Annotated in this window: 40 protein-coding genes and 1 pseudogene (1 of these 41 running past the window's edge); 10 read left to right on the top strand and 31 right to left on the bottom strand. The window is 62.2% G+C overall.

Annotation, left to right across the window (positions count from 1 at the left end; genetic code table 11):
* The 10 genes from H5T74_13410 to H5T74_13365 all read right to left on the bottom strand — a co-directional run.
* Positions 1-233: the start of a hypothetical protein gene (locus tag H5T74_13410; protein MBC7231374.1), read on the bottom strand. The gene continues 439 nt to the left of window position 1, outside the view; 233 of the gene's 672 nt are visible here — the first part of the coding sequence; the start codon lies at positions 231-233; its stop codon lies off the left edge, out of view.
* A gap of 15 nt (positions 234-248) precedes the next feature.
* The gene (locus tag H5T74_13405; GenBank protein ID MBC7231373.1) at positions 249-1,013 is read right to left on the bottom strand and encodes an ABC transporter permease subunit; all 765 of its coding nucleotides are present in this window, start codon (positions 1,011-1,013) and stop codon (positions 249-251) included.
* Positions 1,006-1,956 carry an ABC transporter ATP-binding protein gene (locus H5T74_13400; GenBank protein ID MBC7231372.1) on the bottom strand — a complete coding sequence of 317 codons (951 nt, stop codon included), beginning with the start codon at positions 1,954-1,956 and terminating at the stop codon, positions 1,006-1,008. Before H5T74_13400 ends, H5T74_13405 begins: the two co-directional genes overlap by 8 nt.
* A 130-nt stretch (positions 1,957-2,086) precedes the next feature.
* Positions 2,087-2,341, bottom strand: coding sequence for a PLDc_N domain-containing protein (locus H5T74_13395; GenBank protein MBC7231371.1), 255 nt, complete (start codon positions 2,339-2,341; stop codon positions 2,087-2,089).
* Between the two features lie 131 nt (positions 2,342-2,472).
* Positions 2,473-3,657 carry a hypothetical protein gene (locus H5T74_13390; protein MBC7231370.1) on the bottom strand — a complete coding sequence of 395 codons (1,185 nt, stop codon included), beginning with the start codon at positions 3,655-3,657 and terminating at the stop codon, positions 2,473-2,475.
* An 18-nt stretch (positions 3,658-3,675) separates the two neighbouring features.
* Entirely contained in the window at positions 3,676-4,308 is a 633-nt protein-coding gene (locus tag H5T74_13385) for a cobalamin B12-binding domain-containing protein (GenBank protein ID MBC7231369.1), read from the bottom strand.
* Positions 4,309-4,484: 176 nt separating this feature from the next.
* Positions 4,485-5,204, bottom strand: coding sequence for a TetR family transcriptional regulator (locus tag H5T74_13380; GenBank protein ID MBC7231368.1), 720 nt, complete (start codon positions 5,202-5,204; stop codon positions 4,485-4,487).
* Between the two features lie 361 nt (positions 5,205-5,565).
* Positions 5,566-6,615 carry an ABC transporter permease gene (locus tag H5T74_13375; GenBank protein ID MBC7231367.1) on the bottom strand — a complete coding sequence of 350 codons (1,050 nt, stop codon included), beginning with the start codon at positions 6,613-6,615 and terminating at the stop codon, positions 5,566-5,568.
* Positions 6,616-6,706: 91 nt separating this feature from the next.
* A complete protein-coding gene (locus H5T74_13370) occupies positions 6,707-7,798 on the bottom strand; it encodes an ABC transporter permease (GenBank protein ID MBC7231366.1) in 1,092 nt (363 codons plus the stop codon).
* Between the two features lie 142 nt (positions 7,799-7,940).
* Entirely contained in the window at positions 7,941-8,984 is a 1,044-nt protein-coding gene (locus H5T74_13365) for an ABC transporter ATP-binding protein (protein ID MBC7231365.1), read from the bottom strand.
* A 189-nt stretch (positions 8,985-9,173) separates the two neighbouring features.
* On the opposite strand from H5T74_13365, the gene H5T74_13360 reads away from it, so the two are divergent.
* Positions 9,174-10,097, top strand: coding sequence for a LysR family transcriptional regulator (locus H5T74_13360; GenBank protein MBC7231364.1), 924 nt, complete (start codon positions 9,174-9,176; stop codon positions 10,095-10,097).
* Between the two features lie 54 nt (positions 10,098-10,151).
* Here the strand turns inward: H5T74_13360 and H5T74_13355 are convergent, their stop codons facing one another.
* From H5T74_13355 to H5T74_13335, 5 genes are all read right to left on the bottom strand, one after another.
* Positions 10,152-10,811, bottom strand: a complete 660-nt coding sequence (locus tag H5T74_13355) for an ATP-binding cassette domain-containing protein (GenBank protein ID MBC7231363.1) — start codon at positions 10,809-10,811, stop codon at positions 10,152-10,154.
* Positions 10,801-11,832, bottom strand: coding sequence for an ABC transporter ATP-binding protein (locus H5T74_13350; protein MBC7231362.1), 1,032 nt, complete (start codon positions 11,830-11,832; stop codon positions 10,801-10,803). Before H5T74_13350 ends, H5T74_13355 begins: the two co-directional genes overlap by 11 nt.
* 183 nt (positions 11,833-12,015) lie before the next feature.
* Positions 12,016-12,813, bottom strand: coding sequence for an ABC transporter permease (locus H5T74_13345; protein MBC7231361.1), 798 nt, complete (start codon positions 12,811-12,813; stop codon positions 12,016-12,018).
* Positions 12,814-13,027: 214 nt separating this feature from the next.
* Positions 13,028-14,029: an ABC transporter permease gene (locus H5T74_13340; protein MBC7231360.1), complete on the bottom strand. Its 1,002-nt coding sequence runs from the start codon at positions 14,027-14,029 to the stop codon at positions 13,028-13,030.
* Between the two features lie 111 nt (positions 14,030-14,140).
* Entirely contained in the window at positions 14,141-15,769 is a 1,629-nt protein-coding gene (locus tag H5T74_13335; protein MBC7231359.1) for an ABC transporter substrate-binding protein, read from the bottom strand.
* Positions 15,770-16,842: 1,073 nt separating this feature from the next.
* Here H5T74_13335 and H5T74_13330 point away from each other — a divergent pair.
* Positions 16,843-17,610 carry a hypothetical protein gene (locus H5T74_13330; GenBank protein MBC7231358.1) on the top strand — a complete coding sequence of 256 codons (768 nt, stop codon included), beginning with the start codon at positions 16,843-16,845 and terminating at the stop codon, positions 17,608-17,610.
* Positions 17,611-17,780: 170 nt separating this feature from the next.
* On the opposite strand, the gene H5T74_13325 is transcribed toward H5T74_13330, so the two are convergent.
* Positions 17,781-18,104: a hypothetical protein gene (locus H5T74_13325; protein MBC7231357.1), complete on the bottom strand. Its 324-nt coding sequence runs from the start codon at positions 18,102-18,104 to the stop codon at positions 17,781-17,783.
* 650 nt (positions 18,105-18,754) lie between these two features.
* Here H5T74_13325 and H5T74_13320 point away from each other — a divergent pair.
* On the top strand, positions 18,755-19,522 hold the full coding sequence (locus H5T74_13320) for an alpha/beta fold hydrolase (GenBank protein MBC7231356.1): 768 nt from the start codon (positions 18,755-18,757) through the stop codon (positions 19,520-19,522).
* A 223-nt stretch (positions 19,523-19,745) separates the two neighbouring features.
* On the opposite strand, the gene H5T74_13315 is transcribed toward H5T74_13320, so the two are convergent.
* From H5T74_13315 to H5T74_13305, 3 genes are all read right to left on the bottom strand, one after another.
* On the bottom strand, positions 19,746-20,609 hold the full coding sequence (locus tag H5T74_13315) for an alpha/beta hydrolase (GenBank protein ID MBC7231355.1): 864 nt from the start codon (positions 20,607-20,609) through the stop codon (positions 19,746-19,748).
* Positions 20,610-20,707: 98 nt separating this feature from the next.
* Entirely contained in the window at positions 20,708-21,235 is a 528-nt protein-coding gene (locus H5T74_13310) for a macro domain-containing protein (GenBank protein ID MBC7231354.1), read from the bottom strand.
* Between the two features lie 223 nt (positions 21,236-21,458).
* The gene (locus H5T74_13305; protein MBC7231353.1) at positions 21,459-22,046 is read right to left on the bottom strand and encodes a TetR/AcrR family transcriptional regulator; all 588 of its coding nucleotides are present in this window, start codon (positions 22,044-22,046) and stop codon (positions 21,459-21,461) included.
* Positions 22,047-22,324: 278 nt separating this feature from the next.
* Between H5T74_13305 and H5T74_13300 the strand changes: the two genes are divergently transcribed.
* From H5T74_13300 to H5T74_13290, 3 genes are all read left to right on the top strand, one after another.
* Positions 22,325-23,416, top strand: a complete 1,092-nt coding sequence (locus H5T74_13300) for a hypothetical protein (protein ID MBC7231352.1) — start codon at positions 22,325-22,327, stop codon at positions 23,414-23,416.
* Positions 23,417-23,578: 162 nt separating this feature from the next.
* Positions 23,579-24,427 carry an SDR family oxidoreductase gene (locus tag H5T74_13295; protein MBC7231351.1) on the top strand — a complete coding sequence of 283 codons (849 nt, stop codon included), beginning with the start codon at positions 23,579-23,581 and terminating at the stop codon, positions 24,425-24,427.
* A gap of 666 nt (positions 24,428-25,093) precedes the next feature.
* Entirely contained in the window at positions 25,094-25,897 is an 804-nt protein-coding gene (locus H5T74_13290) for a ribonuclease H-like domain-containing protein (GenBank protein ID MBC7231350.1), read from the top strand.
* Between the two features lie 186 nt (positions 25,898-26,083).
* Here the strand turns inward: H5T74_13290 and H5T74_13285 are convergent, their stop codons facing one another.
* The 4 genes from H5T74_13285 to H5T74_13270 form a co-directional block, all read right to left on the bottom strand.
* Positions 26,084-26,605 carry a hypothetical protein gene (locus tag H5T74_13285; protein MBC7231349.1) on the bottom strand — a complete coding sequence of 174 codons (522 nt, stop codon included), beginning with the start codon at positions 26,603-26,605 and terminating at the stop codon, positions 26,084-26,086.
* 6 nt (positions 26,606-26,611) lie between these two features.
* Positions 26,612-28,762: an AAA family ATPase gene (locus H5T74_13280; GenBank protein MBC7231348.1), complete on the bottom strand. Its 2,151-nt coding sequence runs from the start codon at positions 28,760-28,762 to the stop codon at positions 26,612-26,614.
* A 13-nt stretch (positions 28,763-28,775) separates the two neighbouring features.
* Complete coding sequence (locus tag H5T74_13275; GenBank protein ID MBC7231347.1) at positions 28,776-28,988, bottom strand: hypothetical protein; 213 nt, start codon at positions 28,986-28,988, stop codon at positions 28,776-28,778.
* Positions 28,989-29,104: 116 nt separating this feature from the next.
* Positions 29,105-30,802, bottom strand: a complete 1,698-nt coding sequence (locus tag H5T74_13270) for an NERD domain-containing protein (GenBank protein ID MBC7231346.1) — start codon at positions 30,800-30,802, stop codon at positions 29,105-29,107.
* Between the two features lie 482 nt (positions 30,803-31,284).
* On the opposite strand from H5T74_13270, the gene H5T74_13265 reads away from it, so the two are divergent.
* From H5T74_13265 to H5T74_13255, 3 genes are all read left to right on the top strand, one after another.
* Positions 31,285-31,620 (top strand): hypothetical protein, encoded by a 336-nt coding sequence (locus H5T74_13265; GenBank protein MBC7231345.1) that lies wholly within the window; start codon positions 31,285-31,287, stop codon positions 31,618-31,620.
* Between the two features lie 153 nt (positions 31,621-31,773).
* Positions 31,774-32,148 carry a tetratricopeptide repeat protein gene (locus H5T74_13260; protein MBC7231344.1) on the top strand — a complete coding sequence of 125 codons (375 nt, stop codon included), beginning with the start codon at positions 31,774-31,776 and terminating at the stop codon, positions 32,146-32,148.
* Between the two features lie 171 nt (positions 32,149-32,319).
* A complete protein-coding gene (locus tag H5T74_13255) occupies positions 32,320-33,117 on the top strand; it encodes a hypothetical protein (protein ID MBC7231343.1) in 798 nt (265 codons plus the stop codon).
* A gap of 139 nt (positions 33,118-33,256) precedes the next feature.
* Here H5T74_13255 and H5T74_13250 read toward each other — a convergent pair whose 3' ends face one another.
* The 8 genes from H5T74_13250 to H5T74_13215 form a co-directional block, all read right to left on the bottom strand.
* Complete coding sequence (locus H5T74_13250) at positions 33,257-35,782, bottom strand: DUF2357 domain-containing protein (GenBank protein ID MBC7231342.1); 2,526 nt, start codon at positions 35,780-35,782, stop codon at positions 33,257-33,259.
* 6 nt (positions 35,783-35,788) lie between these two features.
* Entirely contained in the window at positions 35,789-37,600 is a 1,812-nt protein-coding gene (locus H5T74_13245; GenBank protein ID MBC7231341.1) for a DUF3578 domain-containing protein, read from the bottom strand.
* A 22-nt stretch (positions 37,601-37,622) separates the two neighbouring features.
* Positions 37,623-39,239: a DUF2357 domain-containing protein gene (locus H5T74_13240; GenBank protein ID MBC7231340.1), complete on the bottom strand. Its 1,617-nt coding sequence runs from the start codon at positions 39,237-39,239 to the stop codon at positions 37,623-37,625.
* A gap of 3 nt (positions 39,240-39,242) precedes the next feature.
* On the bottom strand, positions 39,243-41,315 hold the full coding sequence (locus tag H5T74_13235) for an AAA family ATPase (protein MBC7231339.1): 2,073 nt from the start codon (positions 41,313-41,315) through the stop codon (positions 39,243-39,245).
* Positions 41,316-41,646: 331 nt separating this feature from the next.
* A complete protein-coding gene (locus tag H5T74_13230; protein ID MBC7231338.1) occupies positions 41,647-43,323 on the bottom strand; it encodes an EVE domain-containing protein in 1,677 nt (558 codons plus the stop codon).
* 634 nt (positions 43,324-43,957) lie between these two features.
* Positions 43,958-48,046, bottom strand: coding sequence for an N-6 DNA methylase (locus H5T74_13225; protein ID MBC7231337.1), 4,089 nt, complete (start codon positions 48,044-48,046; stop codon positions 43,958-43,960).
* Complete coding sequence (locus H5T74_13220; protein ID MBC7231336.1) at positions 48,043-50,892, bottom strand: DEAD/DEAH box helicase; 2,850 nt, start codon at positions 50,890-50,892, stop codon at positions 48,043-48,045. The genes H5T74_13225 and H5T74_13220 overlap by 4 nt, the downstream gene beginning before the upstream one ends.
* Before the next feature lie 134 nt (positions 50,893-51,026).
* The gene (locus tag H5T74_13215) at positions 51,027-56,108 is read right to left on the bottom strand and encodes a DEAD/DEAH box helicase (protein ID MBC7231335.1); all 5,082 of its coding nucleotides are present in this window, start codon (positions 56,106-56,108) and stop codon (positions 51,027-51,029) included.
* Between the two features lie 351 nt (positions 56,109-56,459).
* Between H5T74_13215 and H5T74_13210 the strand changes: the two are divergent.
* Positions 56,460-57,506, top strand: a pseudogene (locus H5T74_13210) (IS1380 family transposase).
* The last annotated feature ends 165 nt before the right edge of the window (positions 57,507-57,671 follow it).

Here is a 57,671-nt window from a genome sequence, read left to right as displayed (position 1 = left end):
GCCACCTCCCCGGGCGCGGCCCCGGAGTCCCGCATGACCTGGCGGGACGCATCTCCCATCTTCTTCCATATGTCCTCGAGATCCAGGTCGTATCCCAGCCCCGCGGTGTTGGGGGCCACGGGGTGCGTCCAGCTCCTGGAGGCCACCTGCACCACCCCCGCCTCGGGATCCACCAGCATGCAGCGGCCGGAGCCGCCGCCGAGATCGAAGGCCATGAGCAGCGATCCGCCCATCACCCCTCCTTCCCCTCAAAGGTCGGCCCTTTCGAATATCCTCACCGCAGCGTAGAGCAGGGCGGCCGCGGCCAGAAACGCCGTCGCCATTCCCGGCACCAACACGCTCAGCCCGGCCTTCCCCGCCGCCACCTCGGAGGAGCGGCTGAAAAGTGCCGCTGGCGCGATCTCCCAGGAGATGGGCAGCAGCCCCAACAGCAGCGAGACCACGAAGAAGCCCAGGAAGGAGAGCACTCCCGCCAGGGCGGCGCGTTTCGTCGCCACCCCGAGAAAAACCGTCAGGGCCAGGAGCAGCCACAGAGCGGCCGCGCAGGCTGCAAGGGATGCCAGCAGTCCCCAGAGGCTCAAGCCGCCGAAGAGCAGCTCGGTGTAGATGCCGAAAAGAGCATGCCCCACCAGGAGGCCGGCCAGGATGAGCAGCGCGTAGGTGATGAAGGAGCTGGCGAGGACCTCTCCGCGCCTAACCGGTTTGGTGAGCAGGATATGGTAGAAACCGGAATTCCTCCGGCCCGCCACCGCTCCCGCCGCCAGTATCACCACGATCAGCGAGACGATCTGGGTGACGTTGTCGAAGTACTGGGTGGCGGCGCTCAGGGCCGTGGTGTCCTTGAAGACGATCTGGAACTCCTCGGACTCCGGCAGGATGCGGGGCAGCAACTTCATCATCACCGGGCTCACGATGCCGAAGACCGCGAAGGCTCCCACCAGCACCCAGGCGCGGTAGGTGCGTACCGTCTCCCGCAGGTCCTTTCTGAGCTGGTTGGCCAGACGGTCACTCACGCCCTTCCTCCGTTCCTCCATCCCTGGTCAGGGAGATATATATCTCCTCCAGGCGGGGTGGGCGCCCCTCGAACCTCACCAGTTCCAGACCCAGCCCGGCCACCGCCGCGGGTATCTCCCTGCGCGCCGTTCCCATGTCCGACACCGCTACCTCGAGGGCGTCTCCCTTTTGAGAGATGCCTTTCGCCCACGGCATGCCGGCCAGGGACGCCGCCAGCCTGTCCGCGCCCGCGTCCACCTCTACCGTGAGGACGCTCCCTCCCCAGCGCGACTTCACCTCCTCGAGGGACGCGTCCAGGATCTTTTTTCCCCTGTCTATCATCAGCACGTCATCGCATATCCTCTCCACGTCCTCCAGGAGGTGGGTGGAGACCAGCACCGCCGCCCTGCCCTTCATGCGCTCGATATAGGTGATGACCTCGTAGCGCCCGAGGGGATCTAGGCCCGAGGTGGGCTCGTCCAGCACCAGGAGCTCGGGGTCCCCCATCATCGCCTGCGCCATCCCCAGCCGCTGTCTTTCTCCCCGGCTGAAACCCTCCACCTTCCTCTTCCGGAGTCCCTCCAGGCCGAAAGCCCTCAGCATCTCCTCCGCTTTCTCCCTCACCACCCCGCGGTCCCGGGAGAAGAAGCCGCCGATGTATTCCAGGAACTCCAAGGGGCGCATCCACTCCGGGAAGGAAGGCACGTCGGGGACGTATCCGATCCTGGAAAGAGATTCCATGTTGCTGCGGTCCGCCTCCCTTCCGAAGCGGAAGACCCTGCCCTCGTCGGGCGATATCAGGCCTAGGATCATCTTCAGGGTGGTGGTCTTTCCCGCGCCGTTGGGGCCCACGAACCCCACCAGCCTTCCTGGCTTCACCGCGAAGCTCAGGCCGTCCACGGCGGTGAGGTCGCCGAACCTCTTGGTTAGCCCTACCGCCTCCAGCACGTTATCAACGGCCATGTTCCGAGTCCTTGTCCTCCATGGAACCCTGCATGAACGCTGCGCCGTCACGGCCTCGTGGGCGAGCGTCCTCCCGTCAACCGCGGAAAGGTCGCCGGGCTCCCCTGTTAGTCCTACCGTCTCCAGCAACTCATGAGGGACCGGGGCCGGCGTCACTCTCTTCTGCGGATGGATGGCGGCCCCAGGCAAGATAGACGATGGGGCCGACGAGGTTGAAGAGCAGGATGACCGCCGCCCAGAGTACCTTGTTGCCGGTCCTCACCTTCTCGCGGCGCAACAGGTCCACCAGGGCATAGACCATCAACGCCAGCTGGATGATGATCACCGGAAGGAGGTAGAGTATCAGCTCTCCCGTGGAAACGGCATCCGACGCGAATGTGATCATATCCATCCCGCTTTCGCAAGCATGTTCTTCCGCAGGATATTATACCCTTCCGACCATGGATCCGCGCCCTTAGCCGACAAGATACCGGGCGGCGATGCTGTAAACTATTCCCAGTGGCACCCCCTGCGAGATCAAGGGCTCGGCTCCTCGTGCGTGCCGGGGGGATAGGTCCCGTATTCGCGGGCCGCCTCCACCATCCAGAGCAGTCGCTGCACCGATATGTCGGGATGGCTGTGGTCGGGGGCGAGGATGAACCCGCCGCCCTCGCCCGCGTCCTCGACAGCCCGCCGCACCGCCGCGAAGACCTCCTCGCGCGTGCCGTCCACGAGGATGTGCGTGATGTCCAGGTTGCCGATGAGGCAGATGCGGTCCCCCACCGCTTTCTTGGCGGCCGCAAGATCCACCCCCGCCGTGGGCTCCAGGGGATGCACGGCATCGAACCCCCAGGACACGAAGTGCTCGAGGAGGGAGGTGACGTTACCGCAGGAATGCATGACGATCTTCAGGCCCAGGGCATGCGCGGTCTCGGTAATGCGCCGGTAGTGGTCCCCGAAGAGCTCCTCGATAAGGCGCGGGCTGAGCATGGGGCCGGATTTATAGGCGAGATCGTCGGTATGGATGAAGCCGGGTACCCCGGCGTCGGCGACGGCCTCCATGAGCATGCAGTGTAGGTCGGCGTAGAAACCTATCACCCGGCGCAGGAAATCCCTTTCCCTGCGCGCCGCCACCGCGAAGCGCTCGAAGCCCATGGGCTGCCAGGTGTTCTCGAAGAGCCCGTAGTTGGCGAAGGCGAAGATGAAGAGGCGGTCACCGTATGCGCGCTGCACCTCCCAGAACACCCTGTTCACCTTCTCCGGGAGGCGGAAGACATCACGCTTGGGCCAGGCCTTCCAGTCCTCCGGGCTCTTGATGAGACCCTCGCGGTAGATGGGGTTGGCGAGGTTCCCCGCCGCGTCCACGGAGACGTCGCATAAGCGGCCGAAGATATCGGTCATAGTGCGCGAGTCGCGGAAGCGCAGCACCGGGAAACAGCTCAGCCATGCGGCGTCGTAGTCCATCTTCACCGCGGCCGCCGCCCCCAGGTGGGTAAAACGCTCCATCTCGCGGTCCGTGAGCTGGGCGGACCCCGGCAGCGCGAAGAGGCGGTCCATGACCCTGGATGCCCTCGGATCCCGCACCAGCTTCCCCAGGGGATGGGGTCTCTTCCCCAGGATGGCGTTGCTGGTGGAGAACTCGTTCATGAGGTCCATGACCGGAACGCGGTCGGGAACCCTCTGCTCCAGGGCATCGAGGACCCTGCGGTGCTTATCGGACATCACGGGCCACCCCCTTCGTCACGCCACCCAGCCGGAGAAGATGCGCACCGCTTCCACTGCGTCGCGGCCCATGGCGTCCGCCCCGTAACGCTCCACCACCTCATCGGTGACGCAGGCGCCTCCCACGGCCACCTTCACCCCTTCGCGGAGCCCGGCCCTCTCCAGGCTTACCACCACCTCTCCTATCGACCCCACCATGGTGGTGAGGAGCACGGACAGACCTACCGCCCGGGCAGAGTTGGCCTTCACCGCCTCCACCACTTTCTCCGCCGGCACGTCCACGCCCAGGTCCACCACCCGGAAGCCGGCGCTGGAGAGCATCGTCCCCACCAGGTTCTTGCCGATATCGTGGATGTCGCCCTTGACGGTACACAGGACCACCGTACCCTTCTGCCCCCTGTCGCCTGCCGTCAGGTGGGGTTCCAGGACCGCTACCCCCACCTTCATCTCCTCGCCCGCCAGCACCAGGTCGGCCAGGAAATACTCTCCGGCCTCGAAGCGTCTGCCCACCTCCACCATGGCCTCGCTCATGGCCGCCAGGAGGTCGGTAGCCCCCACGCCGGCCTGGAGCGCCTCGGTCAGCAGCGCCGCCAGGTCGTCCGCCTCCAGGTCCGCAAGTGCCTGCCTCACGCGCTCAAGATAATCCTCCATGCCACATCCTTTCGCCGACTCTTTAAGACGTTCTCCCGAAAGAACCTATCACGGAATCAGATCGCGGTCCGTGCTGCTTTCTCTCAGGCGCTATCCGGAGCATCCGCTTCAAGACCCCGGAATCGAGGCCGGGGCCTGCGCCGCCTCTCTTCGTTCCTCTTCGGCAGCGACAGCAGCTACGGCCGTTTGCTCCTTCCCTCCGCGTCCCTTCTCGAATCCGGGGCTCGACCACGGGCCCCGCCCTCCGTCCTGCCCGCCGGCCCCGGTGTCCCGTTCCTTATCCAACCGCTATGCGGGTCGAAGACGGCAAGAAAGGTCTCATAATAGAGCTTCGCCGTCTCGTACACATCTTTCCTAGCGGGATAGCCTATCTCCCGGAAGAGGTTGTTGTTGTGCAGGGACACCAGCCCGTGCAGCTCGCTCCACAACACCATGCCCATGCGCTCTATCTCGTCCGGCACCATGTAGCCCGCCTGCTCGAATTCTCCCAGTATCTTCCACATGAGCTCGGCGTTGCGCATGGACGAGACCAGTTCTTCGCGCGCCGCTTCCTCCAGCTCTGTCCCGACGTAATCCGAGTGCTTGGGCGCGGTGGAATCGAACATGATCGCGTAATAGTCGGGCATGCCCAACCCGAAATCGAGGTACGCCTTGACCATGCGCCATCCCTTTTCCTTCACGTCCCTGCCGGAGCGGTATGCCGCGGAGAGCCTGCGGTAGAGCATCTCGCCCGCCCGCTTGCGGATGGCGATGTTGAGCTCGTCCTTGTTGGCGTAATAGTAATATATGGTGGGCGCGGAGATGTTCATCCTGCTCGCGATCTTGCGCATGGATAGGTTCTGAAACCCCTCCTCCGCGATGAGCTCCACCGCGGCCTGGAGGATGCGGTTCTTCATCGCTCGCACTTCGTGGGACTTCATAGCCGGTCTCGGCACGGGTACCTCCTCCACCGTACAGATAGAGCCGAGCCCTCCCCCCGGTATTTAATCAAACACCGTTAGGTTAACATCGCCCCCCGCCCCGGTCAATGGGGTCAGATCTTCGATCTTCGACGGCGAATCGACTTATTTACACGATTAGGGTCTTCGATCTTCGGTAGCGCTTGAAAACCGGGTGGGAATGCCTCGAACCGCGACAACTCCACGTTCGCCCCGCACCCAGTGGCGGTATATGACTCCGAAAACCGGGTGGGAATGCCTCGAACCGCGACAACCGAAGATCGAAAAGATGTGGCCCCGAAGATCTGACCCCGTTCGATTATCGAAGATCGAAGATCTGACCCCGTTCGAAGGCCGTCAGGGGGAACAGAAAGAGCAGGGTCAGTCCGAGAAGCACCAGTACCTGCCACCCCACCTCTCGCCATCCCTCGCCGTAGATGGCCGCGCGGAAGATGGGATTGGCGATATAGTAGGTGGGGAAAATCTTCGCGATCCATTGCGGCCAGCTCGGGTTGACGATGAACAGGGCGGGAGCGATGAGGAAGATGCCGAAGGCCTTTATGTAGGCCACCAGCGTGGTCTGGTCACGGGAGAGGAAGCCCAGCAGCAGCCCCCATTCCGCCGCCAGCAGCGATCCCAGCACGAACACCGTCAACATGAGCGCCGGCTGGGAAAGCCCCGTGGTGAGGAGGACCAGCACCGCCCCCATGACCAGGGATACCGTCACCCCCACGGCGCCGAAAGCCAGCATTATCTCTGACAAGGTCACCGGGGTGACCAGGAGGGCCGCCAGGGTCTTGCGTTCCTTCTCGTTCACCAAGGACGAGGAGGTGAGCATGAGGCCTCCGAGGAGGATGACATAGATGACCACAAAGGGGAGGAATATCTCCATGGCGGAGAGGGCCTTCTCCTCACCCAGCCTGATCACCTCGAAGTCCACCCGCGGCACCCCCGGGGAAACGGCGCGCAGGGCGGCGGTGATGGCGGCGGTGGCGATGACCCTGTTCTTCGCCAGGCTCTCGCCGCCGATGTACAGTTCCACGGGCGTCCTCTCCCCCGCGAAGACCTTCTCCTTCGCCCCGCCGTCCAGGACCACGCCCGCGTCCGCCCGCTTGCTCTCGACCGCCCGCTTTACTTCCTCGGGCGAGTCCACGACCAGGGCGTCCACGGCCTCCACGGCCTCCAGCTCACGCGTGACCGCCGCGTCTCCCTCCTCGTACACGGCGACCCTCGGCCTGGTCTCCCAGATGCTGAAGACGAGCTGGAACACGGCGGCGTAGATCAGCGGGCCCAGCAGCGCGAAGATTATATAGGGGTTGCGCGGGTTCATGCTCTTCCTCATCATGGCGGCGATCCTGCGGGCGCTCATCTCCGCCACCTCCCGGCGTTCCCGCGGCTCCCCACGACCTCCCCGGCTCTCCCGCCGCGCCTTTCTACCCCGCCGCACGCCGCCGGCATGCTCATACCAGCCTCCTCTTCAGGATCGCGAAGCCCAGGACGAAGAACCCCGCGGTGAACAGCGCCAGCCACAGCAGGGAGGACAGGTAATCGGAGATCCCCAGCCCGTAGTTCAACATGCCGTCCAGCGGCTTCACCAGCCAGTAGGTGGGAATGGCCTTGGCCACCGGCGGGTCGAAGCCCGGGAACACGGCCAGGAACCCCGGGATCACCAGCACCACCATGGGGAGCAGGGAGATCATGGCCATGGTGATGAAATCCCTGCTCGCCGCGCCGATGATAAAGGCCATCCCCACCATCATGGCCGCGCCCATGAACAGGAAGACCAGCACCGCCGCCCAGACGTCCCCCGGCATCGCCCGCAGGAGCAGGGCCAGGAGCAGGGCCTGGCAGAAGGTGAAGGCTATGCCCGTGACCGCCTTGGCGGATATGAACTCGCCCAGGGTGACCGGGGTGACCAGGACCGCCTGCGCGGTCCTCTTCTGCACTTCCTCCATGACCAGGTTGCCCAGGCTGTAGATCTCGAGGAGGAAGACGAAGGCCAGGAGGACCACCCGCAGCCTGTCGCGCATGGGGATCTGCCTCCCCAGCATGTCCGGGCCCAGCACCACGGCCTTGAAGTCCGCGGGCAGGCGGTAGCCGACCAGGGCATAGCCCACCTCCCGCGCTATCGCCTCTCCCGCTTCCGATACCTCCCGGGGCGCGTCGGAAGCGACGTAGAGCGAGACCTCCGGCTCCCCGCCGGCGATGACCAGGGATATGCCGGCGCTCACCTTCCCCTCCTGCACCATCTCCCTGAGCTCGGCCGCGGACTCCGCCCACACCAGCTCCAGTCCCTCCTCCGCGCCCTCTCCGCCCGCTTCCTCGAGCCTCGACGTCACCGCCTCCCTGCCGACCTCGAGACCGAAGGCCTCCTCCGCCCCTTCAGCGACCTCCAGGTAGAAGCCCATCCTGAAGGTCTCGTCCACGCGGGAGGGCAGCAGATGGAACATGACGCCAAAAACCACGATGACCAGCAGGGAGATGACCGCCAGGAAGCGGTTGCGCACTATGTGCCCCAGGTCCTTCTTCGCTATCGACAGTATCCTCGCCATCGGCTCACCACCACGGTTTCCCTCGCGGCTTCCCCCTACAGGCACGGGTCCGGCGCCCGGCATCAGGCTTTCGCGGCCATGCCCTCGCGGCTTCCTGCCGGAGAGCCCGGGGTACCTCGGCCGCGCGGCCTACCCCTATCTCTCAATCCAGCTTCCTGCCCGTCAGTCGGATGAAGATGTCCTCGAGGGTCGCTTCCTCGGTATGCATGTCGATCACCTCATGCGTGGAGAGGATCTCCTGTACCCGACCCGCCGCGGCGCGGTCGTCCAGTGGGATCTCCTCCTCTGCCGCGCTTCCATCCGCGCGGTAGCGGACCTTGAGCACCCTCTTTCCGTAGGCGTGCTTGAGGTTCTCGGGGGTGTCGTAAGCCGCTATCCTGCCGTCGTGTATGAAAGCCACTCTATCAGAGAGCTTGTCCGCCTCCATCATGTCGTGGGTGGTGAGGAACACCGAGACCCCCCGCGTCCTCTCCTCCATGATCACTCCGCGGATGGCCTCCGACGAGACGGGGTCCAGCCCGTCGGTGGGCTCGTCCAGAAAGAGCACCTCAGGCTGGTTGACCAGGGCCCTGGCCACCATGAGGCGCTGCTTCATTCCCTTGGAAAAATTAGCCACGCGATCCCTGCGTTCCGCGGACAGGCCCACCCTCTCCAGCAGGCCCGCTATGTCCGGGCGCCGGATGCCGAAGAGAGAGGCGAAGAAGCGCAGGTTGGCGGCGGCGGACATGTCCTCGTAGAGGCTCTTCTCCTCGAAACACACCCCTATGCGCGCCTGGACCGCCTCCCTTTCCCTCACCATGTCCCTGCCCAGGATGCTCACCCTGCCCGCCTGCGGCACCAGCAGGCCCACCAGCATCTTGAGGGTGGTGGTCTTTCCGGCGCCGTTGGGGCCCAGGAAGCCCAGAACCTCGCCCGCCCTTACCTGGAAGGAGATATGGTCCACCGCCAGGCGGTCACCGTAAGAGTAGGCGATGCCTTCGGCCGAGATGCGTACTTCGTCCCCCAAGGTCCCACACTCCTTCCGCCCTCCGGATAAAGGGCACCCGGGTCCGCGCGTCCTGCCACAGGTCCTGCCTAAAGGATACCAGACGGGCCTGCGGTCCCGTAACGCAAGACGGCGCCGCGGGCGAACGCCCCGCCCGGAGGCGGCCGTCCTCCCGGGCGCCCGGTCAGGCTTATCGTCCATGGGGGGCCGGGGACCTGGTGTTCTGAGGCTCGCGGATCTCGAGGGAGGGATGGCCCTGCCTTCATCCGGGCGGGAACCCGGGGGGCGCCCTCCGGTATCCCATTTTCCTGTCGCGGAATGGAATAAACATCACTTATAATCAAGATGCGGCACCTGCAACACCCGGGGAGGCGGCGGGAGGAAACGCGTTTGAACACCGACAGCCTGAGACAGCTCATAGCCCTGGCGGAAACCGGCAGCTTCAGCGAGGCGGCCTCGCGGCTGGGCATCACCCAGCCCGCCATCAGCCTCACGGTGAAGAAGATGGAGGGCGACCTCGGGACGCGGCTCTTCCAGCGCCGCGGCAACAGCTATGTCCCCACGGAACCCGGGAAGGTGTTCCTGGAGCATGCGCGGGAGGTGGTGGAAGCCGAGGAGAGGATGTTCGCGGCCCTCACGCAGGCGAAGGAGGGCGAGGCGGGGAGACTGCGCATCGCCAGCAGCAACATCCCCGGGGAATATGTGCTGCCCCTGGTGTTGTCCGACCTGAGGGCAAAACACCCCGGCATCGAGCCGGTGCTGGAGATCATGGACAGCTCCAAGGTGACGGCGGCGGTGCTCTCCGGCGCCTTCGAGTTCGGCTTCATAGGGAGCAGCCCGAGCCGGGACGATCTGGAACTGGTCCCCTTCTGCCCCGACGAGCTGCGCGTCATCTGCCCTCCCGCGCACCCTCTGGCGAACAAACGCTACGTCCGCCCGGCGCGCCTGCAGGGCGAGCGCTTCATCCTCAGGGAGGAGGGCTCCGGCACCAGGGAGCTCATGCTGAAAGCCCTGCAGGACGCGGGGTTGGACACTGCGCGCCTGTCGGTGGAGATGGAGCTCGGCAGCACCAGCTCGGTGATCTCAGCCGTGGAATCCGGCGCGGGCATCTCCCTCGTCTCGGCCTGGGCGATCGCCGGACCCCTGGCGGAAGGGCGTATAGCCATCATCAACGTCACCGGCCTGCGCGCGAGGCGGTATTTCAACATGGTGTGGCACAGGGATCGTCCCCTGAGCCCGCCTGCCAGGGCCTTCACGGAGTTCATGAAAGGCAAGCGGGACTTCTTCCGCAAACATGCCCGCGAGATCACGTAGGGTGCCGCGTGCGGCGGTCCCGCGGCGGGAAGAGCGCGCCTCCCGTCCTTGGCTTTAACCAGCCGAAAGCCGTTCGCCCGCATCGCCAGGCCGAGTCTCGGTGGGCTGCACCATCATCTCCTCCACAACCACCACACGGTCCGCCACCCGCTCCAGGAGGGAAGCGTCGTGGCTCACCGCCAGCACCCCCAACCCCCTCTCCTTCACCCTCGCCAGTATGGCCCTCCAGATCTGGGCCTGGGTCACGGCGTCCAGCATGGTGGTGATCTCGTCGGCGATGAGGAAGCGCGTCTCCGGGCCCAGGGCACGCGCCAGGCATATCCTCTGCAGCTCCCCTCCTGAAAGCTCGTTGGGCCAGCGCCCGAGCCAGGAGGTCTCGACGCCCAGCTCCTCGAGGGTGACCTCGTCCACCTCCCACGCCTCATTGAGGGTATCGCGCATGCGCCAGCGGGGGTTGACCGCCCTTTCGGGATGCTGGTGCATGAGCTGCACGGGGTTGTAGCAGCCGCGAGGCAACGGCTTCCCGTCGAGCAGAACCGCTCCCTCCTGGGGATGTAGATACCCGGCGATGATGCGCGCGAAGGTGGTCTTTCCCGACCCGCTCTCGCCCCTCAGCCCCACCACCTCGCCCGGAGACACGGAGAGCGAGGCCCCGCGCAGCACCCAATCCCCGCGCCCGTAGCGGTACGAGACCTTCCTGGCTTCAAGCGGCATGGTGGCACCTCACCCATCCACCGCGCAGTTCACGCTTGGCCGGCCTCTCGATGAAACAGACTTCCGTCGCCATCTCGCAACGCGGAGAATAGAGGCATCCTGCGGGAAGCCTGTCCGGCGTGGGCTGGTTGCCGGGCACGGCATCAAAGCCGTTCGAGGGCAGAGCCATCCACAAGGCCCGGGTATAGGGGTGTCTCAGTTCCGTTCCCTTCCCATGGAATTCGCTCGCACGTGCTTCCTCCAGGGTGGTCCCGGCGTAGAACACGGCCACGCGGTCGGACATGCCCAGCGCCTGTTCCAGGTCGTGGGTGATGAGCATCACCGCCCGCCCCTCATCGGCCAGCTCACGCAGGTGCCCCAAGGCCTCCCCGGCCGCTCTCTCGTCCAGCCCCGGAGTGGGCTCGTCGGCGACGATGAGGCGGGCGCCGCCCACGGTGGCCGAGGCCACCAGCACGCGCCTCGCCATCCCCCCCGAGAGCTGAAAGGGGAACTTCCTCTGCGTCCCCGCGGGTAGCCGGTAGCGCTCGAAGGCGGCGCGCAGGCCCTCCTCACGCTCGCGCCTGTCCTTACCCCTCACGGGGACCTGCGCCCCCACGCGCATGAGGGGATTGAGGAACTGCACCGACTGGGGCACGAAGGCGATCTCTTTTCCCCGGAGCTCCCTTATCCTCTCCATGGTGAGGGGCTTGCCGTGGAAAACGATCTCCCCGCTCACGCGGGCGTTGGTGGGCAGGATGCCCAGGATGGAGTGGGCGAGGAGGCTCTTGCCGGAACCGCTCTCGCCCACCACCGCCACCACCTCTCCCCGATCCACGACGAGGTTGAGGTCCACAATGGGGGATACCGTTCTCTGGCGCAGGCCTCTGGAGTACTGCACGAAGGAGACGGCGAGCTCCCTCACCTCCAGGAGAGAAGGTCTCTCGCGTGGAGATCGGCCCTTCCCGCGCTCGCGGGATTCCGGGCCGGCTTTCCGCGACCCTGTATATGTCTCCTGACCGTCAACCGACAGCGCCCGTTCCATCGCTTACTCCTTTGTTGTCAGGGGTTCCTCGGACATGAGGGCGTATCCCTCCCTGGTGCCACGGCCATCCCGCTTCCACCATAGACGGGAGAATGATAATTCCTTCCATGCGATGTCCTGTTTCCCTTCCCCCCGCTCACCGCCGTCATCTCCTGTATTTGGGAATTATGCTATTATTTACCATCATTCATGCGCGGTGTGGGGGTCAAGCAGGGCGCGCAGGTTGTCGCCCAGCGCGAAGATGACCCCCACCAGCACCACCAGCGAGAGTCCGGGCATGAAGGCCAGCCACCACTTTCCCGCCGAGAGGTAACGCATGGACTCGGAGAGGATGATCCCTACGGCCGGGCGGTGCGGGGCAAGCCCGAACCCCAGGAAGGTTATGGAGGCCTCGTGAAGTATGGCGTGGGGCACGAGCAACACGAAGCCCACGATGAGCTGCGGCACCAGGTGGGGCAGGAAGTGCTTCCTGGCCATCCACCACCTCGATCGCCCGAAGTGCGGCGAGGCTTGGATGTACTCCGCCGCGCGCAGCTGTATCACCTCCGCGCGCACCACTCGCGCCAGGCTCGGCCAGTGGGTGAGCGCCACTCCGATCACCACCCCCGGGACACCGCCCCCCAGGACGAAGGCGATGAGGATGAGGAACACCAGGTGGGGCAGGCCGAGGAAGAAGTCCACCAGCCACGAGACCGCCGTGTCCGCCGCCCTCACCCCCGAAGCCGCGAGCAGCCCCAGCGCCAGAGCGATGGCCACGCTGAATCCGGAGGCGAAAAAGCCCACCCCCAGGCTTAAGGTCAAGCCCTTCACCGTGCGCACCAGCATGTCTCTTCCCAGCCAGTCTGTGCCGAAGGGGTGGCTCAGGGAGGGAGGGATGTCCCGCGCATCCAGGTCGGTGTCCAGGCGCGCGTCGCTGATGGCGAAACTGGAGATCACCACCAGGGCGATCACGGCGGCGAGGAGGAAGGTGCCCAGCAGCATGCGCTGCCTGCGGTTGAGCGCCGGCAGGCGCAGGGCGGGTCTCGCCACGGTGACCTGGCCGTCCTCGTTCCGCAGCCGGGACCAGGCGGCCGCAAGTGGTCCGCCACCTCCCCCGCCGCGACGCTTCGTATGCATCTTGTTCCGCGGCTTCGAACCCCGAGCCGCAGGATATCGCCCTTCTTTCATCTTGCCGCCCTGCCCATCCGTATCCGCCCTATTCCGCGTGCTCATAGGAGAGCTCCCTGGTCTCCACGCGTCTCAGCTCGCGTATCCTGGGGTCGATCAACAGGTAGACGGCGTCCGCCAGGAGGTTGCCGGCGAACACGAACAGCGCCCCGAAGATCACCGTCCCCAGCAGCAGAGGCACGTCCCCGCGCAGCGCCGACTGCACCGTCGCCTGTCCCAAGCCGGGGTAGGTGAAGACCGTCTCCACCAGCACCGAGCCGCCAAAGAGCTCCGAGAAGGAGGCGAAGAGCAGGGTTACGGCGGGAAGTGCCACATTGCGGGGCACGTGGCGCAGCACGATCGAACGTTCGCTCTCCCCTTTGGCGCGCGCGAAAAGCGCGTATTCGCTGTTCAGGGCCTCAACCACCTTCTGCCGGGTGAAGAGGGTGATATTCGCCACCCCCAGCATGCTCAGGGTGAGGGCGGGCAGGATGAGGTGGTGCAGACGGCTGAAGAGGGACACCCGCGAGGCCTCCACCCCTATGGGGACCGCCAGGCCGACGGGCGCCCAACCCAGCCATACGGCGAAGACCATGAGCACGAGGATGGCCAGCCAGAAGGCGGGGGTGGAGGCGATGACGAAGCAGTACCAGCGCACGCCGCGGTCCAGCATGCCGCCGCTCCTTGCCCCCGCCAGCAGGCCCAAGAGCATGCCGATCGCCCCCGACAAGGCCCAGGCGGTCATCATGAGCAGCAGCGAGGCCGCGAAACGCTCGCGGATAACGTCCAGCACCGGACGGCGGTAGATCATGGAGGTCCCGAAGTCCCCGTGCATGATGGCCGAGAACCAGCGCGCCATGCGTGTGGGGAGGGGGTCGTTGAGCCCCCAGTACTCCTCGATCTGCTGCCTCTGCTCCTGGCTCACCAGGTTCATGTCCGCCCCCACATAGGCCTGTACCGGGTCGATGGGGGAACGGCTCATCAGCAGCCAGGAGAACAGCACCAAGGCGACGAGCAGCGTGACGAGGCGCAGGGCGCGCCCGGCGAACATGAGCAGGGCGTTTCTCAAGACCGCTCCTTTCCGAGTACGGGAGGGGCGGCATGGCCCGCCCGCCGGAGGCGGACGGGCCTGCTGCCGGCCTGCCCTTGAAAGCCCTCCACCCTAATCCTTCCAGCGCCAGTCCACTATGTTTGCGGTGATGGGCCAGCCGTGTCCGTGAGGCTCGATGCGGTTCTTCCCCGTGTCCAACTTCTCGTTGACGAAGTAGCAGTGGTCGAGGTTCACCAGCCAGGCCCAGGGCGCGTCGCCCCGCGCCGAGAGGCCGGTCTCGCCGTCCCACTGCGCCTTCTTCCAGTGCTCCAGGGACTCCTCCTCGCTCCCCGCCGCCAGCGCCCGGTCCATGTAGGCGTCCACGCCGGGGTTATGGTAATAATTGGCGTTGTACCACCCTTCACCGCGGAACTTGCCGTGATAGACGTTGTACATCTCCATGGGGGTGTGGCTGCCCCAGCCGAAGAGGACGGCGTTGGAGTGCATGAGGCGCTCGATGTCGTCCCAGCTCTTGCCCTCCACCTTCATCTCGATGCCCACCTTCTTCGCCATGTCCGCGGCCGCCATGGCCAGGGACTGGCGCGTCTGGTCGGAGGAAGGATAGATGAGGGTGAAGCTGGCCTTGAGCGCGCCCTTTTCCACGATGCCGTCACCGTCGGCGTCCTTCCAGCCTCCCTCCTCGAGGACCTTCTTCGCGCCCTCTAGGTCGGCGTCCTTGACCACCGTCTCCGGGTTCCACCACGGGAGGTTGTCGCAGATGGTATAGGCCGGGCTGCCGAAGCCCTTGAGAACCCCTTCCACCAGGGCCTTTCTGTCCACGGCCATGTTGACGGCCTTGCGGATGGCCATGTCGCCGGTCACGTCGTTCCCCACCGGGTTGCCCTCCTCGTCGCTGGAGCCAGCGGGCACGCAGGGGAAGCAGATGCCGCGGTTATCTACGCTCGGCACCCTCAGCAGCCTCATGCCCGGGACGCTGTTGGCGGCCAGGGTATGGGGGACGACGGCCATGTCCACCTCGCCCGCCCGGGCGGCGGCGAAGGCCGCGTCCTCTTCCAGGAACAGGAAGGTGATGCGTTTGAAGTAAGGCTTCTTTCCGTAATACAGGGGGTTGGCCTCCACGATCATCTGCTGTCCCCGGTCCCACTGCACCATCTTGTAGGGGCCGGACCCTATGGGGTTGTAGGCGTAATCGTCGCCGTGGGCGTGCTTGGGTACGATTCCCATGGTGATGAGAAGGTTCACGAAGGTGGTCATGGGCTCCTTGAGGGTAAAGACCACGGTACGGTCGTCCTCGGCCACCACCTTTTCGAGCACGTTCAGGTCCACCACCGAGCCGCTCTTCGCCGCGGTCTCGTAGGTGTAGACGACGTCCTCGGCTGTAAGAGGCCGCCCGTCGGAGAACTTGACGTCATCCCGGATCCTCACCGTGTAGGTCAGGCCGTCCTCGCTGATCTCGTAGGCCCTCGCCAGGTCGTTCACGATCTCCAGGTCGTCGTCGCGTGCGAGGAGGGTGCTCTGGAAGAGGGGCGACCCGTAGCGTCCCCACCCTGTGGTGGGATCATATCCTTCCTCGCGCTCGCCACCCAGGGCCACCACCAGCTCATCGCGCTTCTCGCCGCCGCCCGTGGAGGCGCCTTTCCCGCCACAGCCGGCGAAGAGCGAAGCCAGCAGGGCGAAGAGCAGCAGCGGAGCCAGCGCCGCCGCCCACCTCCACATCCGACTTCCGTCCGTCCCGGTCATTCCGTCCATGCCAACGCTCCTCCTTCCTTGCTGTCTCCCCTCGCCGGGAGCTCCACGACTTGCGCTCCCGGCAAACCGTCTCGGCTCAAATGCCCGGTCGGCGCCTGTCCCGCCTTCCCCGTTCGCAGGCTCCTCTTGCCACGCCTCACCGGAACATCCATGCGCTCCCGGCAAACCGTCTCGGCTCAAATGCCCGGTCGGCGCCTGTCCCGCAGAGTCTGTCAGGGAACTCTTTTGCCTCGTCCTTGCTTTTCTCCCTCGATCTCCCATCCTTTTCCGCCTCTTTCGTTTCTTGCGCCTATTCCTCGCGCTTCTCCGCCCGACCGGGACCGGCGATCAAAAGGGCGCCATGAAAGCCGTTCCCTGCCGGGAACCGATCGCCTTCATGGCGCCCTTGCTTCCGCCGTGCCGTAGGGCGACTTCCCACCGGGTTCTTCCTCCCGGGTGGGACTTTTCACGCGTAACGCGATTCCCGCCCTCTTCGCACCGAAAAGTCAAAGGCCACGAAGAGCGGGCCTTCGTGGCCTGTTCGATTACTTATCCGCATCCCGGACGCAGACCCGGTTCCGGGGCGTGTCTTCTCTTTTCCGTAGACTCAACGGCTTCGCGCCGTCCATCTCGCCTCGCCCTGCGCGGGAAGGCGACCAAGCGAGAAGTATTATATGCCGCCTGCGGTCATTGGTCAACGAATCGCCCGCCATGCCCGCTCCATCTTTCCTCTCGCCGGCGATCCATTCTGACCTTCCCGACACGGCAACGATCTTCTTGAGCGTCTCTGGTTTCGCCAAGGTCTTTTCGCCGGAATTCCTCTGTGAGCTTCCCGACGCAAGGGTACTGATCGACGAACGGCCCTCATGCCGGTTGCCCCCCTTCGCGGACAAGGCCAACCGGACAGCATCATCATGCCTTACGACCCGGGAGCTCGCACCAGGGAGGCGCGGCTCCGCTATGCTGGAGATCCTGGTGGAGGCAGGTCTGCTTGACATAATTTGACATGAAAGCTTATGCTCGACCTGTCCGGGTGAGGCGCGAACTGCTCGTGATACAGTGCGAGATGTGAAAGGGGTGCGAGGATGAGCAGAAAGCGCGTTGCCGGATCCGGTTCTTCCATACGCCTCTCGAGGATATCCGCAGCCGTCGTCTTCATGCTGGCGGCGATAATCCTGTTGGCCTCTCCGGCGTCGGCTGCCCCCGGACACCGGGAGATGGCCCCGGGAAATACGGGGGAAGGAGCGGGCGGCGGTGACGGCGCGGTGGCCACGGGAGGCGGCCCATACAACTCCGAAACCGGGGCGGGGAGAGTGGCCGTAAAGGGTGCGCCGGTCGCGGCGGCGAGGGCCGCCGGTACCTACGTGACGGATTTCGAGGCGGCGGCCTATCCCTTCACGTCCATCGCTTTCGAGGGACTTTGGGGCCGTGAGGCATATACGGGCGCCCACGGCGGGCAGCTCTATGCCAGCTTCTCGGGGGGAGACGCGCTGGAGGTGATCGTCGAGGTCCCGATAAACGGCGCCAAGCTGACGCTATATTCCGCCCGCTACTGGCAGTGTGGATACTGCGCCTACACGCTGGTAAACAACGGCACCGGACGCGTGGTGACCTCCGGAACCGTCAACCTCTACTACGACAACTACGACTCCAACAGTCCTCAGTGGAACTACCGTGTCTTCAGGGTGGCGGGCCTGAAGCGGGGCACCTACACCCTGCGGGTGGAAAACCTCGGAAGGCCTGGGACGGACCGTTGGCCCCAGGAGATACTGGAGTACTTCGAGCAGCAGGGAATTGAACCGCCTCCGCTGCCGCACATGGTCAACGTGGATTACCTGGAACTCAAGGTCTAGCCGAGAAACGGTCAGGGACTTCCCCACTCCCGGGCTATGGTCTGGGCGACGAAGCGACCATTGGTTCCGCCATTCGCTCCGTAAACCACAAGCAGGCGGTCCGGTCAACAAGGCCCCTCAAATCTCGCTTCGAAGCTCCCGGCACTCCGAAGGGACCGGGACATTTAAGGTCAAGGACTTCCCCACTCCCGGGCTATGGTCTGGACGGCGATGCGGTTGCTGGGGCCGTCGCCCCTTGCCACCGTCACTCCCACGTTCTCGCCCACCGCCTCGGCGATGGCGGCCACGTCGGCGTGGGTAAACCCGGGGCAGAGAAGCACGGAGTGTATCCCCTCCTTCTCCACCAGCTCCCGGCTCACCGCAAGCGCCTGCTCCTGGTCGCTCACCGCCACCGAGATCAGGCGGTACTTCCCGGTATCTATCACGCTGCGGTGCTTCTCGGGATCGGCATCAGGAGCGTGGGCGATGAATGCGGCTACAAAGGCCATGGTCACACCTCCTTTCTGGGGTCGCATCTTCGATCTTCGATTCGTCCGCACTATGCTCGACGGGATCGATCTCCAACGCGGTCCCGACCTTCTTTCTTATCGAGGCAAGGCTTCCCCTTGACATATCGAAGAGACCGGAACTCGAGGGCTCTTCCCTGGACATATCGAAAAAGCCAGACACGGAGGACTCGATCCTCCCGTCGTTCCGATACCGATCGCTCACGCCTTGAGGGAATGCGCCCTGACGAAACCACCAACGCGCAGGTCTCGCATCACCTCATATATGGATTATAGCAACCGTCACATCGCATATTCCTTCATCCCGGCATCCTCAGCCCCCAAGGCTCGGTGTCACCTGCACCAGTCCGTTTCAATCCGACATGACGGCGGGCTCGACGGCATGCCGCCCTATCGCGTGCCCCATATCCCTTGCCCTGCTCATGCGTGCAGCCCACGTCGGGGGCGGGCGGGGCACACCGGACGCGCGTGCGGCGGGCGAGCGCCACACGTGCTGCACCCGCGCCGAAAACCCTTTCGCGCACGTCCTCCACCTAGGACCCACGACAGCTCGATCCATCCACCTTTTCCCCGTCCGAGCCGACCCGAACGCGCCCCTTCCCTCGGGACAGACGCCTCTATATGATATGCTTTGCTCCATGGTGCACGAGGCGAGGACGGGCGATATCGCCTTTATCGCGGGCCGCTGGCCGCTGGACCCGGATCTTCCCAGCGTGGTCTTCATCCACGGATCGGGCGGGTCGAGCGTCCTATGGCGCGCGCAGGTGGAAGCACTCGCCGGGGTGATGAACGCCGTCGCCCTGGACCTCCCCGGACACGGCGCCAGCGGCGGCCGGGGGATGGACCGCGTGTCCGGCTACGCCGACGCCGTGGATGACCTGGTATCTTCCCTGGACATCCCCCGCCCGGTGCCCTGCGGGCTCAGCCTGGGAGGGGCGATAGCCCTCCACCTACTCCTAGAGAAGCGCGGCCGCTACGAGGCCGGGATACTGGTGAACACAGGCGCGAGGCTGCGGGTTCTCCCGCTCATCCTCGAGACCATCGAGAGGGACTACCGCGCCTACTTGGACGGCGCGCCCAGGTTCAGCATCTCCGAGAAGACCGATCCCTCCCGCATCACGCCCCTCATGGAGGCCACGGCCGCGTGCCCTCCCGAGGTGACCCTGGGCGACTTCCGGGCCTGCGACGCCTTCGACGTCATGGAGCGTCTGGGAGAGATCGAGGTCCCCGTCCTCGTCCTCACCGCCTCGGAAGACAGGATGACTCCCCCGAAGTACGGACTCTACCTTGCCGAGCACATCAAGCGCTCCACCCTGGTGGACGTCGAGGACGCAGGGCACCTATCTCCCATGGAGCAGCCCGAGGCGGTTACGCGGGCGATAAGGGACTTCGTTCTGGGGCTGTAAGAAAGGGCGGTACGGGTCACCAGGCGCCCGTGGCTGAACGGTCAACAAGAATGGGTATACCCTTGGCTCCCTTGCGGTCAAATTACAGGCTGTCTGGCGCCCCTGGCTGAACGGCCAACAACGACCCGGATGGCCGTTCGCCTGTCCGGTCCGAGACGGCTCTACTCCTCACAGCGCGCACAAAGGCTCGGGGGCGTGTCCCGCTTTCCCTTCCGCCCGTCCTTCAGGCTCCGAAGAACCTCTTGAGGATGGAGAGCACCTCGCGCGGCTTCTCCATGGGGACGAGATGGCCGGCGCCCTCCACCATCACCAGCTCCGCAGCGGGCATCACGGCGGCGGCGCGCCGCAGATCCACCACCAGGCGGTTCTCGCTCTCCCCGCCCTCCACGAGCAACACCGGGCAGGCAACATCTTCCAGCAGCTCCCAGGGATCGACCGCCATGCCCCCCATGAAAAGCGCCGCCTCCCTCCTGGGGTGGCAGGACAGCTCCAGCCCCCCGTCACCGGTCACGGTCATGCCGTGCCGGAGGTACAGGTCCAGCATCTCGCCGTCCCAGCGCGAGAAGAGCGGCTTCCCGCTCAAGTAATCCCGCGCCTCCTCCTCGCCTTTCCAGCGGTTGCGGCGTCTGACGGACTTCGAGGCCAGAGGGTGCTGCTCCACCGTCAGCTCCATGGAATAGAACTGCGAGGGGAGGAAGATGGGCTCGATGAGGACCATGCGGGCGGCCAGGGGTCCGTGCAGGGCCTCGGCTATGGAGGCCACCGTGGCCCCCATGGAATGCCCCACCACCAGGGGCTTCTCCAAGCTGAGGCGCCGCATGAAGGCCGCCAGGTCCTCGGCGATGACCAACCAACTCAACCCGCCCTCCTCAGGGTTGGAGGTGCGGTGGTCGCAGAAATAGGGGGCGATCACCCTGTAGTTCCCCGCGAGTTCCCTGGCGATGGGATGCCAGAGCCAGGGAAGAAAGCCGGTGGCGTGGAGCATCACCACCGTGGGGCCCTCACCGGGCCAGTGCAGGTACTGCAGCTCCACCTCCCCGATATCCTGGGATAGAACCTCCGGCTGCAAGTCTCCTCTCCTCCGCATAGCGCCGCCGCTTTTACCTCGGACCCGATATCTCGCACCGTCAATGCCTTTTTCACCGCCGCGCGCGAAGCCGCCCGGCTGCATGGAGTCCGAAGGTGTCAGGTGAGCTCCTGCAGGACCCTCTGATGGACCTCCAGGTCCTTCTCACCGAAGAGCACGAAGCGCACGGTCTTCACGCTCTTAAGCGAGGGCGCCATCTCCACTACGGTGGAAAGCGCGACGCGCGCCGCGGGTTCCAGGGGATAACCGAAGGCCCCCGTGGATATGGCCGGGAAGGCCACGGATGCCAGCCCCTTTTCCTCCGCCAGGCGCAGGGCGTTGCGGTAGCAGTCCGCCAGCAGCTTGTCCGAGGGTTCGTCTCTGCCGTAAACGGGGCCGAGGCAGTGGATCACATAGGGGTTGGGGAGGTCGTGACCGCCGGTTATCACCGCCTCCCCGGGCTTGATGGGTGCCAGGGGCCTGCATTCCTCCGCCAAGCCCCGTCCCGCCGCACGGTGTATGGCGCCCGCCACCCCTCCGCCGGGCATGAGCTGCGCGTTGGCGGCGTTCACGATGGCGTCAATGTCCGGCTGGCGCGTGATATCACCCCGTACGCACTCGATCACCACGTCACCCACCTTTGCCATCCGCGATCCCTCCTTTATGCTGTCCGAGCCCGGAAAACGGGCCTTTCCCCCAACCATCAGTTCTCGTCGCTAAGTATAATGGGGTCAGCCCCGGACATGGGACAATCCACCGCAGACATTTTTAAAGAAACACTGGCTCGTTCGGAAGCGGCCAACGGTCGATCCGAAAAAACATGCGAGGGACCCGCTTTTCGAAGATCGAAGATCTGACCCCATATGAGCATCATTTCTTGCGGTCGGTGACGAAATCTGCGAAGACGTCCACCACGGAGTAGATGTCCTGATCCCCGGAAAACCAGTCCAGGCCCAGGAATCTGGCCTGGACCACGATGAGATGGAAACCCAGGATGGAGACGACGGCCGACAGGGTGCTCACGCTCTCGCCGATCTCCCCGCTCTTCTTGGCCCTCTCCACGATGGCGAAGAAGAGCTTGAACAGCGACTGCAGGATCTCGCGGCAGTCCGCGAGGAGGTCCTCGTCCCCCAGGGAATCGAGGCCCCGAAAGAGGAGCTTGACCTTGAGCGGGTGCTCCTCGAGGTAGGACAGGAAGTTCCTCTCGCTCATCTTCAAGAACACCCGGATATCGTCCATGGGAGGGGCCGCCCGGCCCAGCGCCTCCAGCAGGTCACGGTACGCCTGCCTGACGGCCTGGCGGTAGATGTCTTTCTTGTTCTCGAAGTAGAGAAAGAGGGTGCGCTCGGAAACCCCCGCCGCCCGGGCTATCTCCCTGGTGGTGGCCCAGTGATAGCACTTCTCTCCGAAGACGTCGATGGCGGCATCCAGTATCTGCTTGCGCCGGGCCTCCGCCACGGGCCTTTTCTCCCTGTCCGGCATCCCCAATCTCCAATAGTTCAGTAAGTGATTACTGTTATAAAGATAGCACTGTCGCATCCTTTTTTCAAATGACATATTTCGCGGATATTTTGCAACATCTTCTCAATACTTGATTGCTGATCTTTATTCTGATATACAATATGTTTTACAGCATTCACTTAGTGTTGCGTGATAAGGGGAGGTCTTAGCATGTCGCATCAAGGAGACCAGAAAGGCGGCAAGGAGTCCTCTATGGAGACCGGGAACGGGGCACGATGAACTGCTCTGGCAAGGCGGGTTACGTTGCGGCTGACGGCGCGAAGGCCAGGGCGCTCAACGCCGCCGGCGCCATCCCCGACCTCATGCTCCTGGCCTTCTCCGGCGTGGGCGTGGGAAAGTCCCCCCTCGACAGGGAGACGTACCTCAGGCGGCTTGCTTTCTACGACCCCGGACTCTGGGACAGCGAGAAGAACCCTTTCTTCCTTCTGCCGGAGGATCCTCCCGCGAGCGAGATCGTCGAGACGCGGCCGTTCCTCTCGGGCCGGAGCGACCTCTTCCGCTACCCGAGCCGGTACAGGCCGAGGAATCCCGAGGTGAGCGAGGACTTCTTTTCCCGCAAGCGGAACCTCTCGGGCTACCTGCACCTCTGGCGCCACGACGACTCCGCATCGCGTCCGCTGGTGCTCATCATCCACGGGTTGATGATGGGAGGACCTGGAAAGGCCCGGCGCATGTTCAAGATCGACCGCCTCTTCGACCTCGGCCTCGACGTAGCCCTCCACACCCTGCCCGGTCACTGGCGGAGGGGCGACGACCCCTATTTCCAGCAGTTGCTGGACCCCGCCGACGTGCCGCTCACCGTGGAACGCCTCGCCCAGAACCTCCACGACCTGCATTCCGCGCTGCTTCTGCTGGGGGAGATCGGCTACGGTAGAGTCGGGCTGATCGGGGCGAGCATGGGCGGTTTCACCGCGGCGCTCTACGCGACCCTGGTGGAGAGCGGGCCCGACTTCATGTTCATGGCCGTGCCCGCAGTCTCGGTGGCTAATTACCTGAGGCCTAAGCCGGGCCGCTTCGCATTCCCCGTGGACGCCGAGCTCGTCCGCGCCACCGAGCGCGCCCAGGAGATCTGCTCGCCGCTCCACCTCCTCCCGCGTTACGACGTGAACCGTATCAGGGCGGTGGCCCACGCGGGAGACCGGGTATGCGACATCCGCCTGACCAGGATATGGAAAGAGCGCTGGGGTATCACGGACTACCACGAGGTCACGGGCGGGCACTTCCTCTACCTGGACAGGCGGGCTCGGGGCGACGCCTGGTACGGACTCCTCGAGGAACGAGGCTTCGTCGAGCGGGCAAAGCGGTAAGACGAGGTGAGGGGGAACGGTACGGCGTGGAGAGCTCGCGGCCAACACTTCGAGCTGTGCGGTCTCTTGACGCAAACGGGACAATGCTTTGAGGCCGCGGTAAGGTAACGACGTTTCGTGCCTTAAGCGGCGGCAATCCTTACCGGGAAGGAAAGGGAAGGGGTGAGGGACGTGGAGATACGGGGAAAGAAGACCCTGATCACCGGCGCGGCCAGCGGCATCGGCAGGGCGACGGCGCTGGCCATGGCGGAACGGGGCGCCAGGTTGTTCATCACCGACATCAACGAAGAGGGGCTCGACGACGTGCGGCGCGAGATAGAGGCCCGGGGCGGGGAGGTATGCCTCGCCCGCGCCCTGGACGTCTCCGATTACGATGCCTTCAGGAAGCTGGCGGACGAGATCCACGCGGGGTTCGGGCCCCTGGATATCCTTGCCAGCATCGCCGGGGTGGCCCTCTTCTCGCAGGTGGAGGACATGACCCACGAGCAGTGGAAGCGCGTGGTGGACGTGAACCTCTGGGGGCCGTACCACGCCATCGAATGCTTCGTGCCCGAGATGGTGCGCGCGGGGAAGGGAGGTCACGTGCTCACCGTATCCTCCACCGCGGGGATCATCGGTCTCCCCTGGCACGTCGTCTATGCCGGCACCAAGCACGCCCTGGTGGGAAGCTCGGAGGTGCTCCGCTACGACCTGCGCAAGCACGACATCGGGGTCACCGTGGTCCTGCCCGGGGCCGTGAACACCGGGCTGGTGCAGACGGTGGTCATCAACGCGGACGAGGACGCCTGCGAGAGGGGACGCAGGATCTTCAGCCGGCATGCCATGGCGCCGGAGAAGGTCGCCCGCCTCATCGTAGAGGCCATCGAGAAAAACCGCTTCATGGTAATCACCTCACCGGACATCAAGCTGCTTTACCTGCTGAAGCGCGTGTTCCCGCCCGCCTACGATCTGGTCATGCGCTTCATGACCTGGTCCCTGGACCGGGTCCTGACCAGAAACACCTGCCGCTAGCATGGGGGTCTCATCCGCCGGCAAATCGGTACTTTGACGATCGTCGGGGGCATCCGAATTCTATCGGGGCATCCGTGTTCTATCGGGGCATCCGTTCTTTGTCGTTACTGCCCCGGAGATGGGCATCTCTATGGGGCCCCCAGAACCGAAGATAGAAAACCGCCCGGGATGAAACGTCCCCCTCCCATGATAGAATCACCTTTAGTCATGAGAGAGCGATGGCTTGAAGGCCCGGCTATCTATCTTTACCGCGGTCGTGCCGGGTATCGGGATGGAAGGGTGCGAGGAGAGATGGCTCGAAAACCCAGCTCTTACCTATACCGCCTTGCGAGGCGGAGCAGGGACCTCGAGGTCCTTCTCTCGGGCGACCCGAAGAAGACGGCCCGGCGGGCGAAGAACAAGTTTTTAGGGAGGAAGCTCTCGCGCATCTTCCGCTGGTGAGCGGGGATACGGAACCTCCCGACCGCCGTTTTCTAGGTATTGGGTAACTGTCTCGGGCCTGGATATGCGCGGCGTCCACGGAAGGAGATGCGATGATCGACGCGATCGCGGGTGACATTATCGGCTCCGCATACGAGTTCGAGGCCATCAAGACCACGGACTTCCCCTCTTCGGCCCGCGGCCCCCTCACAGGTTCTGTCCCGGCCGGCTGAAACCGTGATCGCCATGGCTGGGAAAGGCTCGAGAGGCCCTGTCTTCTGCGCGGTGGATGTTGAGACCACCGGGCTCTTCATGAGCAGCCGGCTCCTGGAGATAGGGGCCGTGAAGTTCGACCGCCACAGCGTTCTGGAGGAATACCAGACCCTGGTGGACCCCATGCAGCCCATAGATCCCGCCGCCACCGCCATCCACGGGATAACCGACGCCATGGTGCGCGGCTGCCCTTCCCCCGGAGAGGCGGTGGCGCGGCTGCTGGATTTCCTCGCGGATGCCTGCTTCATCGCCCACAACGCGCGTTTCGATGTGCGCGTCATCGGAATGGAGCTGGCCCGCGCCGGCTTGGAGCCGCCACCCAACCCGGTGATAGACACCGTCAGGCTCGCACGCAGGCTGTTCAGCGGGGTAGGGAATTATAAACTGGGCACCCTGGCTCGTTACCTGGGGATAGAGCGCCAGGCACAGCATCGCGGGCTGCCGGATGCCTACGCGGCCATGGCGATATTCCGGCATTTCCTGGATGGTTCCAACGGTGAGTTTGTCGTGCAAAACGTGCCCGGCTACATCGGTTCTTTCTCGGACCTGGCTCACCGCGTCGACATACGGCTGCAGGGCGACGAATCGGATTTCGAGGTACTGGCCCGCAAGCAGGTCATGGTGGAGATCGTCTATCGAGGGGGGACACGTCCAGGCATTCCGCGCATGATCACGCCCATTGCCGTAAGGGACATATATCTTTACGCCTACTGCCACCGCTCGGGCATGGTAAAGAGCTTTCGGGTGGACAGGGTGGAGACGTACCGCATCCCCTGAGGGGTCTTTGCGCCTGGGATGATAACGCGCAATAACTCAAGAAGGCGTGCTTGTGAAATGGGGACGCAAGTGGAGACGTACCGCATCCCCTGAGGGGTCTTTGCGCCTGGGATGATAAACTTGCGTTTTTTCCGGCCCGATCGACCCTCGCCGACCAAGAGCGGCCTCGCTCTCGAAAGGACCTGTTCAAATCCCGTACTTCCCTTTCAACATATTAAGGGCGGTTCCCCGCCTGCAGTCCATGAGATCGTCGAAGGTGCGCTCGACCAACTCCGGGAAGCGGGCGTTGACCTCCCGCGATAGGGAGCCGTCGTCCAGGCTTGCCAGCCGCATGGCGTTGTGGGTACCCTTCTTGACCCGCCCGGCCGGCACGATGATCCAGCCGTCCCCCAGGTAATGGGGGCGGAAGATGAAGGCGAAGAGGGGCCGGTAGCCGTCCGCGTTCAGCCGGGACTCCAGCCCTTGGATATCCTTGTCCTGAACCGTCACCTGCGCGCTCTGGCTCGTCTTCACCTCGAAGGACAGCTTCTCGCCGCCCGGCGCGATGACGTCGATGTCCACGCCCTGCACGGCGCGCTCCTCCGCCAGGCCGAAGCCCATCTCCACTAAGGTGAGGGCCAGGAGCTTCTGGACCACCTTGCCGAACTCCTTCTCGTGGCACCCATATAGCTCCTCCAGTTTCCGGGCGGTCTCGTAGGGCAGCCCCATCCGTGTTCATTCCCCTTTGATCGACGGCCCCTTGACCGGGTCCCATTCCCCAAAGCGGTAGACCCTCTTGACCTTAGAGACATTGCTCTGCAGGGCCTTGAGCAGCTCCTCATCCATGGTGGCCAGGACGACCTGCCTGTCCGCCGCCACCCGGTCGATGAGCGCCGCCAGCTTGCGCTTCTGCTCCGAGTCCAGGCTCTGGGAGGGGTCGTCCAGGACGAGGAACCCGGTCGCCCCCTCCCGCGCGGAGCTGCCCCCCAGGGCTAGGAAGATGCTCAGGGCGGCGCAGTTCATGTCCCCCTGGTTGAAGAATTTGATGACCTTTTCCTTGTCCTTGCCGCTCACCGCGTACACGTCGTGGTCTTCCGGGTCTATCATGATGGACTCGAAATCCGGTCTCTCCACCAGGGCCCGGTAATACGAGGAGATGGCATCCTCCGTTTCGCGCAGCTTCTCGCCGGCCAGCTCGTTGATGACCGCATCGACGGCGCCCTTCACCTTTTTCGCCGCTTCCAGCTCCTGGAAGAGCTTTGCGCGAGTCTCTCCCATCTCTTCCCATTCTCGCGATTCCGTGATCTTCCCGATGACCGCGATCTTCTCCTTTGTTTCCAGAACATCCCGGATGAGCCGCGCCTCCTTCAGGGCATCCTCTATGCCGTCGATCTCCCGGTTGTACTCCTGCAGGAGCTTCTTGGTCTTCTCCAGCTTGTCCTCTATTTCTTCCAGCCGCTTGTTGGCAATGGACTCGGGATCCTCGTCCTCGCCGATCTCGCGCTCGAGTATCTCGCCGATCTTCTCGCGGCACCTTTTCATTTCCTCGACGGCCTTGGGAAGCTCGACCTCCTGGATCTTCCTCAGCCGCTCGACGGTCTCCTCCAGGGAGGACAAGGACTCGGCCAGCTCTTTCTTCTCCCCGCTTTTCTCGCCCGCCTCCTCCCCCATGCCGGCCTTCACTTCCCGCAGCCGCGCAAGCACCTCCCGCGGGACGATGTCCTGCTCGCAGGATGGGCAGGCGGTCGTCCCCTCCTTGTCCTCCAGCCTCTCCAGGTAGGTGACGGTCGCCTCGATCACCGGCAGGCGGGTGTTGATGCGGCCCAGCTCTTCCTCCAGTTCTTTCTGCCTCTCCTCTAGCTCCTGCTTCTTTCTCTCCAGCTCCTCCTGACCGCCTTCCTTCTCCAGCTCTCTTTTCTCCTCGAGGAGTCTTTCCTTCCTCTCTTTCTTGCTCCGGTACTCGGAAAGCGCCGCGTCGAGCTCTCCCCTTTCCTCTACGAGAGCTGCCTGCGACACGGCGGCGGGATTCTCGTTCCTCAAAGCTCGCACGGCCTCCTTGGCCCGGGATTCGAACCCCATGAAGTCGGTTGTATCCTCGGGAGGCTCGAGCCCCGGGTCCTCGAGTCCGGCCTTTTTCGCGAGGCCCTTCACCAGCTCGCATGCCTTCGAGCAACGCTCGCCAAAGCCCTTATCGGTGAAATCGCCCTTCGCCATCCCCAGCGCTTCGCCTTCTTCGATGGAACCGTCGATGGTCTCCTGATAGGCGGAGGACTTCGTCTTGATGAGCTGTTGAAGTCTCTCGTAGGTATTGCTGACCGCATCCTCGTAGCTCTTCTTCTTTATATCCTTGAGCGACTTGGAGAGGTTGAAGAGGTCGGAGATGCCCAGAAGGCGGTTGAGCGCTTCCTCCCTCACGCGCGGCTCGCTCACCACGATGTCCCTGATCACCTCCTGGTGGAGGTAGGCGGAACTCATGAAATCCCTCGCGTCCATGCCCAGCCGGCTCCACAGCTCTTCCTGGTTTTTGTTCTTCTCGCCGTTCTCGTCCACGAAATAGAACGATTCCCCGGACCTCTTCTTCTCTCCCATCTCCCTGACCACGCGGATCTCGCCGGCGTCCGACTCCAGCACCAGCTCCACGCCTATGGAATCGCAGTGGCGGTTGCGCGCCTCCCAGCCTTTCCTCTCCGCGATGCCGATCTTCTTGCCGGTCACCTCACCGCCGTACAGCGCCCACTCCACGGCGTTGGTGGTGCTGCTCTTGCCTGAGCGGTTGCCGCCGTAGAGGAGGACCACGGGATCGGAGAGGTCGATTCTTACCTCCTCCCTGCCGTAGCCCCGGAAGCCTTTTATCTTTATCTCTTTCAGCCTGATGTTCTCGGCCATGGCCCATCACCCGCTACCCTATCCTGTCCCCGATCTTTTTCGCGATCTCCTCCATCTCCTTCAGGACGGCATCCAGCCTGCCCTTGACCTCGTCGAGGGCGCCCTTGGACGATCCTTCCTCGAGGCCCCGGTAGGCGCCGTCCAGCAGCTCCAGGCACAGGCGCTCTTCCTCCTCGTTCTCAGCCAGCTCCCTTATCTTATCTTCTATGCGCTTCCTCTCTTCCATGCGACCTTCCTCGCGAGACGCCAACACGGGCCCGAGATTTTTTATTGGCCCTGTCCTTACTGCCTGGAAATACTTATAGCACGCCCCAGTGACATTTTATGGCTGGGCGGATCCCCCTATCCCGCCGGCGGTTTCCAGTCCCTGTCATGCACCACATATAGAAGGTGCTTGGCCCGTGATACCGCCACATATTGGTCCAGGGGGTTGTGGATGGGGAACTTCCCGTCCATGTCGCAGAAGATGACCACGTCGGATTCCAGCCCCTTGAACCTCTTAAGGGACGAGAAGCACACCGCATCCGCGGGCATGCGTTCCGAGTAGTCGAGCACCCGGCATCCCGCAAGCTCCTCCACCCCGGCCATGCAGCTCTTCTCCCTTATATGGGGAGAGAGCACGGTTATCTGCCCCGGCGAGACGCCCTTCTTGAGGAGCCCGGCCACGATGTCGGCGATGATCCTCGGCTGGTCCTCGCGCCGGCCGTAGGCCTTGAACCTGACCTCCTCGCCCTGCGGGTTCTTGTCGTATACGTAGGATTCCGGGTCAACGCCGCCGATGTCCCCCGCCAGCTCGCATATCCTCTGGGTGTTGCGACAGTTCTCGTGGAGGACGTAGGGCTCGCCCTGGATGGGGAAATGCAGCTCATCGCGGTAGATGTTCTGCCTCTCGTCGAAGAAGATGTACAGGCACCCGTCCCTCCCCTCCCGCAGGAGCTTGAAGACGCTGCGCGTCCATTCCTCCCGGAAGTCCTGGCCTTCGTCGATGATCACCGCGTCGAAGCGGGCGTCCACCCTGTCCAAGGCCTCCTCGAGGATGGCGGCGCAGTCCCGGTCCCAGAAGCGCTTGCGCTCCTCCTTTTTCTCCTCGGGGGGCACCTCGAAGGGGATGCCCGCCTTCTCCGCCATGCGGGCGCAGAGGTTGTGGTAGTTGTCGATGGTGATGGCGCCCCCCTCGTCCCCGACCACGGATTCCAGGTAGCGGGCCAGGGGCGAGTTGAAGCACATGAGCAACACCTTCTTGCCCTCCGCGGCGAGGCGGCGCGCCTTCTCCACCGCGAGCTGCGTCTTGCCGGTCCCCGCGTAGCCCTGGATGAGCGCCTGCTTCTGGTTGCGCAAAAAGTCCAGCAGGCGGCACTGCTCCTCGGTGAGGCGGATGAGCTGCGCCTCCTCGTCCTCGATGCGCTTGGCGATGGACGCGGCGACGCGGAACTCCGGCATGAGGAACTTGTTGCAGAGGTCGTTGTATTCGCGCTCGCTTATGACCCTGGACTTCCCCTCCCTCCGCCACTGCTCCATGATCCCCGAGACCCGTTCATAGATGCGCCCGAGATCGGAGCGGTCCAGCGTCAGCTCCTTCCGTGTGTGCATCGGGAAATACCTGGTGTCCACGGTGGCGTCGGGGAAGGCCACCGCGTATCCGTGCGTAAAGGGAAATCTTTCCTCACCGCCTTCCAGCACCCCGCGTTTCACGATCTCCCGCGCGAGCCAGTGGATATTGTCGCTGGCCTGTCGGTAGGGGTCCCTGGAGATCACGTGCTCCTCGCCCCGATGCGAGACGGATATCCATTCCCTGCGCTTTTGCAGATAGCGGATCTCTCGGCCGCCCTTGACCTCGATGTCCAGAAAGCCCAGCTCGCGGTGGATGACGAGGAAATCGATCTCGTGTTCGTATATGCCCCTTCCTTCCTCCACGGAGACGAAGGGCAGGGAGTGGAAAACGGTGTATTCGTCGGGGAGGCTTTCTTTCAGGGCCAGGTAGAGCCTCTCCTCCCCCAGCGCTCCCTTCCTCACCTTTATATCCGGGATCATCTTCGCCATGTGCCGTCACCCCTTCTGTCCCTGCCGCCCTGTCGCCTCGGTTCGCGACGGACCGACGCCCCTTAGCCCCGCCCCGCTCGCGTCCCGAGGAGACCCTGCCCGGAGCCTCCCGATTGCGGGGAAGCCGGAAGCGCGGCTCCTGCCGCCGGCATCTCCATTTGCAGATAATGTACTCGCCGGTGGTGACATCTGGGCAAGGCACCGGAACTGGCCTTGGCTTTTTCCCTTCCGCTCTCTATTGAGACTTCGTAATAGATGAGGGCTTGCAGGGAGCATCAGACGTGATCCGAAGCAGAGAATACAGGGGGCGACTGCGCGACCCGGACCTTCCGGAGTTGGCCAATTCCTTCCTGTGTGCCTCCATGATCCAGGAGCAATTTTACGGTAGGGTGATTGTTCGCTTGTAAGCACTTAATTCCTTCCTGTGTGCCTCCATAATCCAGGAGCAGGGCGGAGACTACGCCTCCGCGGGGCTTTCCTCGATGTACGCCGCCTGGGAGTGCGATGACCACGGCGCGCCGGAGCAAGCCAGGTCCTGCCGCCTCAAGGCCTACGACCTTTTGGTGAAAGCCAGGTCTTGCGGACAGGAGTTCGCCCGTGATCCCGGCTCGGAGGACTGCCTTTTGGTGGACATCCTGAGGCGGTCGGGGGAATACGAAAGGGCCCTTTCCGCATGCGAAGAAGCGCTTGAAGGCCAGCCCGACCCGGACATCGCGGACATCCTCAACTTCCAGAAAGAGCTCATCAGCAGAGCAGATTCCGCGCGTCACTCCATTGGCGAAGTGAGGCGCCGGCCCAGCGGAGACACCCTTCCCTAACATGAGCCGCCCTAAGACGCGCTCATGTTAGTACACATCAACCGTATGGATAAGGCGATCGAACTGCACAAGGAAGGCCTTCTGGATGAGGTTGTGGACGAATATCTCGAGGCGATACGATTTTATCCCTAAAGCAGTATCGCGCACGAGGGATTGGCGCTCCGTTATCGGAAGCTGGGGCTGTTCGATGACGCCGAAAGAGAATATCGGGAGGCGCTGAGGCTGAACCCCGAGGACCAGAAGGTTCTTTTATCCCTGGCCAACCTCCTCAACCTCAAAGGTTCGTACTCCGAATCCATCGATATCTTTGAGGAGCTGCTGTATGCGATGCCCGATAACCACGATGTTCACCGCGGCCTTGCTGCCGCTCTGTTCGAGTTGGGGCAGATCGAAGAGGCGCAAGAGGAGCTGGAGGGGGTAGTGCGCTTGGATACGGGCGACTATGAAGCGCACGGCAACCTGGGGTTGGCGCTCGGCCTGCAAGGGTTCGTCGACGAGGCCTTCACCGAGTTCCAAAGCGCATTTTAGCTCATGTCGGACTACACCGACGCTCACCATCTCAAGACATCGCAGCAGATGTTATCTCATAAACAACCGATGCGCTTGACCGGAGAGTAAAATGTGATCTGCTGACAACCTCGCGCGGCGGACGTTTCGTGCTTAGAGTTCCTGCCCGCGAGCGCCGGATGGGAGAATCCCGTGAATGAGCGCGGCAGCGATTACGACGTGGTGATCAGCGTCGATTTAGGGTGGTCGCCCCGGAACGCGGCCCGCACCGCCCTCGCCTGCTGGAGGCCGGGGCAGGACCCGTGGTGGGAGGTCCTAGAGCCCGGGTCCATGCAGGACATGCTGGCGCGCCTCGCGCCCTTCCGAGGAGAACGCGCCCTCGTCCTCCTGGACATCCCCCTCTACGGGACGGAGGAGCTCTCCAGGGAGAGGCCTTTCAGGCCCCTGGACCGGGCCCTCATCGCCTGCGGCATCCCCCTCTACCCCTCCTGGCGCGCGGGCTCCTACGGGCGGGAGCTCGCCTCCGCCATCGGCAGGCTGGCGGACGGCTTCGAGGTGGTGGAGAGCTACCCCAACCCCGTGCACCGCTTCATGTGGCTCGCACAGGACGAGCCCGGATGCCTGGAGGGAGAGCTGCGCCCCATAAAAGCCCTCGAGGACTGGCGGAGGAGGTGGCCTCCCGCCTACAAGCGGGGCCCCCTCCCGGAGAGGAGGAAGAACCTGGCGCGGCTTGCCTCCGTCCTCGCGAGGTTCCTCCCCGGCGACTTCTCCTCCCTCGTGCCCGGGGAGGAGAGCAGGGGCAGGGAGCTGGACCGGCTGGGGGACGTCTACGACGCCCTGGTCGCCCTGCGGGCGGGCATGGAGATGGCCCGCTCCTCCCCCTGGTTGCTGGAGGCGCGCGTGGAGGGACATGCGGGGATGATCCCCCTGCTCGCCGACTCCAACCTCCGGGTCATGTGGGAAGCGGCCATTGCCTCCACGAGCAGGTGATCCCCACGGCCAGCTCCGCTCGGCGCCCCTAGCGCGGCCATGCTATCTGGTCGTGCAAGAAGTGGCGGAGACGAAACAAGCTGGCATTCCTTTTAGCACTACCGTCTTTATGGGCCATATATGTAGAACTCGGGGTAAATCAGTCTGATGCAAATAACTGTCCGCAACGCTTTTCTATATATTCAAGCACATGTTCCGCACTTGACTTATTATCTTCATAGGTGGGGTGCTTGATGCTAAATCCGGCGCTTCCCCTATATTGAATCGTGAGTTCGCCAACCAAGAAACTTGCTCTTCCCTTAGGCTCCTCTTCCTTTTTCTGTAATGGCTGACCAGGATATATAGAAAAGTTTATCCCTGCTGCCCTCAGGCCGTCATAGAGTCGCCATTCAGGTTCAGTTTCTAGGAAAAGCTCGCGAAGTTCCTCAGCGCGTTGCAATGCAAGTAGCGATGTCCAGCGATTGCGCGAGAAACGGATTCCGCGCCCATTGGCCCCCCTGTTCTCGATGCTTGGATTAAGCTCCCTTACTTCCTCAAGATAATAGACTACCTGAAGTTCGTCTCCTTCCCTTTCAGCAGGCCAAGGCGTCACGATGTCCTTGCGCTTTAAAACATCGATTCTCTCCACTTGGGCAAAATGGGAAACGGCGCCGGGTTTACGCAGCGAGGCAGGCGAATATATCGCGAGCCAGCGTACTGCGAATTGAAGCCTTTGCGTGCTTGTAAGCGGGGTGTAATAGCGACGTTTTTCTATAATCCAATCCAGATGTGCCTTTGCGTCGCGCCTTAGCGTTCCCACCAATACAACTTCCTTGGAAGCTTCCCGCCAAGTACGCATCTTCTCATGCGCAACATGGGGAATTGCTCGCTCCGCTATTGACCATCCCGCCTGTCGCAAAACGCTTCTGAGCCACTCCTCAACGTATTTCTTCTCGCTTGGGAGAAAAGGCAACGCGCCTATACCGAGTCTCTTGAGGGATTGCCATAGTCTGCTGTTTGCAAACTCCTTTTCCTTTTCGGCATACGGATAGAGGACAACGCCTTCTACTACGTTTCTTTTGTATCTATCACATCGCGTCCTATCGCCACCTGTCTCCTCAAGGATCGCATCACGGTAGCGATGCAATACGTTTATCGCATCCTGTGGCGGCCCTGCTACTCCAAATCTCTTCAGGTATTTATCCGAACTATCGATGCGATACTTGGCATCCAGGATCAAGCTCACCTTGGGCCAATCGGGATTATGAAGAGTAATTACGATATCGGGCTCTTGCGGAAGGGCATAACTGTCCCCAGAATAGATCGGGTTATATGCAACCTCTACAGCCAATCCTTCGTCCATGGGGAAGACAACGCTTTTCGTACGTCCCTTTTGCAGCTGTATTCGCACTCCACTCTGCTGCACCGTTAATAAGCGCTCCACAGGAATTTTAACGCCCAGCACCTCAGAAACCATATTTACAATAGACAAAAAACACCAATATTCATAAAGGATGTGTAGCTGCTTCAAGGAAAGAGGGGGATTGACTTCATCGACCCTTAAGCCACGACGCAGCATGATGCAGGCATGGTAGGCTTCGCGATATCCCGGGGCTTGCTGCAGCCTTAGGGAGGCAAATCCCGGGGCTGGTTGTCCAGCAGCGGCCGCAATGGGCTCAATTTCCTCGAGGCGGCTTATATGATCCTTTAGCACTTTGAGCTCGTCTAGTATCTGTGCTTTCCGGGCAGGAACCTCGGTATCTCCTTGCATCCTCTGCCTTTCCCTCTCCTCTTCATATATCTGCGCCAGGCGTCTTCTGATCTGTGATAGCTGCGCTGCCAACCAGCGGTGTTCTTGTGTATCCAGAGTATGCATGGCGCGACTCTCTGGAATTCTATACCGCAGTGGAATACCGTTACGCATGCGAACAACTCGTCCCTCGCCTTTTCCTTGTAAAACGCACTGTAGCACTGACGAATCATATTTTCTCAGGCGCTCGACCCTGGTCGGAACACGCATCCTCGCTAGTTCTCGCTCGGGATGCCGCTCGATATAGCGCAGGCCACGTTCGAGGTCGGATAATATATGGCGCAGCAATAAGACCCATTCCAGCTTGGTAGGCATCTTTTCTCGCTCGGTCTTACCCATCTTATATGTTGATTGCAGGTATGACAACACCAGCGCGGTAATGATGCCTTGAAGATCCGCAAGGAGCGCTTCGTAATCCGAAGTATAATCAAGCTTGCTGGGAAAAACTTCTACCTCGAAGTCGAACTCTGGTGTTCCTGATACTGTGACCTTGAATCGGCTTCTTCCTATTTGCCCACCAAAATTAACATAACCGTAAACAATCCTTCCCTGATCTTCCCTGCTTAGTTTTCCCAGGACTAAAAGGTCGCGATGTTGCAGCTCTATCTCCTCACCGTTCTTGCTCTTCAGCAATAATTGATACGTGGTCTCTTCGAAAAGATGAGGGCCGATATGGCAATCCACCGAGTCTGCAACCTGAGGCGGTATTTGTATGGTTGGCTTTTGTATGCAAATTTCCATTCCTTCTCTCAAGGAAACTACTGATAACCTGCCCGGGGTGAAGCCTGCTGAAAGCGTGGATATCTCTAATGGCGCGGTCGGGCCACTCCAGACCAAAGAAACCTTGTCCGTCTCTATTCGGAAAAGCTCTTCCATAACGGATCACAACCAATAAGAGGTATATCCCTCCGATTTCAAGCGCTCCCACATCAGGCATAATCTCGCAGCCAACCTTGGGTAACGACTGCCACCGATCGCCGATGGTCTCCCACTATCGTCCCAGTCTTTGACTATCTGGCGTGCTTCATCCTCCAACTTGAATGGCACTCCACCGTATGCCCATCCCAGCATGCCCATGACAACCCTGTTTACCGCATCGCTACCACCGATAATCCTGGGCAATATCTTCATCTGCAGTGCAAGATCGAGTGGGTCTATCTTGTTTCCCCGCATATCCCTGAAGGAATCGATGATCTCCAAGCTATGAAGCAGGAAAAGCGCTACCTCATCTCTAGTCCTATAGCCAACCTGTAGCTGCGCCGGCGCGAGGACTCTGTTTATCTCCATCAAGGCGTTTACGGCGCGAACTATCTCTGACCTTTCCCTATCTTCCGGGTTTGTCAGCGCAGCCAGCATGATCGCCCTCGGACACATGGCTTTAACAGGCCAAGTAACTGCCTTGGTCTTTTCCGTGGTCGATGCATTCTCCCACTGATCGAGAAAGATTTCTGATAACTCAACGGTGAAAGCACGATCCAATACTTTGCGGCTAAATCCATGCGCGCTTTCATCCATATTCACCGTCCCCACTATGGCAAGATTGGACGGTATGACCACCTCCCCCCACTCGGCCTCATCTTCCTTGAGCGCCTTGCTAAGTAGTTGAATGCTTGCGTATCCTCCATTTGGATCTCGCCTTCGATCTTCAATCCTACTCAGTACCTCGGCGAAATACTGCTCAACCCGTGCCAAGTTCATCTCATCGATAATGCAGGTCCAATAACGGTCCGGGTTCTCCATTGCATCACGCGCGATCTCGAGCAAGGGTCCCGGTCGAAAATCACCCTGGAGATCCGTATAGCCAAGCACATCCGAGCTATCCGACCAGTCCGGCTTTACAGGAATGAGCAAGCACTCCCCAGCTGTGGCCTCTGCGACAAGCCTAGGGAGCTTCGATTTCCCTGTCCCTGTAATTCCGGCAAGGATAATGAAGGGCTTGGTTCGCAAGGCGGTGACGTATTGCGCGATCTGCCATGGCTCAAATATGAAGCCCTTAGCATGGATATTTCTAATTAAGTCCTCTGTGGCCTGCTGTATGTTGAATTCAGCCCCCACAGGTTCTATCTCCTCGGTGATCGAAGATTTTGAAATACTGGTAGCCTTCCTTGATTCAAGATACCTATCGTATGCACCCAGTAGATATTCGACATCCACTATGATCTCTTCATCAGCCGGGATCTTGCCCTTTTCATAGAGCTTATATGCAACGGTGGAATATTCGTATTCTTTTCCCAGACCATACCCGGCATGCAGGGATATCCTGGTATCCAGGCGAAAGCCTCGTTTTTCAGCATCCACGCAATACTGCTGGAGTGTTTTAGCGCGTTCCCTGAGGATTCTTCTGGCCTCGATTGTCCCGTGATCATTTTTTAACTCGGTTACCCCTTGGTTGAAGGTAAAATATACTCCCTTCATGTCCTCTTGGAATAGGAAAACTGGGTACACACCGCTTTGAGTTGTCCTTGTTTCCCTCTCATCCAGAAAAGCGATCCATGGTATGCGTGCCCAATTGCCTTGCCCCACGCTCCATTTCACCTTTAGGGTGTGCCTCATTTTTACCGCCGCCAGTTTGGATAGGCTTTCCCCAAGGTCCATGAACCTTCGATACACAGGATGGCTGGAAGAAAAGCTCGCCGATTGCCTTGCTTCCAAATAATTCTCAAGAATCCACCCGATGTGCTCCCTGATGCTCATCTCCTTACCTCCATTTCCTTTATCATCGCTTGTCCCCCAGGCAACACAGCTCAAGCACAGACTTCAAATCCTTTGTGTCTGAGCCTTTCATGGATGGTCTCAGTGGGATCGCCCCTACGCCGTTGAGATCATCCGCCTGCTGGGGTGCGGTCATCTTCCCTTTATCGACATGGAAGAACCGGAAGAGGTCGCCTGGGTACAAGATGAAAGCGGCCTTGACCCCTTGGATGGCGTCACGGTAGCAGTGCATCTTGTTGATATCGCCATACTTGAACCCCTGGTCGAACTCCTCCTCCTTTGTCTCAGCCACCTCTTCGCCCTCGAACTGCTCGAAGATAACCCTTTCCTTCTTGAACTTGGCGTCGAAGATGTAGATGCCGTCGGGCATCTCAAGAGCTATGTCCGGTCGGTACGCTAACGAATATGACCCCCTTCGGTTGCCGTGATAGGTCTTGTTATAGAAGAGGCTGATCCCTCCTCCGAAATCTACGCCCAGGTCATAGGGGAGTGTCTTCTCCTTCTCCTTCTCCCTTCCGCCTTTTACAATGGCTCTCTTGGGCTTGCCGACCACCTCGCTCAGAACGTCCACACACTTGAAATAGGTCCAGTACTCGTAGAGCAGCGCCACGTCCTTGTTCTCGATGATCTTTCTGAGGTCCGCGCTGCCGATAGGATAAGCGCTTCCCATGTTCATGCGGTTGAAGAAGGAGAAGAGCTCGCGGTAACCCGGCCCTTTCTGCAGCACCTGGGAGTTATATGGCAGGTACGCCATCTCGCCTACATCGGCGAAAAAGCCTCTGGTCAGAAGCCCTTTAAGGTTATTGACCATAAGATGGGCATCCTCCAACAACCCGTGATCGAAATATCCGCCCTCTTGAGCCTTGTCCCGGAAACAGCGGCGGAAGAGCTCGGCGATGAGGAGGCATTGTTCCAGGAAATGCTTGACGAAGCGGTTCTCGGGGTTGTCGATGCTCGCGTCCTTCTTGATGCCTTGGATATATGTGGGGAAATATCTCTCTCCCGAGATGTCCTCCAACCTTCGAGATATCTCGCAATCGGAAAGGTGTGGCGCTTGCCGTGTGTTTATCAGGTCGCGCGGGCAACTGGCCAAGCGGTTTATGGAAGCAGGCCTCACGCGCCTCGCTCGGTGCAGCTCCTGCCTTACTGCCTCCCGGACGATGACCCGGTGGGGGTTTGCGATGATGCGGTTCAGCACCGCCTCCAGGGAAGGCTCGGAATCCTTGATCATATATCGCAGATACATGAAGGCATGGTAGAGCACCTCTTCCCCACCCGGGGAAATGCGCTCGAAGGGGAGGAAAGACGGCGTGTTGAAGGCGAACGGGAGTGAGGCGCATACCTCGGTTATCTGGTTGACCATGGCGTCAAACCCGTCGTCGGAGAGCTTCGGGGTCCTGATCTTAAGAAGCGTGTCTCCCAGCTTTGCCCATCCCACGAAGTTCTTGAAAACCAGCTCATAAAGGCCTGGCCTCAAGGGGGTGGCCGCCGGATGGCTGAGCTCGCCTTCTTTTGTCTCCGCTAGGTAAGGGCAGTTCTCGGTCAGCAGAAAACAGGGCCCCAGGGCAGAGTGTTCATGAAGATCCAGTTCCTGGCCGCTGCCCTTCTTCGTTATTTTCATCCCTCACTCCACGAAGCTCACGAAGCCCCGCGTGCGCAGGGTGGACCACATGCGATGGACCTTGGCGGCGGTGCGGGGGAAGCGGGGAGACCTCCCTTCATCCTGGGACTCGTAGAGAAGAGGGGGTCCGGCCTGGAAGCTCTCGAAGGAGCCGGCGGGGTCACCCGGAGGGGTCATCTCGAAGCAGAAGAAGAGGAGGCGGGCCAGGGGCTCCTCCAGCTCACCGCGGTTGCCGTGCAGCTTGGGCAGGACCTTGTGCAGGAGGCAGAGGTCGAAGGCGGTATCTGCGGCGGTGGGGCTCTCCGACACGTTTTCCCCGGCGTTTGCAAGGTAGAGGGAGATCTCGTTGATCACCCGGTAGCCGAAGTGCAGGCGGTAGGGCTCGAGCATCTCCTCCAGGGAGGCGAGGAGGCCCTTGAAGCCGGGGGAGAGGGAGGAGGCGTGCGCCCTGGTGGCATGCTCCTGGGGCAGGAGGGTGAACCCCTCCTTGAGCCGGAAGTCCTCCTCGGATGAGGCCTCCTCCAAGCCCAGGTAGGCCCCGGTCTCCACGCGGTCGAACTCCAGGGTGAAGGCCCGGTCCAGCACCTTGGGGGAGAACATGTAGGTGGTCTCGTCCACGTTGACGGTGCCGGTTATGTAGAGGTTTTCGGGTATCTGGAGGCGGGGAGGGATGAGGTATTCCCGCTTCCCGTCCGAGAAGGACAGGTCCTCCGGCTGGTCGTGGAGGAGGATGGGGGTCCCGCTCTCCAGGCAGGAGAGGAAGTCGGAGAAGTAGTGCTCCACCTTGGCCAGGTTCATCTCGTCCAAGATGAGGAAGTAGGGGTTCTCGAGGTCCTCTGCGGCGCGCAGCAGGAGCTTCAAGAGCTCGGTGGGCTCGTAGCGCTGGGTGATGAGGTTGTAGAAGCCTAGGAGCCCTTGGTTGTCCGTCCAGTCCGGCCTCACCGGCACGAAGGCCACGCGTTCCTTGTCCTCTTCCGTGAAGTAATCCGCCACCAGCTGGGCCAGCTTGGTCTTGCCGGTGCCGGACACCCCGGTGAGGATGACGAAGGGCTTGGTCTTGAGCGCCAGGAGGTAGTCGGTCACCAGGGAGGGGGGGAAGTGGAGGTTGGCCCGTTCGACATACTCGTAGATGTCGCGGGCCGGGGTTACGGGCACGATGTTTGAGAGGAGCAGGTCGAGGGATTCAGGGCGGAGACCGATTTCCTCTCTGAGGCAGATGAGCAACCAGTTGGCATCGAAGTAGTATTCCAGTTTTCTCTTGTCCAAGGCCTTGTTCTCGAGAACCTTCGCCAAACCGCCGATTATCGCACCGTTCACGATGTTGAAACGGTTCTTATCCCGAAGGTAGAGGAGCGCGGAGACGAACGTGCTGCCGGCGCCCTTCAACGGCTTCATTTTCATAAACCCTTCGACGCGTTGTTGTAGCTCCGCCTCGGGCGCGCCATATAGGTAATCAGACCACTGGTTAAAGGCTCCCATGTCTTGGAGCAGAAGCTCCCGGTTAGAGCCGATGAAGGACAGGCCGAAGCGTCCGTGGACTTCCCTTCCCCCAGGAAGATCTGAGTCAAGCAGGGCGAAGAGCCTCTCCCCCTCCTCCCGAGAGAAGCTACCGACCTTGTCCTCGCACAGCTTTCTTGCTTCCGCCTCCTTCTCGGCACGATAGTCGAACCTCTTCCCGTTCCACTCACCCTTTGCCTTCAGCCTCTCGATGTTCGCGGCTATCAGAACCCGGTCGAAAGCGGGGTGGAAATGGTCCCACAAGAAGAGGAAGTTATAGACATCCAGAAGGCTCAGGCCCTTCCCGGATGCCTCCCTGAGCTTCTCCAGCAACTCCAGGGCGAAATCGCAGTAATATGCGTATCTCTCCCCATCTGTTTTCCAGGCGGCGAGTTTGTCCTTATACCCGAATTCCTTTATGGCTCGGTCGTATGAGGTAGGTCTTACGATGCAATATTGTCTCTCATCATTAGCGGCAAGGAATGTGGAGAGCATGTTGAGCGGGAATTTCCTTTCTATCCCATTCCTTGCATATTCTCCGTCCATAAAGGACTTGAAATCGTCAACCCTCTTTTCCAAAGGAGTGTTTTCCTCCAGCATGCGAGCAAATTCACTCAGGAAAGCCTTCTCGTTGGCCTCGCTCTTTGAAAGATACGAGCGCAAGTCGTCTATTACGCCGAAATACCCGACAATCCATATAATATTCTGTGTGTTTTCCTTTAAAATCCTCGGCAATACTCCGCGGCTGACATCTCCGCTCTTAATGTATTCCTTGATAATTTTTCCTATGTTTGCCAGCGCTTGCCTCTTGTAGTTGCTGTAGGCACCCTGAAGTGCCGCATCGTAAGCCATACCGAAAAGCCTTGCGGCCCTGTCGAGTGCCGAGCTGTTCTCAAACATCTTTCATCCCTCACTCCACGAAGCTCACAAAGCCCCGCGTGCGCAGGGTGGACCACATGCGATGGACCTTGGCGGCGGTGCGGGGGAAGCGGGGAGACCTCCCTTCATCCTGGGACTCGTAGAGAAGAGGGGGTCCGGCCTGGAAGCTCTCGAAGGAGCCGGCGGGGTCACCCGGAGGGGTCATCTCGAAGCAGAAGAAGAGGAGGCGGGCCAGGGGCTCCTCCAGCTCACCGCGGTTGCCGTGCAGCTTGGGCAGGACCTTGTGCAGGAGGCAGAGGTCGAAGGCGGTATCTGCGGCGGTGGGGCTCTCCGACACGTTTTCCCCGGCGTTTGCAAGGTAGAGGGAGATCTCGTTGATCACCCGGTAGCCGAAGTGCAGGCGGTAGGGCTCGAGCATCTCCTCCAGGGAGGCGAGGAGGCCCTTGAAGCCGGGGGAGAGGGAGGAGGCGTGCGCCCTGGTGGCATGCTCCTGGGGCAGGAGGGTGAACCCCTCCTTGAGCCGGAAGTCCTCCTCGGATGAGGCCTCCTCCAAGCCCAGGTAGGCCCCGGTCTCCACGCGGTCGAACTCCAGGGTGAAGGCCCGGTCCAGCACCTTGGGGGAGAACATGTAGGTGGTCTCGTCCACGTTGACGGTGCCGGTTATGTAGAGGTTTTCGGGTATCTGGAGGCGGGGAGGGATGAGGTATTCCCGCTTCCCGTCCGAGAAGGACAGGTCCTCCGGCTGGTCGTGGAGGAGGATGGGGGTCCCGCTCTCCAGGCAGGAGAGGAAGTCGGAGAAGTAGTGCTCCACCTTGGCCAGGTTCATCTCGTCCAAGATGAGGAAGTAGGGGTTCTCGAGGTCCTCTGCGGCGCGCAGCAGGAGCTTCAAGAGCTCGGTGGGCTCGTAGCGCTGGGTGATGAGGTTGTAGAAGCCTAGGAGCCCTTGGTTGTCCGTCCAGTCCGGCCTCACCGGCACGAAGGCCACGCGTTCCTTGTCCTCTTCCGTGAAGTAATCCGCCACCAGCTGGGCCAGCTTGGTCTTGCCGGTGCCGGACACCCCGGTGAGGATGACGAAGGGCTTGGTCTTGAGCGCCAGGAGGTAGTCGGTCACCAGGGAGGGGGGGAAGTGGAGGCCTTTGCCTTGGATATAATTGTAGATCTTATGATGCTCTTGTTCTGATATGTTCGAGCTTAAAGTGCCTTCGAGTTTGCTTCTCGCCCCGTAGATTTCCTCAAGAATCTTTGCCTCCTCTTGCTCCAGCTTGAAATTTGTTCCCCGAGGTTGTCGAATTATTGCCAAGCCTTTTAATCTTTCATCCTTAAGAATTTCTTCCTTTAGGATGGGGTTATCCAAAACCTCGTCGTAGCTAATCTCTACTTTGATATCGCCAAACTCTGTACCTTTCATCTCAAACGGCTTAGATAGTATTCTTCCAACAGCATATATGCCTGCATTCTCCCCCGACTTCCATATGAATACCCGATCACCAATTGAATATTCGTCCCTATATCGGTTGATTGAAAATGTGTCCTTTTTCTTCGTTGTTATGGCTTCAAGTATTGGATATCTCTTGGGGTTCGACTGGAATATCCAAGCCCTCTGTGATTTTTCAGTAGCATCCATATGTATTTCCATCGTGGTCTCCAAACAAATAGGAGAGATAAAGATTTGTGGCCAAGATAACATTGAAATGATATACCACCTCATTCATGGGCGCTCCATTTATCTGAATTCTAAAGTGCTAGGCCTTGTTTAAATATTATAAGACTGCTTGACGTCAACATCGACGTGGAGCATGTGATCTAAATTTCAAAGTAGAAAGTTTAAGCTTTAAAGCTGGACACTAAGATATCCCAGCAGATCCTGGGAATAGGCAAGGCGAGGTTCTTCTCCCTGCTCCGGGAGTACAGGGATGACCCGGAGGGCTTCAGCGTGGAGTACCGCAGGTCATCTTAGGCAAGGATCCCCGCGCTGTGGGAGAAGGGGATCGCCCATGCCCTTCTCGAGGAAAAAGAGCTCGTAGACAACCCCGCCCTCCCCATCACCAGCTACAATTACTCGCCACTGAGGAGCTTTCTGAGGCAAGAGGAAGGCCGGGTCCATAGCATAGGGCTTGTGAAAACGGAGGGGAGGTGAAAGGAACCGAACACCACCGTTGGCCGGTTCATCCCCGGTAGTTTATACAATCATCTATCTGCCGGTTGCAGCCGAGTGACTCCGTCGAAAAGTGGACACTTTATACCGTTGAAACGGTGACAATCTAAACCGTCGTTGACAGCTCCTGGTATTTTTGAAAAAGACCATGACCGATCATCCTTTCCAAACACACACTCTTTAAGACTCAGCCTTTCCCGTATAGTCTCTGCCAGGCTTCGAGGATTAGTTGGCGAGTACGGTAGTGGCCGTATTGTTTGATTTCTTTCTCTTTGAGGACGCGGAAAGTTTCGCCGGGGAAGGTGGAGGCCTCGCAGCGGGCGCGGTAGGACTCCTCGTCCAAGGGGTCTTCCACCTCCTCGTAGTCGTCGAGGATGTTCTCCAGCTCCTTTTCCGTGAGGTCGGCGGGGTCGAGGATGTAGCGGAGCTGTTTGCGGTTGAGGCCGTAGAGCTTGGCGTAGATGGCGTCGAGCTCTGCGCGGAGGCGGGCGCGGCGTTCCTCGTCCCACTTGAAGGGCGGGAGGGGGATGCCATCGTCTGCTATCTCAGCCCATTCGGGCGGGTCCCAGATGAGGCCGCCGGTATCTTTCTTGTTCTCCTCCCATTGGGCTTTGATGGCATGGCGGAGCTCCTCATCTGCCTCACGCCAAACATCGTCGGCGAAGGGCTTGATATCCCAGGAGGTGTAGATCAATTCTAAGAAAGTTGATGTGATATGTTGGGCTTTTTGTTTAAATAAGTGCATAGGAGCAAGGAATGGAAATTGTTTCAAATAGAAATATGCTAGATTTGTGCCTCCGGTTTTCTGTCTTGCAAAATAATCAAAAACAATGCTGTCTGTATTTGGTGCTAGAATCGCTATCACAAAAGCTTCTTTCGCTTTGGGGAATATCAATGGGAATTTGTGGCCGGCGGCGGTGCGGGGGACAAGGGTGAATATCGCCGTGCGTTCATCGGTTGACCTGGCAATATCACGGAAACCAAAAAGCCAACCTTGTGAGTAGCTTCTCAAGGCCGCGTCGACTTCCCGGGATTCGACCCAATACCAAGGCATGACCAAGTAATTGGGGTCGGCGTGTTGTTCTTCGCTGGGAGTGGGAATCTGGGCATTGGTGCGGACTTCAATACCTTCATAAGTGCCGAACCTATGATCGAATTGGTGGATCATCTTCGCCTCATATAACGGCAGCCAGACTTCCTGGTCTTTGCCTTCGCCTTTTATGAAGCGGTTGCCGAAGAGGCGGTAGCCGGCCTCCTCGAGCTCCTTTCGGGTGCGGAAGAGGTGGGAGTCGTTGGACATATGGAACATGGTCATGAACCTAACGCCCCAGGGATTCTCGCCCGTGGCCTCGTTCACCAGCACCGGCACCCTCTCATATATATACTTGGTGAGCTCGGCGTCCTGGCGGGTGCGGAAGATGGGGCAGGTGCGGGTGTTGGGGTTCAGGAGCTTGAAGTCCTCCGCGCTTAAGGAGAAGACGCGCCGCTCGTCCTTGAGCTGCTCTGTGCGGGTGAGGAAGAAGGCGAAGCGGGTGGGAGCTTTCGCGGCGAGGTCACCACGAAGGGTGAGGAGAGAGAACTTCTGCCTGCTATCAACCGCGGGAAATATTTTCTCCCGGTTCTCGAAGTCATATAGGCTTACGAGCATCCCCCCATCCACCAGGTGGGAGAAGACCTGCTTGTTGGTGTCGTCGGTGGCGATGCCCGTGGGCACGACGATCCCCACTCTGCCGCTGGCATTTATCAATTCGCTGAAAAGCTCGGAGAAGACAGAATATGTGTTTATATCTCCCCGGGCGGATAAGGGGAAGCGCCCGGATTGGCGCAGGAACTTGCTCTGTGCCTCGGCATAATGCAGAGCATCCAGGTATTCAGACCACAAGGATGGATTGGTCTCGGGAAGTTGCTTGATCAGGCGTCCTCGTGCCGCCTTGTTGGGAGCCAAGGCGATCTCGGGCTCCCGGGTGGCGAAGAACTCCTGCTCCTGTAGCTTGATGCGCTCCCAGGGAGGATTGCAGAGCACCACGTCGAAGCCTCTCGCCTCGAACACCTCGGGGAACTCCAGGGGCCAGTGGAAGAAGCGGTGGCGCACCGCCGCCTCCCAGGCGTGCCCGATAAAGCGCCCGTCCACGCTCCCCGAGGCCAGGTAGTCGCGCAGGACCTGGGTGGTGGGGACGGCCCTCTCCCGGCAGCTATCCGTATCCAGGTTCGCAAAGAAAGCGGAGGTCCAGAGGTGGCAGGCGGTCATGTCCCGCCACCACCTGCTCCCCTCCGCCTTAAGCCTCTCGTAGGCCTCCTGTTTCCTTCGCACCTGTTCCGGGGTGTCGTCGGGTATCTCGGAGAGTGCGCGGTAGGCCTGTGAGAGCTCCGCGATGTCCGAACCCGCCTCGAATTGCATAGAGAGCCATCCCGCCTTCTTGGTCTTCTCCGCCCTGTTGTCCTTCTTTTTCGATTTGGCGAGGGCCTTGTCGTCTCCGGAGACAGGGTTGAAGGCCTCGTCGGGTATGCCCTCCTCCAGTACCTTCAGGTCGAACACCCCCACCAGGGAGTCGCCGCAGCGGATGCGGTGGTCGAGGAAGGAGAGGGGCCTGCCCTCGGCATGGCCCTCTATCCACAGCGCCACCTTGCAGAGGTCCACCGCTAAGGGGTTCTTGTCCACCCCGTAGATGCAGTGGGAGATGACCTCTCGCACCGCCGGGCGCACCTCCTCGGGGGCGGGCTCCTCGTCGCCCGTGCGCACGCGGGCGAGCTCTTTGCCCAGGCGGCGGGCGGCGGCGAGCAGGAAATGGCCGCTCCCGCAGGCGGGGTCGCACACCTTCATGGAGAGGATGGCCCTCTCCTTGTCCTCTTTGCCCTTCGCCTTATCCAAGCGGGCGAGGAGCACCGGCTCAAGCGCGCTTTTCGCGAGCTCGCCCACGAGCGCCGGCGGGGTGTAGTAGGAGCCGGTGGTCTTGCGCTCCGTACCTGTGACCAGGCGGAAGGCCGTCTTCCCGTCTTTTTCCAGGAAGGCGGGATGGTAGTCGAGGAGGCTCTCGTAGACGCTCCCCAGCTCTTCCACGTCCAGGGCGGAGTAGTTGACGCGACGGCGCGGGCAGCGCGGGCCCTCGGTGTAGGTGGAGAGCTCGCGCAGGGCGGCGGAGAGGTCCCGGTTGGAGAGGGCGCAGCGGTCGAGACCAGTCGCTGCGAAGAGCTCGCCGTTCAAGGGCGGGAGCTGGAGCAGGGCCCCCAGCTCCTCCCTGCGGAAGAGCTCGAAGGTGGCCTGCAGGGATATCCAGAGGTCGCGGTGGTCCTCCCCCGAGATGCGCAGGTCGGCCAGTCGGCGCAGGCGCTCCAGGCTGTAGTGCTCCAGGTAGACCTCGGAGGGGGAGATGAGGCCCCTCTCCTCCGCCACCATGAGGAAGAGCAGGCGGTAGACCAGGCGCAAAAGGTCGCGGTAGAAGTCCTCGGGCCTGATCTCTCCCGCCGCCACCCTCTCCCGCAGCTCACCGTTCTCGGGATGGGAGAGCAGGCCGTTCCCGAAGACCTCCAGGGCTCGCTCCACCCCGTCGCGCAGCCTCTCACGCACCCTCCCTCCCTGCTCCACGCTGGTGGCGTAGTAGCGCTCCAGCAGGCAGGAGGGGGCGTCCTCCATGCCTCGAGGCAGGCGGGTGCGGTGGGCCAGGCGCCAGAGGAGGGCGAAGTCGGCAAGCCTCGCCCCCTCGAACATGCCCTCGAGGTCGAACTCGATGTAGGCCTGGCGGGAGAGCAGCTGGGAGTCGCGCAGCAGGCGCAGGACGCGCCCGTTGGTGACCAGCCCCCAGAGGTGTTCGGTGCGGTTGAGGTACTCCTGCATGAGCACATGCGGGGCGAGGCGGGGGCGGCCGGTGGGCGGGAGCTTGCCCAGCTCCTGGCGCCAGCCCACCACGTGCACGGGGGGAGAGTCCTCACCTGAGTCCGCGCCGTGGCTTACGGCGAAGGTGAGGCCGTCCACCACCTGGGCCCGCGGCCGGTAGGCGAGCTCATATCCCAAGAGGCTCAGGAGGGGGATGACCCAGCCGTCGCGGGTGGCGCTGGTGGCGAGGTCCTCCTCCGGCAGCTGCTCCAGGCGGGCGCGGAAGGCCTCCCAGTAGCGGCGGGCTGCTGCCCAGGCATCGGCCACCTCGTCCAGGAAGTGCGCCTTGGCGGGAAGGCCGAAGTCCGCCGGCTTCTGCCCCGGGGCTTCGCCTTCCGCGATGTCCTCGATGAGGTCGAAGGAAAGGAGTCCTCCCTCCACCTTGAGGCTGGGAAAGCGGCTCACCTCCTCACCCCCTTGGGGACGGGCAAGAGCACCATGAGTCCCAAGAGGTCGGGCGGGAGGTGGCGGGTGACGGCCACGCCCCGGCGGGCTACCCTGGCCGTCTCGCGCACCCGCTTGTGCGAGGCCTGCAGGGCGCGGGCGCGCTCCTCCAATATCCCCGTAATCTCGCCTTTTAGGTCCTTGTACCAGGAAAGCGCCCTCTCCAAGGCCTCCGCCCGGGCCTGGGGGGCGACGTTCTCCTCCGGCGCCGCCTCGCGCAGAAGGGCCACGGCCTCCTCGCGGGGAAGCCAGGTGACCCCGTCCTGGGGGGTGCCGACAAACGCCAGGGGGAGCACCTCCTCCGCCAGCAGGTCTCCTGCGTCCGGGGTGGTCAGGGTGTAGCGGCAGCGCACGAGCATGAGGGTGGTGCGCTTGCCGACCCGGCTTGTGCGCATGACCCCGCAGCGCGAGGCCACGGCGTCCGGCTTCCCGGCCAGGGCCTCCTCCATGAGGTGCCGCGCCAGGGCGGTGACGAAGGGATGGTTGCGCCCCACGTAGAGCGCGCCCTCCGGGGCGGGGGCCTCGAAGGCGAGGAGGAGCCTCTCCTCCTGCGGCAGGGCCTCGCGCGCGCGGGCGGGGAGGCGGTCGAGGGAGGAGAGCTCGTAGGTGCCTTCGCCCTTTCGCCGGCATCCCACCCCCAGGCGGTTGCAGGCCTCGAGCACGAAGTCCCGCACCGCGCCGGGGTCACCCAGCACGGAGTCGCACTCCTTAAGCTCGCGCTCCACCTCGTCGGGCTTTAAAGCCCGCTGGGCAAACCGGGTGCGGCTCTCCTTCTCGCGCTCCGCCGCGCGGTCCCAGAGGCGCTCCAGCTCCCGAGCCTCGGGCGCATCGAAGAGCTGCATCTGCGAGGCGTCCCTGCCGCGGAAGAAGAGGGACTCAAGCACCGCCTCCATCACCGTCTCGCTGTCCACGGGCACGGGCACCGATATCCCAAGAGATCTATGAATATACCTGGCCTTGCGCAGGAGCACCTCGAGAACCGCCCCGTCCACCGGGTTGTCCCGGCCGTAGAGGAGGACGGCTTTTACCACCGAGGCCGTCTGGCCGAAGCGGTCCACCCTCCCCTCCCGCTGCTCCAGGCGGTTGGGGTTCCAGGGGAGGTCGTAATGGATGACCGCGTTGTAGTGGTCCTGCAGGTTGATGCCCTCGCTCAGGCAGTCGGTAGCCACCAGTACCCGCCGGGGGAAGCTGGCAAGCTCTTCCACCTTGAGCTTGCGCTCGTCCTCGGAGAGGGCCCCGGTGACCGAGACCACGCGCAGCTCGGGATAGCGGCGGGCGAGGCGGCGGGACAGCTCCGCGGCCACGTAGTCGGAGGTGGCGATGTAGCGGCACCAGATGATGGGGGAAAACCCCTGGTCGAGGAGGCCTTCCACGATCTCTGCGCACTTCTCCAGCTTGCGGTCGTCGCCGCCCTTCAAGGACTCGGCCTGCCTGGCGAAGGCGCGAAGCCTCCTTGCCTCGGGATCCGTGAGCTCCTCCGCCCCCTCCTCGATGACCTGGGAGGGCTGGAGGTCGGTCGCTTCCCGGTCCTCCGTCTCGTAGATGGAGGGGAGGAAATCGTCTTCGAGGACGCCTTCCTCCATCTCCTCGCCCAGACCCTTTAAGCGCTTGCCGATGGCTGTGGAGGCGGCGGCGGGGCTGGACATGACGCAACGCAGAAGCGCCAGGGCGGTCCAGTAGCGCACCCGCCTCTTCCAGCCGCTCAAGGTCTCCCCCGAGGCTACCAGCTCGCGGCTGAACTCGTACACGCCGTCGAAGAGCTTGCGGTAGGGGGGCGAGAGGTCGTAGCTGGCCTCGCTTGTATTGCGTTCGGGGAAGGGGGTCTTCTCCCCCAGCCAGTCCACCACATCGGCGCGGCGGCGCTGCACGAAGTGTCGCGCCAGGCGGTCACGCTCCTTTTCCGTAAGGTTCTGCAGGTTGAGCCGCTCAAAGTCTGGTTCTAGCAGGCCCAAAAGGGAGAGGAACCCCTCCTCCACCCCGCTGTGGGGGGTAGCGGTGAGGAGGATGAGGTGGCGGTCCTCATCCTTGGCCAGCTCGCGCAGGAGCGCATGGCGCTGCTGCTGGGTGGCGGAACGGCTGGAGGGGCGCGCGGCCCCGTGGGCCTCGTCCACGATGACCAGCTCCGCGCAGTTGGCGAGGAAGTTCTGGCGGTGGCGTTCGCTCTTGGCGTAGTCGATGCTCACCACTGTATAGGGAAAGTAGCTGAAGATGCTGTGGTCGCCGGGGGGCAGGCGGCGCTCGAGCGAGCTCACCGTGCCCGAGTTGATGATCACCGCATCGAGGTGAAACTTCTCCTTGAGTTCCTTGTTCGCCCACTGGTCGCAGAGGTAGGGCGGGCAGAGCACGCAGATACGTTTGATCTCACCCCGGTCCAGGAGCTCGCGGGCGATGAGCGCCGCCTCGATGGTCTTTCCCACCCCCACGTCGTCTGAGATGAGCAGGCGGATGGGGTCGAGGCGCAGGGCCATGAGCATGGGCACGAACTGGTAGGGGCGGGGCCTCACCGAGATGCGCCCCAGGGAGCGGAAGGGGCCGGCTCCGTCTCTTAATGTGAGGCGGGCGGCGTCGAAGAGGAGCCCTGCCGAGGTGGCGTCGCCCGCTTCCTCGGGCCTGGGAAGGGGAAAGTCAGCGGAAGTGATGGTGTCGATGCCGTACTTCATCAGTTGGGTAGAGACGCCGCAGATCTCTTCCTCTCCCCCTGCCAGGGGGCGGAGCATGATTATGTCCTCACGCTGCGATGGCAGGACCACCCACTCGCGTTCCCGGCAGCGCACGATGGACCCCACGCCAGCAAATCCGTCGCTCATAACGCATCCTCCGTATGCATGGGCATTACCCCCTGTGCTTCACGCCTGGCGTTTCCCGCTCTGCCGTGCCCGCAGCCCTGCTCCTTGTGCTCCAGGCCAATGCCCAAGGGGAACGGGAAACGACCATGCCTGCCTCATGCCTTGGCCTCCCCGAAGACGTCAGGATAGGCGGCCACCTGTTCCTCCAGGTCCCGGTCGTAGCGGATGACGATGACGCGGTATCCAAGGTCTTCCAGCTCCCGGCGTATCTTTTCGTCCTTCTCCCTCTGGGCGGGATCGTCGTGCACCGAGCCGTCACAGTAGATGCAGGTGTACCTGTCGTAGTAGAAATCGGGGATGGTGCCGGGGTAGTCCTCCAGGGGACGCTGGGCGTCGTCGGGCAGCCTGCGCCGCGTCCCGTAGAGATGGTCGAGGAACTTCCTCTCCAGCTCGGAACGGGAATCGGTGAGCGCGCGCAGCCACCCGTAGTGGCTCTCGTAGTCCCTGCCCTTTACATGCGGGTGGGTCTCGGAGCGGGCAAGCCGTGCCAGGAGGTCCCTGACCAGGGAGCGACTGAGCAGGGGATAGTCGCGCTGGTTGGTGTAGGAGAGGAGGCAGTCATAACAGGCGCTTGAGCACCCCTCGCCGCGGTCCTCAAGGGTCTCGGGGTCGTAATGGCATATCGCCAACGCCTCTCTTGCCACGCGGGCGAATGCGTCCCTTTCCTCCGCGAGAGCGCGCAGGATGCCGTAGCCTCCCTGGCCTGCCTCGTAGAAGAGGATGCCGCGCCTCTCGCCCTCGCCGATGCGCTCCGAGGCGAGCTCTGTGTGCTCTATCTGGAAGACCTGCTCTACGCCGCGGCGCAGGGCGTGCTCGAGGGTGGCTTCGGTCCCCTCGGACCAGTCCATGTCCTCCCCGCCCGGGTAGAGGAGGATGATGTTCATGGTATCCCGCACGAAGAGGCGCACCAGCTCCACCCGCCCGGCGGAGGCAGCTCCCGCGCCCTCTCCGTTGCCGCCGCGTCTTACGAACTCCCCGGTGTCGAAGTCTAAGAGGTAGCCGTCCTCCCTGCTCGCCCGCCAGCGGTGGTTGATGCGATAGATGGTGGCCGCGGGAGCATAGACGAGCCTGATGATGGGGTTTTCGCCGGCGTCGCTCACGCTCGCGGGTATGCGTCCCTCGCTCGCCCCGCTCGCAGGGGCGAACTCGAAATGGGTGGTGATGTGAAAACCGCGGCGGAGCCTCTCCTCCTCCTCGCTGGTGATGCGCTCGCTGCGGCGCGTATAGACGTTGGTGGCCTCGAGCAGGACGGCGAAGGTGTATCCGTCGCCTGAGAGCTTGTTCCCGCAATGGTGACATATCTCCGTGGTCTCGTCCGAGTGGAGGTAGCCGCAGGCCTTGCACAGCTTCACCTGGAAGCGCCTCTGGTCCAGGTCGGTGAGGGAGGTCCTGAGCCCCGTCACCCGGTACTTCGCCCCCTCGTGGTAGATGAGGTTCTCGGGGCCAAACTCCGAGATGGCCAGAAAGCGCGGCCGGTCCACGTAGTCGCCGCCCTTCTCGCGGGGCAGGAAGGCGCTCAAGGGGAGGCGGGGAAAGTTGTAGCCGGGAAGGAAGCCCTCGCTCGCTAGGTAGCGGTAGGGGTAGAAGTCCGACTCCTGGTAGGAGGTGGTCTCGTTGCGCAGGAGCCTTATCTGGCGCTCCGCCTCCGCGCGGCTCCTCTCCGCCCTCTCTATCTCGCCGCGGTCCCCCGAGCGGTAGCGCAGCAGGTCGCTCGCCTCCACGAACTGGCGGTCCGCCGCCCGGTAGAGCTCGCGGAAGCGGTCGAAGGCCCGGTCGAACTCCTCGGGGGCCCGCCTGAGCGCTTTCTCCATCCAATCCTCGCCGTACCAGGCGGCCTTCTCGATATCCGGCGCGCAGGAGGAAAAGATTCTCTTGGCCTCCTCCAGGCACTCCTTGAAGGCAGACTCGGAGAGCTCGATCTTGTTGCGGGCGTCTTCGGTGAGGGGGATCCCCTCCTGGCGCACGTCCACGATGTCGGTGATGGAGCGTCCCAAAGAGAGGCCCACCCTGGCCAGCCAGATGGAGTGCAGGTGGGCCCTGGCCAAGTCCTCGCTGGTCAAGTCGATGCGCGGGGGCTGTACGGCCCCGGAGACCATCTCCCGCTGGTGGTGGAAGAAATACTGGTCATGCCCGCTCCCCGCCAGGCAGTAGGTCATGACCAGGGAGGGGTCGCCCTTGCGCCCCGCGCGCCCGCTGCGCTGCGCGTAGTTGGCCGGGGTGGGGGGCACGTTGCGCAGGTGCACCAGCTGCAGGTCGGCGATGTCTATGCCCAGCTCCATGGTGGGGGAGCAGAAGAGACATTTGAGCTCGCCGTTGCGAAAACGCCTCTCCCGTTCCTCGCGGCGCTCGTAGTCTATCTGAGCGGTGTGCTCGCGTGCCTCGGCTTCCCGGAGGAGGGCGGAGGAACGCAGGTAGAAATCCCGGAAATAGCGGTTGGCCTCCCGCTCCGCCCTCTGGTAGACGGGGTCCTCGGAGCGGCGCAGGTAGATGGGCTCGCCCGCGGGCCTGCCGTCTCCCTTTTTCCAGATGATGGCAGATGATTCCAGGCGCACGAAGGAGACCCCCCTCTCGCTCTCCTTCCGGAGCAGCCCGTGGGCGCAGAGGATGTCCACCAGGCGGAGCACGTTGTCGGCGTACTCCGTATCGAAGGCGGGCAGGGCGCGCCTGAGGTAACGCCTGATGAGGCTGCGCTCGGAGAGGCTGAAGCTGTTCCTGAGGCTCTCCTCCTGTCCGGGGAGGATGAAGCGGACAGCGGGGCGCAGCCTCTCGGCCTCCTCGAAGCCCCAGCGCTCGTCGATGCGCTCCCGCACGCGTTTTTTGAGCTGTGCCTGGTCGGTCTCCTGCAGGCAGGAGGCGTGCACGGCGAGCTGGCGGCGGAAATGGTCGAGGAGGGCCACGAGCACCTCCCGGCGCTTCTCCGGGGATGCCTGGGCGAAGGGCTCGAGCTCGCGCCAGGCCTCGTCATTCGAGCAGAGCTCCTCCATTCCCAGGTAGTCGATGACGAGCAGCCCGCACTGCTCCAGGTTGGGCTGCACCACCCTCCAGCCGCGGCGCAGGTCCTCGTAGATGCGGTACTCGATGAGCGCGGTGAAATCCCGGAGCACCTCCCTGCCGGGAGCGGTGTCGGGCTCTATCTCCTTGTTGGCGGCGATGTCTCGGAAGCTCAGGCCGAGCTTCTCCGCCACCTTGGGCGCGACCTCGTCGTAGCGCAGCTTACCCGCCTCCTCGACCGCGGCATGGATGGCGGCGCGCAAGAGGGAGACCTGCACGAAGTCGTTGAAGTGCCCCGCCTGCAGGCTGGCGTCCTGGCGGTTGTCGGTGAAGGATAGGAGCTTACGCGCCGAAGCCTCGATGTCGCCCGTGGGGGCGTTCTCCAGGGCGGAGAGGGCGAGCACGGTGGTGGCGGTGGAACGCCCCTCGCTGGAGAGGCCGGTGAGCTTGCTGAACTCGCTCCCCCTGCCGTAGAAGACCCCGCAGTTGAGGCAGAGGCGGAAGGGACGCGGCTGGAACCAGGCCTTCGCCGTGCCCTCGGCAGGGGTCTCGGAATAGGTGCCGTCGGGGCTCACCCATGCCGGCCGGGGGACATGGTCTTTGTATGTGTTTTTTACCCTTCCCGTGTCGGTGAGCCATTCCGAGGGCAGGTTCTCGGGTCCCCACTCCACCTCAGCGCCCTCGGGGGCGAGGAGGAGATAGCCCGGGCCCTGCGAGCCTTCTTCCCAGTCGAGCTCGTCGCTCACCGGCTCGAAGCGCTTCTCCTGGGAGTCGTTGAGCACCTCGTAGTAATCGATCCCGCAGATGCGGCAGAACTTCAAGGGAAAGAGGGGGAGAGGGCCGCCGCCGCGGTCGGTGGAGGCACGCCCCTCGAGGTCGAAGACGCGCTCAGGGCGGGGCTCGAGGGTCGCGAAGACGCGGTTGCCCTGGGCGATGAACTGGTGGAGCTTGAAGGAGAGCAGGGGCTCGCCTCTGTCGTTGCGCAGCGTCGCCCCGGCCAAAAAGACGCGGTTAAGCGCCTCCCTGCACGTGGCCTCGTCCAGGTCCGTTTCCTCGGACAGTCGCCGGGCTCCCTCCTCCAGGCTGATGGGGGCGCTGCGGCGGAGCTTTCCCTCTTCCTCCTCTTTCTCCTCCTCGAGGCCGAAATTGGCCTCGGCCCAGGAGACGAGGGGGCTTTGCAGGAACTCCTCGGGCGTTTCGGGCAGGGGGGCCTCGATGGCCGCCTTGAGCTCCTCCAGGGCCAGGTCGCGGCGCAGCGGGGCGACGCTCTCCAGGGTCTCCTCTATGACCTGCTCCGGCCCGAAGGCCGTGCCGAAGATCTGCCCCGCGAAGGCGGCCACGGCCTGGCGCCTCTCCTGCGGGGTGGCGGTCCTTGCGGCGATCATGGTGGCGCTGGTCCCCATGCAGACCAGGCCGGGGTTGCCGCTCCTTTCCTTCAGACGGCGGATGAGCAGCGCCACGTCCGCCCCCTGGCGCCCGCGATAGGTGTGGAGCTCGTCGATGACCAGGTACTTGATGCCGGTGGTGGTGCGGTCCACGAACATATGCTCTTCGGGACGCACCATCATGAGCTCGAGCATCACGTAGTTGGTGAGGAGGATGTGGGGGGGCTCCTTCTGGATATCCAGGCGGCTGGCGTGCTCCTGCCCGGTGTACTTGTGGAAGCGGATGGGGAAATCCCGGCCAGTCCTTTCCCTGTAGGCTTCGGCCAGTTCCTCGAGGGCCGTGTGCTGGGAGTTCACGAGGGCGTTCATGGGATAGACGATGATGGCCCACACCTTGTGGGCGGAGGTGTCGCCTCTTAGCACCGCGTCGATGATGGGCACGAAGTAGGTGAGGCTCTTTCCGGAGCCGGTGCCGCTGGTGACCACGAACCCCTTGCCGGAGAGGGCCGTCTCGATGGCCTCCTGCTGGTGCCGGAAGAGGGTGATGGAGCCCCCGTCCCGGTCACGGAAGATATCGGCGCAATCGGGATGGAGCTTCCCTTCCTCGACCAGCTGCTCGATGGTGGCCGCTTTTTCGTAGGAGGGGTTGAGCTGCAGGAGGGCGGGCGGCCAGAGGGTCCCCTTTTGTAAGAGCTCCTCTTCCACGAAATCGCGGATGCGCTCGTCCTGGATGAGGAGGAAGCTGCTGATGTAGTCCTTGTATTCGTCGATGACGGCGTCCCGCAGGTCGAAGATGCTCATGCACGCACCCCCACAATGGCTTGATAGATGAGCTCACCCTAAAACCGACCTCGTTGCTTTTCAGCAATATAAACCGGCTCTGGGTAAGATTATAGCAAGTGCTAGGTGCGCTATCGCGGGGGGCTGCCCTAGGAAGCAGAAGAATTTTCCTTCATCTTTGGATCAGTCAGGCTTGGAAAGGTCAGGAAAACAAATAGGGTTGCGGATAAACTCCGTTGAGCTTTCGCACTTCAGCTTAACCCTCTGTTTTCCTTAATCCCGGATTTCTCGTATCAAATAGCAAGGATTCTGCGCTTGTATTGCTAAAATAGCCATCAATACAGCGGCAGCAGCAATAAAGGAAGGATAAACATGGATAACCTTGCGGGTGAAGCGGAAAACGCGGGTTTGAGGTTTGATTTTGACGCCCATCTTAGGCTGGGATTTCGCGATGCCAAGGGTCACCACCGACGCGGGATTGCTGGCGGCAAGGGAGCTGGAAGAGGCGCTTGGGCTCACCGATATAGCGGGGGTGATAGGTCATCCTGGACATGGACTCGTCGGAGTCCCCGGGCACGGCGGCCAGGAGGGCTCGGCCTACAACGCCACTTTCTCTCCCGTTGTCATCATCTTCTCTTCGTCTTCAACCAATACGGCGACTGCGAAGGGGCGACCTTGCGGCCGGGCAACGTCCACTCCGCCGATGGCTGGCGGGACCTGCTGGAGCCCATCGTTGACAGGTACAAGCACGCGGGAAAGAGGATCTACTTCAGGGGAGATGCCGCCTTCGCCTCCCCGGATATCTACGAATACTTGGAGAATGAAGGCATCCTCTACGCCATGAGGACAAAGGCCAACAGCAGGCCATACGAGGAAATAGACCACCTGACGACGAGGCCTGTGGGCAGACCCTCGCTGAAACCCAAGGTCTTCTACCACTATTTCTTCTACCGGGCAAAGTCCTGGAGTACATCCAGGAGGATCATCGCCAAGATCGAGTGGCATCAGGGTGAGCTCTTTCCCAGGGTGGGCTTCATCGTCACCAACCTAAGTGCCAAGGCGGAGAAGGTGGTGAGATTCTACAACAAGCGTGGCTTATGCGAGCAGCACATCAAGGAGGGCAAGTATGCCCTTTCCTGGACCCGGCTATCCTGCTCTCGCTTCATCTCCAACCAGGTAAGGCTGGCCCTCTTCGTCTTAGCCTACAACCTGGGCGACTTCCTCCGGCGCCTCGCCCTCCCGAGTGAGGTATCCCATTGGTCGCTTTCAAGCGTGCAGCTCAAACTGATAAAGATAGGTGCAAGGGTCATAAATCATGCCAGAAGGACCATATTCCAGATGGCGGAGGTGGCTATCTCGGGTGCTCTCTTCGCCGAGGTTCTTGCCCACATCAGGTCCCTGGCCTTAGCTCCGACCTGAAACAGCTCAAAGAGAAAGGTAACTGCATATGCAGCCCACTTTGAGCGGTCAAGCATCTTCGGATATCGCTCCGGAGGGCATCTTTCACCCCGTGGCTTCAAGGATCTTCGAGGGGAAAGGAGGAAACCGGGGTTTGAACGTTTCAACCTGCCGGCAGAACGGTAG

It is taken from the genome of Actinomycetota bacterium (genome assembly GCA_014360645.1).
Taxonomy (GTDB): Bacteria; Actinomycetota; Geothermincolia; order Geothermincolales; family RBG-13-55-18; genus Solincola_B.
The sequence above is the reverse complement of the archived record's forward strand: the minus strand, read 5'-3'. Positions and strand labels throughout refer to the sequence as shown.

Excerpts from the sequence above, each read along its gene's own strand:
- H5T74_13400 (MBC7231372.1), bottom strand. The coding sequence starts at position 1,956 with ATGGCCGTTGATAACGTGCTGGAGGCGGTAGGGCTAACCAAGAGGTTC.
- H5T74_13395 (MBC7231371.1), bottom strand. The coding sequence starts at position 2,341 with ATGATCACATTCGCGTCGGATGCCGTTTCCACGGGAGAGCTGATACTC.
- H5T74_13390 (MBC7231370.1), bottom strand. The coding sequence starts at position 3,657 with ATGTCCGATAAGCACCGCAGGGTCCTCGATGCCCTGGAGCAGAGGGTT.
- H5T74_13385 (MBC7231369.1), bottom strand. The coding sequence starts at position 4,308 with ATGGAGGATTATCTTGAGCGCGTGAGGCAGGCACTTGCGGACCTGGAG.
- H5T74_13380 (MBC7231368.1), bottom strand. The coding sequence starts at position 5,204 with ATGAAGAACCGCATCCTCCAGGCCGCGGTGGAGCTCATCGCGGAGGAG.
- H5T74_13375 (MBC7231367.1), bottom strand. The coding sequence starts at position 6,615 with ATGAGCGCCCGCAGGATCGCCGCCATGATGAGGAAGAGCATGAACCCG.
- H5T74_13370 (MBC7231366.1), bottom strand. The coding sequence starts at position 7,798 with ATGGCGAGGATACTGTCGATAGCGAAGAAGGACCTGGGGCACATAGTG.
- H5T74_13365 (MBC7231365.1), bottom strand. The coding sequence starts at position 8,984 with ATGGACGATAAGCCTGACCGGGCGCCCGGGAGGACGGCCGCCTCCGGG.
- H5T74_13355 (MBC7231363.1), bottom strand. The coding sequence starts at position 10,811 with ATGCCGCTTGAAGCCAGGAAGGTCTCGTACCGCTACGGGCGCGGGGAT.
- H5T74_13350 (MBC7231362.1), bottom strand. The coding sequence starts at position 11,832 with ATGGAACGGGCGCTGTCGGTTGACGGTCAGGAGACATATACAGGGTCG.
- H5T74_13345 (MBC7231361.1), bottom strand. The coding sequence starts at position 12,813 with ATGCTGCTGGGCACCTTCCTCCTCGCCGCCGTGATCGCCCTGGTGGTG.
- H5T74_13340 (MBC7231360.1), bottom strand. The coding sequence starts at position 14,029 with ATGTTCGCCGGGCGCGCCCTGCGCCTCGTCACGCTGCTCGTCGCCTTG.
- H5T74_13335 (MBC7231359.1), bottom strand. The coding sequence starts at position 15,769 with ATGACCGGGACGGACGGAAGTCGGATGTGGAGGTGGGCGGCGGCGCTG.
- H5T74_13330 (MBC7231358.1), top strand. The coding sequence starts at position 16,843 with ATGAGCAGAAAGCGCGTTGCCGGATCCGGTTCTTCCATACGCCTCTCG.
- H5T74_13320 (MBC7231356.1), top strand. The coding sequence starts at position 18,755 with ATGGTGCACGAGGCGAGGACGGGCGATATCGCCTTTATCGCGGGCCGC.
- H5T74_13315 (MBC7231355.1), bottom strand. The coding sequence starts at position 20,609 with ATGCGGAGGAGAGGAGACTTGCAGCCGGAGGTTCTATCCCAGGATATC.
- H5T74_13310 (MBC7231354.1), bottom strand. The coding sequence starts at position 21,235 with ATGGCAAAGGTGGGTGACGTGGTGATCGAGTGCGTACGGGGTGATATC.
- H5T74_13300 (MBC7231352.1), top strand. The coding sequence starts at position 22,325 with ATGAACTGCTCTGGCAAGGCGGGTTACGTTGCGGCTGACGGCGCGAAG.
- H5T74_13290 (MBC7231350.1), top strand. The coding sequence starts at position 25,094 with ATGGCTGGGAAAGGCTCGAGAGGCCCTGTCTTCTGCGCGGTGGATGTT.
- H5T74_13285 (MBC7231349.1), bottom strand. The coding sequence starts at position 26,605 with ATGGGGCTGCCCTACGAGACCGCCCGGAAACTGGAGGAGCTATATGGG.
- H5T74_13280 (MBC7231348.1), bottom strand. The coding sequence starts at position 28,762 with ATGGCCGAGAACATCAGGCTGAAAGAGATAAAGATAAAAGGCTTCCGG.
- H5T74_13275 (MBC7231347.1), bottom strand. The coding sequence starts at position 28,988 with ATGGAAGAGAGGAAGCGCATAGAAGATAAGATAAGGGAGCTGGCTGAG.
- H5T74_13270 (MBC7231346.1), bottom strand. The coding sequence starts at position 30,802 with ATGGCGAAGATGATCCCGGATATAAAGGTGAGGAAGGGAGCGCTGGGG.
- H5T74_13265 (MBC7231345.1), top strand. The coding sequence starts at position 31,285 with ATGTACGCCGCCTGGGAGTGCGATGACCACGGCGCGCCGGAGCAAGCC.
- H5T74_13250 (MBC7231342.1), bottom strand. The coding sequence starts at position 35,782 with ATGGAAGAGCTTTTCCGAATAGAGACGGACAAGGTTTCTTTGGTCTGG.
- H5T74_13245 (MBC7231341.1), bottom strand. The coding sequence starts at position 37,600 with ATGAGCATCAGGGAGCACATCGGGTGGATTCTTGAGAATTATTTGGAA.
- H5T74_13240 (MBC7231340.1), bottom strand. The coding sequence starts at position 39,239 with ATGAAAATAACGAAGAAGGGCAGCGGCCAGGAACTGGATCTTCATGAA.
- H5T74_13230 (MBC7231338.1), bottom strand. The coding sequence starts at position 43,323 with ATGAGGTGGTATATCATTTCAATGTTATCTTGGCCACAAATCTTTATC.
- H5T74_13220 (MBC7231336.1), bottom strand. The coding sequence starts at position 50,892 with ATGAGCGACGGATTTGCTGGCGTGGGGTCCATCGTGCGCTGCCGGGAA.
- H5T74_13215 (MBC7231335.1), bottom strand. The coding sequence starts at position 56,108 with ATGAGCATCTTCGACCTGCGGGACGCCGTCATCGACGAATACAAGGAC.